Consider the following 57,671-nt stretch of genomic DNA (forward strand, 5'->3'; position numbering starts at 1 on the left):
GCTACATTAATCCATTGGTAAACTTTCACATTATCAAATTAATCTTTTCTCTTTTCTCTCTTTTCTTTACTCTTCACTTTTGCCTTATGGCTTATAGCTATCCCATCATTTCCACATTAACCCATTTCCAAACCAACCAATCATCAAATTCCCAAATCAACTCATTATCAAATCAACCCATTTCCACGTTAACCCATTGGTAAATTTTCACATTATCAAATTAATACATTGATTCATTACTCCATTGGTACATTTTCAAATCGGTACATTTCCAAATCATCAAATCAAAAAACCCCCATCAATTGCTTGACAGGGGTTTGTTTATAGTAAGGGAAGTCCTTATTTCACTTCCTCGAAGTCTACGTCCTCAACGTTATCGGCTTCTTTGGACTCTCCGTTGGAAGATGCTGTATCAGCGCCACCTGCAGGAGCACCTTGCTGTGCTTCGGCCTGGGCCTTGTACATTTCCTCGGAAGCTACTTTCCAAGCCTCGTTGATCTTTTCCAAAGCCGGAGTAATCAAAGCCAAATCTTTGGCTTCATGGGCTTTTTTAAGTTCCGCAAGGGCATCCTCGATAGGCTTCTTCTTATCCGCAGACAATTTATCACCAAATTCGGTCAATTGCTTCTCAGTCTGGAAGATCATTCCATCGGCCTCGTTCAATTTATCGGCAGTCTCCTTAGCTACCTTATCCGCTTCCGCATTGGCTTCCGCCTCGGCTTTCATTTTCTTGATCTCTTCCTCTGTTAATCCTGAAGAAGCTTCAATTCTAATATCCTGCGTTTTGTTGGTAGCCTTATCGGTAGCCGATACTTTTATAATACCATTGGCATCGATATCAAAAGTAACTTCGATCTGTGGTGTTCCCCTTTGTGCCGGTGGAATACCATCCAGATGGAAACGTCCTATAGTCTTGTTATCCTTTGCCATGGGGCGCTCTCCCTGCAATACATGGATCTCAACAGATGGCTGATTGTCAGCGGCTGTAGAGAAGATCTGCGATTTTTTGGTAGGGATGGTCGTGTTGGCCTCGATCAATTTGGTCATTACGCTACCCATAGTTTCAATACCTAAGGAAAGTGGTGTTACATCCAATAAAAGAACGTCTTTTACATCTCCTGTCAATACCCCACCTTGTATAGCGGCACCTACGGCAACTACCTCATCTGGGTTTACCCCTTTGGAAGGTTTCTTGCCAAAGAACTTCTCAACGGCATCCTGTACCGCAGGAATCCTGGTAGAACCACCTACCAAAATAATTTCGTCTATATCGCTCTTGCTTAATCCTGCCGCTTTTAAGGCAGTGGCACAAGGCTCAATAGTACGTTTTACCAAATCATCTATCAATTGCTCAAACTTGGCTTTGGTCAATGAACGTACTAAATGCTTAGGTCCTGAAGCCGTAGCGGTTACGTATGGAAGGTTAATTTCGGTCTGTGCAGAAGAAGACAACTCAATTTTTGCCTTTTCAGCAGCCTCTCTCAAACGTTGCAATGCCATGGCATCCTTACGCAGGTCTATGCCTTCCTCTTTGTTGAACTCATCGGCCAACCAGTCGATTATCTTTTGATCCACGTCATCACCACCCAAGTGGGTATCCCCATCGGTAGCCAATACTTCAAAAACACCGTCTCCCAATTCCAAGATGGAAACATCATGTGTTCCTCCACCAAAATCGAAAACCACTATTTTCTGGTCTGTATCCTTCTTGTCCATCCCGTAAGCCAAAGAAGCTGCGGTAGGCTCGTTTATAATTCTTTCTACGGTAAGTCCGGCAATTTCACCGGCCTCCTTGGTTGCTTGTCTTTGCGCATCGTTAAAGTAGGCAGGTACGGTAATTACCGCTCTACTAACGGTCTGTCCCAAATAATCCTCGGCAGTTTTCTTCATTTTCTGAAGTATCATTGCCGAAAGTTCCTGAGGAGAATACAAACGTCCGTCTATATCTACCCTTGGGGTATCGTTATCTCCCTTAACCACTTTATAAGGTACCCTTTCGGCTTCCTTACTGGATTCGGAGAATTTATTTCCCATAAAACGTTTTATGGAATAAATGGTTTTGTTTGGATTTGTAACTGCCTGTCTTTTGGCAGGATCTCCAACCTTGATCTCGCCACCCTCTACAAAAGCAATGACAGATGGAGTAGTTCTCTTACCTTCTGCGTTTGGGATTACAACAGCTTCGTTACCCTCCATTACCGAAACGCAAGAGTTTGTTGTTCCTAAATCTATTCCAATAATTTTACTCATGTTTATATATTTACTGTGTTGAAAAATCTTTTTAGCACTCGGGTCTAATAAGTCAATGATTGTGCCATGTCAAAAAATATGACAAGCTGTCAGAACCCTCCTCCAAATTAACCAAGAATTGCAGTTCCGCTTGCTTTTTTGGGCATTCCCCCTTGGCGAAAATATGCCAAGGGGTCGTGCTTTCCATTCCTAGTCCCAAAATTGTCCCTCCCAAGGTCCCCTTTTGGGAGCTATCCATTGCAATCACTAATGCATTTTTAGTTGAAAGTTTAATGTTATAAGGTTATAAAGTTCAAGGTTGCGGTTGGGTAGTGAGCAAAGGAACCTAGAATCTAGATACTAGAACCGAGACTAAATACTTTATTTGAAAGTTTTATAACTAGGTGCCCCTTCCCATGGCTAAGCCTGTCCCACGCTTGCCGTGGGAGGACAAGGTGGCTTCGATGTAGGAGAGGATGGAAGGGAGTGGGTTAGGTTATAATTAGACTATTGGAATATGGAGCAAATTACCTCTGAAATAAACCATCATTTTAGATATTATCAATAAACCTAAATACCTCTGAACGAGGGAAAAGCACAAACAACAAAATTTTAACCTTGGAATCTTAATATTTACTATATTTCTCTTTCTAATTTAGTTATTTAATGAAAATATTTATCAGATACATCGTATTTGGAATTTTGACAATTATCCTGGCAGGATGCCAATCTGATGATATAAATTTTGATCCTACCGTAGATCTTGCGATAGGAATAATAGCGGATTGCCAATACTGTGAATGCGAAAGTTATAAATCCCGATATTATAAATACTCCCTCAGCAAATTGGAAGGCGCTATTGAACAATTTAATACCGAACCTCTAAATTACACAATACATCTCGGTGATTTTATTGATAGGGATTTCGCAAGTTTCGATAAAATATTACCTGTTTGGAACAAGCTCTCCTCTAAAAAATATCACGTGCTGGGCAACCATGATTTCAATGTTGCCGATGCTTTTAAACCGAAGGTATTGGAGCGTTTAGACTTGGTTGACAGGTATTATAGTATTGTCGAAAATCAATGGCGTTTTATTGTCCTTGACGGTAACGATTTAAGTTATCATGGTGCATATAGCCAACATAAAAAGAAACAAACAGATTCCCTGTTTTCCAAAGTGTTACAATCCAAAGCACATAATAAACCAGCTTGGAATGGTGGTATAAGTCAAGAGCAATTGGTTTGGTTGGAAAATGAATTGATCTCAGCTCATAATAACGATGAGCGAGTTGGCATATACTGCCATTTTCCTATTGCTGGAAACGAGTACACCGAAATTTTATGGAACAGCGAACAAATCTTGGACCTTATCGACAAATATCCAGCCGTAAAATTTTATTTTAACGGACATAATCATGATGGGGACTATTTGATTAGAAATGGAGTGCATTACCTTACCTTTAAAGGGATGGTAGAGTCCGATAGCCAATCGCCTTTTGCCTCTGTATTTATTATAAAGAATATCATATACATCGAAGGACATGGCGGTGAACACTCTAGAAAATTAATAATTAAATAACCCACATCCAAATTAACAACACTAACAAGACTGCCGCTTCAGTTTGGAAAGAACTGTTGATTATCAAATTCATTAATTTCCAAACTACTACATTATCACATTGAAAAATTTCCAAATTAACCCATCTTCAAATTATCACATCAACACATTATCAAATTGATGCATTAGTCCATTGATCCATTTCCACATTGCCCCTTTACCCCATTGGTACATTTCCACATTAACCCATCTAACTTTTCTCTTTTCTCTCTTCTCTTCACTTTTGCCTTTTGCCTTTTGTCTTATGGCTATCCCTTCATTTCCACATTAACCCATCTAACTTTTCTCTTTTTTCTTTACTCTTCGCTTTTGGCTTTTGACTTCTGGCTTTTGGCTATTACGTCATAGCCTCATTATCAAATTAATTCATTAACCCATTTCCACATTGACTTATTAATTCATTGATACATTAATACATTAATCAATTTCCAAATTAATTCATTAACCCAATTACACCTTGGTAAATTGATCCATTTCCCAATAGATAATCCTATATTTACCCTAAAAATAAACCTTTTGGAAAATGGAATGCATTAGTGTTTTCGACATGCTCAAAATTGGCGTCGGACCCTCCAGCTCACACACCTTGGGCCCCTGGCGGGCTGCAGAGCGTTTTATTGGCGAACTACTGGAAAAAAAGCTATTCCCTTCCATTACCCATATCCAAATAGACGTATTTGGTTCCTTATCGCTAACCGGAAAGGGCCACGCCACCGATCTGGCCATTATGTTGGGCCTTACAGGAGCAGATCCGGTCACCATTCCCATAGAAAATATTGACGGAATAATTAAGGGGATTCAAGAAAGTAACAAGTTGCTTTTAAACAATTCCAAAGAAATTCCTTTCGATCCAAAAGTGGATATTATATTAAAAAAAGAATTTTTACCCTTTCATGCCAATGGAATGACCTTTAGGGCCCACTTGGCCAATGGCAAACAAATAAAGGAAACCTACTATTCTATTGGCGGAGGCTTTGTTGTTAAGGAAGAACTTAAACGATCCAAAAAGAAAATGGAAGTTTTTAAGGCCTTCCCCTACCCCATTGAAAAGGGAGCGGACCTATTGGCCGCCTGTAAAAAGGAAAACAAATCCATTTCCCAATTGGTATTGGAAAACGAACGTTCCCTGCGTTCCGATTTGGAAATAGACCAAGGCTTGCACCATATTTGGGACACCATGTTGGAGTGTATGTTCATTGGCTGCCATACCGAAGGAACCCTTCCCGGTGGACTCAAGGTACGGCGAAGGGCATACGACACCCACCAAAAATTAAAGGGCGACCTCCCCTATGCTACCCCACAGGAATGGCTGCTTACCATAAGAAAGACCGAAGTTAAATTCCGTTCCATCCTCAAATGGGTAAGCTGCTTTGCCCTAAGTGTCAATGAGGTAAACGCCTCCTTGGGTAGAGTGGTCACCGCCCCTACCAATGGCAGTGCGGGAGTAATACCGGCCGTGCTTATGTACTATATGGTCATAGAAAACCATGAGGCCAATTTTGAACACATAAAACAATTCCTCCTTGTTGCGGGTGAAATTGGCAGTATTTTTAAAAAGGGAGCTACCATTTCCGCAGCCATGGGTGGCTGTCAGGCCGAAATTGGCGTATCTTCTGCCATGGCTGCAGCCGCGCTGACAGAACTTATGGGGGGCTGCCCAGAGCAAGTACTTATGGCGGCAGAGATTGCCATGGAGCATCATTTGGGCCTTACCTGCGACCCCATAGGTGGATTGGTACAAATACCTTGTATAGAGCGTAATTGCATGGGCGCCATAAAAGCCATCAATGCCGCGGAACTGGCGTTGGACTCCGACCCCGCCAATGCAAAAGTGCCTTTGGACAAGGTGGTGAATACCATGTGGGAAACCGCCAAGGATATGAGCACAAAATACAAGGAAACTTCGGAAGGCGGATTGGCCGTTGGAGTGTACTTGAGTGATTGTTAGTACACAGTGGTCCTTAGGCAAAAGCCAATAGCCAATAGGCAATAGTTTGTGTCTCCAACATTGATTACTGTCGTCATTGCGAGTTTACCTGCCGATAGGTAGGCCTGCCTGGCCGTTTGGCAGACGTAGCGCGGCAACCTGCTTCTTACAGTGAACAATACCAATTGAATGTTTAATGATCAAAAGTTCAAAATCATCACCTCGAGCTTGCCCGGCCGTAAGACGGGCTTGCCCGCCTTTAGGCGGGTGATTTTATGCAGCTGAGCGTAATAAAATTGTATCGAGAAGCACTCGAACCGACGCTAGAGTCTATAATCTTCGCGCCAAACAAATTCCCCTCTTGAGAGAGCCTGTCCCACTTTTAACCGGGAGGTTAGCCTGCCTGCCGCAGGCAGGGGGTGTGTTTCTTTCCAAGACCTGGGCTTTCAAAACCCTCCGTCTTCGCTTATGGCGAAGCCACCTCCCTTCCTCACAAGGGAGGAGCCTTTACTATCGTCAATGCTATTTCCAAATTGATACATTACCCCATTGGTACATTTTCACATTAACCCATCACTACATTAACCCATTTTCAAATTATCAAATTAACCAATTTCCAAATTGATTTATTAATACATTACCTAATTGGTACATTTCTACATTACTCATCACCAAATTATCAAATTGATCCATTACCTCATTATTACATTACCTCATTGTCAAATCATCAAATCACCATATTACCAATTAATGCATTGCTACATTACCCTAATGCTACATTTTCAAATTAACCAATTCCCAAATTGATACATTACCCCATTGGTACATTAATCCATTGGTACATTATCAAATTAACACATTGCTTCATTTTCAAATTTTCACATCATCTAATTTTCAATTGGATTCATTGGTACATTGATACATTAAACCACATAAGCGGTCACGTACAAAATTTCAATTATTCTAACATTTTATTTAAAAATTAATTAAGAAATGAATAATTAAGTCAATATATGATGTAAATCATGTAAAATATAGGAGGTCCAATACACTCAAATAAGGTTTATTTGTACAGGGCTGTAATACCTTTATTTGGGTTATACCTATTAATGATTTCCTTACAGACCGCCTGTTCCATTACAACCAAAAATATGTATCGGCATGAGAAAAAGCTTTCGCAATTTATTATTCATCGTACTCTTAGTGGGCATATCCTGTTCAGAATCCCCGAAAAAGGAAACTACCGCAACATCATTGCCTGTTTATAAAGATGTTCCCTATCTACAGGATTACAGCATTAAATATGACAAACAGGAGAATGACCTGTTACTTTTCGAAACTTATATGGACCGTAATGGAGTAATTCAGGTCTCTTCTTCAGACGGAATTTTACGTACCCACGATGGGCAATTCCTTTATCCAGGTGTCCTTTTACAGGACAAAACCTACCGCCCATTGACCGACAAGAATATTTCCGCAATGACCGTCTATCAAGACCAGTTTGTATACTTGGATGACAAGGCGGTACTTAGCAACGCCTGGGCCGGAAGCCTTTACCTAAAACACACCCTTCCCAAAGCGAATATTTTTACTGCCGGAACCGATTTCGATTTCTTGATCAGCGATGGACCATCGCTTCAATATGTTTCCAAAAATAATAGCGGCTGGCAGGGCTCCACTTCCAAGGATAAAACCATTTCCATCAAATTCGACCAAAAAACCAATTCCTTCTGGATTTTGGGAGAAAAATCCATCAACCACTTCAATCCCAAGGATAAAACCCTTAAAACTGTCTATGAAGGAAATAATTTTACCTCCTTCGCCCTGGTAGACAATACATTGATATTGACCACCCTGGATGGATATTATGAAGTAGATGCCACTTCCGGAAACCAAATTGGGGATAAAAAGACCCAATTGCCCTGGACGGAAATCAATTATGTAAACCTAATTGACGGAAATCTCTGGTTTGGTTCTACTAAAGGTGCCTTTAAGCTTAAAGAGGATGGTAAATTTAGTTACTACTATGGAAAACGTTGGATGCCCAGCAACAACGTTAAACATATTTCCAAAGGTACCGATGGTTCCATCCTTATATTGACAGATACCGGCCTTGGGCAAATAGTCTTTGAGGAAATGACCCTATATGACAAGGCCCTATATTATGAAAAACAAGTACGGGACAGACATATAAGACTGGGGTTCAATGCAACTCTAGTGGATATGGACAATGGTAATTTTGATACGGGCCGACTATCGGATTCCGATAACGACGGACTATGGACTACCATGTACCTGGCTGGACAGGTTTTTCGGTACTCAGTGACCAAATCCGAAGACGCCCTTCAAAACTGTAGGGAAGCTATGGATGCTATGGAGAGATTGTTTAGCATTAACCCGGTACCAGGATTTCCTTCCAGATCTTTTGAACGAAGTGGGTATATAAATCAATTACATGATCCTGACAGATGGCAACATAGCAGTGATCCGGAATGGGATTGGAAATCCACTACCAGTAGCGATGAGGCCATTGGGCACATTTTTGCCTACGGCGCTATGGCAGAAATAATGGACAACGACCTTAAAGATCGTGCCATAGTCCTTATTGATACCCTAATGAGTCATATTGTAAGAAATGACATGTATATGGTAGACTATGATGGTAAACCCACTACCTGGGGCCGTTGGAACCCAGAATACGTAAATGCCCGACCCAAAATGGTGGGAGACCGAAAAATAAATGCTTCCAATATTATAGGCATGCTGCAAACGGCATATCATTTTACCGGCAAGGAAAAATACAAGGAAAAAGCCTTTGATCTCATGGATAACCACGGGTATTTGGACAATCTAATGTGGCCCATGAAAGATGTTGCCATGGCTCCGGACGATGCCGATGATTGGAGTAAAATGTTATCCGAATCCTGGAACCACTCCGATGATGAAATGTACTTTGTAGGCTATTGGGGCTTATACAGATATGCCTTTAACGACACCTTAAAAACAAAATTCAAGGAAGCTATCATTGACCATTGGGAAATTGAAAGGCCCGAAAAAGAAGGCGCCTGGAACATTATGACGGCCCTAACCGGGACCCAAGAGTTCGACTTGGAGGAAGCGGCTTGGTATCTTAGGGAGCACCCCATGGATATGGTAGCCTGGGAGGTCAATAATAGCCATAGAAAAGATATTACATTTGTAGAACCTAATTTTAGGGAACAGACAACGGCAGAGGTATTACCTCCCGACGAGCGTCGTGTACAAAGGCATAACGCCAATATGTTTACATTGGATGGAGGTAGAAATGGCTCAGAGGAATTTTCGGCAGGTGATATCTGGCTGCTCCCCTACTGGATGGGAAGGTATTTAGGGGTTATAAGTGCTCCTCAAACAATGGATTGAAAATTGAATATAATAGAAACAAGTACAATAGTATGGACGCCCAAAAAAAACTCATGAAACTAAATTTAGAAAGTAAACCAATACTCCTTCTCTTCATGACACCCATACTTTTTAGTGCTTGTGGAAAAGGCAATTATAAAATGGAAAAGCAGATTACCCAAGATTTCACTTATAACCATGACCTGGACAACAACGACAATTTTTCTCCGGACGATAAATGGCTGGTATATGACACCCGAACCGAGGCCGGTGGTATTGGGGCCAATGGAAAGATTGAAAAGGTACATGTGGAAACCGGCGAAAAAATGGTTTTGTACGAACTAAAACAAAACAGGGCCTATGGTCCCGGCGTGGGAGCTGTGAGCTATAGCCATACCAACAATGAGGTGGTTTTTATACATGGATTATTAAATTGTACGTCGGACAAACCTTATGAACAATGGAGACGGACCGGGGTAATCATTAAGGATGACCAGCCCGGAAAGCCCATTTTTATGGATGCTAGGGACATTTCCTTCCCGTTTACGGTGGGCGCTTTGCGCGGGGGTACCCATAGACATGAATTTAGTGGCGACGGAGAATGGATAGGGTATACCTATAACGATGCCATTATGAAAAAACTGGAGGATTCTACCGGCCTTACCCATAATCTTAGAACCATAGGGGTTTCCAAAAAAAATCACCCAATATCCGTTCCTGAATCCCAAGACGGGGAGAATTTTTCAGGGGAATGGTTTAGTGCCCTGGTAGTGAAAGTAGTACCAAATCCCGTTCCTGGTTCTGATGAAATAAGTAGGGCAGCTGGTGACAGTTGGGTGGGACATTCCGGCTACCTAAAATCCGATGGCGCTACACAAAGGGCAAGGGCCTTTATTGGCACAACAACAGAGCAAAATAGGGAACAGGTAGATGAAGTGTATATAGTGGATATCCCGGAAGATATTAGCATTCCGGGAGAGGCTGCCCTTGAGGGTACCGAAACCAACTTGCCAGCTCCCCCAAAAGGAACTCGGCAACGAAGATTAACCTACACGGCCAATAACAAATACCCCGGTTGCGAAGGCATTGTCCGTTCCTCCTACGGCGGAAGTATGCTTGCCTATATTGCCAAAGATGACCATAATATTAAACAGATATTCACCATCTCACCATGGGGGGGAGAGCCCATTCAACGTACTTTCCATGAATCGGATGTTCAAGGCGGCATTCGCTGGCATCCCAAAGACCATAGATTAGTGTATGTATGGCAGAATTCTTTAGTGGGCTTAAATATTGAAGAAGGTAAAAATACTGTCCTGACGAAACCAACACAAAATCCACCTAAAAATCCGGTTTGGTCCCATGACGGACATAAAATAGCCTATAACCGAATGGTTTCCAAAGACGGGAATACTCCAACAATGCAAATTTTTGTCATCGAACTTTAATCAAATCAATATGTATAGAATACTATTTGCATTAGCCTTGATCCTTCATTTTCCCTTTGAAGTCTGTGCCCAAGAAACCTCGTTTTATCAGGATGTTGCCTTTATCAACAACATTTCTATGGGGCTCCCCCAAGGCAATATTGAACAAATATCAATTATTAGTAATATCCCTATCGCAACTACCTCATCGGGGCAATATGAATGGAAGAATTCCAAATGGATTTTAAGCAATAATAATAATTCTTCCAAAGTGCTACCCCAATATAAGGGCATACCCCAGGAGGCCGGTAAGGTCCTTAGCACAACAAATTATAGGAATATCACCTATGTGGGTTGTGAAAACGGCCTGTTTTTTAAAATTGGCAACAATAAATGGAAGCAAGAGCTCCCCTCCGACTCCAATTATAGTTGGGCCTTGAAAGAGGTGGCAGCCTTGACAGTGGACACAAAAAACCGACTATGGTTTGGTGCCAAACAAGGCATGGGTTATTTGGAAAATGGTAAATGGACACTGTTTACCGGTAAGGAGGGAGTGCCATACAATCATTTCACCTGTGCAGCCCCAGGCCCAAAAGGTGAGGTATGGTTTGGTACTGAAATTGGAGCTTTCAGGGTAGAGGAAAATGTTTTTTACTACAGGGCAAACCGCAGATGGTTACCGGACAACCATGTAAACGCCATAGCCGTTGATACTGATGGTACCGCCTGGATCGCCACTAAGAACGGCATTGCCCAAATTGTTTCCAAAGAAATGACCTACCCCGAAAAAGCAGCCTATTTTACAAAACAGGTAGAGGAAAGACATAACAGGATGGGTTTTATCTGTCAAAACCAGCTTACCGAACGATTCAATATTAACACCAGCGAATTGGCCATTTCGGATAATGATGGGCAATATACCGCTATGTACGGTGCAGCACAGGCCTTCCGATACGCCATTACCAAGGACCTGGAGGCCAGGGAACTGGCCAATAGAAGCTTTTATGCCCTAAAATGGTTGGTAGACATAACCCATGAACCAGGGTTTCCGGCAAGGGTGATCATTCCTGTGGATTGGCATGAACCTGTCAATGAACAATACAGTAGGGAATATAATAGTAGACATCAGAAAAACGACCCCTTCTGGAAGGATATTTTTCCTCGTTTCCCCCTAAGTGAGGATGGAAATTATAGATGGAAATGCGACACCAGCTCGGACGAATTGGCCGGACATTATTTTTATTATGGCATTTATCACGATTTGATAGCGGAGACCAAGGAAGAAAAGGATGCCGTTAAGCAAGTGGTCGCCGATGTCACTGACCACCTCATAAAACATGGTTTCAAATTGGTAGATTATGATGGGAAACCAACACGCTGGGGAAGTTTTGATCCCGACTATTTCAATTCCATTTGGGGCTGGGACCAACGCGGACTCAATGCTATGATGATGCTTTCCTTTTTAAATGTCGCCTCCCATGTTACAGGAGATCCCAAATATGATGAGGTCGCAGAAATGTTGCGCGAAAAGGAAAATTATGACATCTACGCCATGCACGCCAAAGAATTTTTTCCACCGGAAAATGCAGTACCTTGGGACAACAATCTAGGTCTAATGAGTCTTTACGGCCTCATTAATTACGAAAAGAATCCGGAAAGACAAATCATGTACCGCATTGCCCTGGAGAATGCCTGGCTGCATATAAGCAAACAAAAAAATGCCTTTTGGGACGGACTATATGGTGCCATGGCCGGTTTTTTTACCCAAAAGGTGGATGAAGGGTTTTTTAAGCCGCAAGAGCTTTTTACAGAAAATCCATTGTTTGCCAAAGCTAGCATTGACAGGTACTACAAAAGTAGCCTGGACAATCGTTATATGACCGAAACCTTGCAACGTATCCCATTGGACCTGATAGGTTATGATATGGACAATACCCATCGCCTAGATATACAATTGGACCCCACCCCGGGCCAAGCAACGGATATGGGCTGGGGCAATGACACCTTTGCACTGCCCATAGATGAAAGGGGCCACGTAAGATTGGATAGGGATGCCTTTGTACTCCACGACAATGAAGGTAATGGGTACGCAGAGCACGAAGGAACCTTTTACCTCCTTCCCTATTATTTGGCCACCTACCATAAGCTGATTGAACCATAGACCGCCATATTGGCTCTAGCCATGCGGTTATTAAAGCATTAAACCAATGCAGAGGCCCTTTAAAATCGTTTTGTTCATTGTCCTTATGGGTCATGCTTATGGCTACCCCCAGAACGGCTTGCCCAACCCAAAAAATGGCAACACCTATGTCATAGCCCATAAAGGGGCCCATAATGGGATACAAACCGATCAGCCCAAAGCCTTGATCAAATTTATTTCCTCCATGGACCACCTATAACACTTACTAATCACAGCCTTCTTTTCTTCTAGTATCTATCAAATATATAATCTTCCAACTGCCCTGGTCATTAAATAGTTGAAACGAATTTACGCCACAATGGCTAAAGCTATCGTTCACCCAAAATTCGTAGTTGGTCCAAGCATTGGCCATGGCACCGTCAATTTGAATGTTATAGGACATTATTTTTTCTTCAAATTTTGTGGTAGCGGGTATGGCTACTATCGATTTTAAAAAATGGTTGAAATCATCTGTTTTCACTACTTCCCTCCCATCCGCATCTTTCCCAATGGTCTGTAGTACGATATCTTTGGAAACCGTTTCCCTAATTGCCATTGAATCCTGTTGGTGAAAAGCATCAAAAAAGGCTTCAATAGTTCTTTTGACCATTTTTTCCTCATTATTCTGGGCATTGCCAAGATGAAAAGCCATCAACAAAGTCAAAATGAAAAGTTTAGTATTATGCATATTTATAAGGTCTTGACCATCACATAAAAATAGTTAAAAAATAAAAATTTGGGAACTAATTATTGCTAGATTCATAATTTTTGGAACAAATCATTACTTTTATCCCACCAAAAATATAATAGATGTCCACTGTCAAAAAAGAATACAAAAGAGTTACCGTAAAATCTCTCGTTGATATGAAAAAGAACGGGGAGAAAATATCCATGTTAACGGCTTATGATTATTCTATGGCAAAAATTGTCGATGCCGCCAATGTGGATGTAATATTAGTGGGCGATTCTGCCAGTAATGTTATGGCCGGACATGAAACCACCCTTCCCATTACCTTGGACCAAATGATCTATCATGCCTCTTCGGTAATACGGGCGGTAAACCGCGCCCTAGTGGTGGTGGACATTCCCTTCGGAAGTTACCAAAGCGATCCCAAAGAGGCCTTGCGATCCGCCATCCGGATCATGAAAGAGAGTGGAGCCCATGCCGTAAAGGTAGAAGGTGGACAGGAAATTAAGGAATCGGTAAAAAGAATTCTCAATGCAGGTATACCCGTAATGGGACATTTGGGCCTGACGCCTCAGTCCATTTATAAATTTGGCACGTATACAGTAAGGGCAAAAGAGGAACAAGAAGCACATAAACTTATTGAAGATGCCAAACTTTTGGAAAAAATGGGGTGTTTTTCCATAGTTCTTGAAAAAATACCCGCAAAATTGGCCAAAGAGGTTGCAGAAAGTGTCTCCATTCCCATTATTGGCATTGGTGCAGGAAATGGGGTAGATGGACAGGTATTGGTGATTCACGATCTATTGGGAATAACCCAGGAATTCAATCCAAGATTTTTAAGGAGGTACCTCAATCTTTATGAAGAAATGGGCAATGCCATTTCAAAGTATGTAGACGATGTAAAAACGAGGGACTTCCCTAGCGACGAGGAGCAATACTAAAGAGGCAACAGATATTCCCGTATAAGGTCTGCCCTTTATTGCGCGGACGGCCTATGAACTAGATAATGAATTCTATACAAGTGTCCACAAAAACAATTTCTACTCCAGAAAATTTACAGGTCTTATACGAGGACAATCATCTTATAGCCATCAATAAAAGAGCGGGCGATATTGTGCAGGGCGATAAAACCGGGGACACCCCCCTCAGCGAGGTCGTAAAACAATATATCAAGAAAAAAGACAACAAACCCGGGAACGTTTATTTGGGCGTAGCTCACCGGCTGGATAGGCCAACCACAGGTATTGTGGTCTTTGCAAAAACCTCAAAGGCCCTGCCCAGGCTTAACAAATTGTTTGCCGAAAAAGATGCCCAAAAGACCTATTGGGCAGTAGTCAATAAAATGCCGGACAAGGAAAAGGGCACACTTACCCATTGGCTAAAACGCAATCCCAAGCAGAATAAATCCTACGGCCATATAAAAGAAGTGCCCGATAGCAAGAAAGCTATTTTGGACTATAAGGTAATTAAGCAACTGGACCGCTATTTTTTATTGGAAATTGATTTAAAAACAGGTCGACACCATCAAATTAGGGCGCAATTGGCCGCTATTGGGTGTATCATAAAAGGGGATTTAAAATATGGGGCGGACAGAAGCAATAAAGACGGAAGCATACATCTCCACGCCAGAAGCCTTGCTTTTATACATCCCGTAAAAAGAGAATTGTTGCAGATTATAGCACCACCCCCCGAAGATAGTGTTTGGAACGCCTGCACGTGAATGACCTCTGCACTGGTCCATGAGGTATCGGCAGGATTCTTTAGTATGCATTCCACATCAACCTAAATGGCTGGAACAGGCATAGAAACATTTGAATCTCGCCTAACAACTAAATTTTCATTACCTTTAACTGAGGCCCTATGCATATGGCCAGCTTAAAAATATTCCCATGGATAAGACAGCACTATTTATTTTCAATATAATGTTATTGATCTCCTGCGGAAGCTACAATTCCATAGATACCTTTTACGAAGCACACAAGAACGACGCCCAAGTAACCGCAATCCGTGTACCCCATTTTATGATATCCCTTATAAGTAATATATCTCCAGAAATTAATGCATTGGTAGGCGACACCAAAGACTTAAGGTATATGCAGTTTCCAGTTGCCACTCCTGCAAGAGCCGATTTCCTTAACAAACAAATGAACGGTATTACCGGAAATTCCTTTATCGAGATTTATCGTAAAAATGATGATTTAAAACGTTCCGTAGTTTCCATAAGGGAACGCAAAAATTCGGTCAAGGAAATTCTCATATTCAACAACAATAATAAAACGGGGTCATTCCTCTACTTCAATGGAAATTTTGACCCTATTAAAGTAAGGGGAATGGCCAAAAACAATGAGTTCGAAAAACTAACCGAAAGTCTGGTAAAGGAGTATAACCCCAATACTCCCGGCGCTATCAATTAGAAGGTAATTTATTTGTAAGACCTTACACTCTCAATGACTACGGAACTAAGAATAAGTATTCCACCCATTACTGTAGTCCAACTAGGAATTTCCGAAAGAAAAACCACTCCTATCAATATACCGTAAACCGGTTGCACGCTACTTAAGATGCTCACCGTAGTAATACTAAAGTGCTTAAAACAATTGAGAAATAGGGTATGCCCAATGGCAGTAGTGAACAGGGCCAATGTTAACAGTGCCGGCCATTGGTCTGCAATGGCATCTACATTATAAATAAAAAATACCGGTGCCAAAATAAACCCTACTATGCCAGTCTGGTAGGTCATCATTAAGGACCCGTTGTAATGGGCCGCCCTGGACTTTAGGATAATATTCCTAATGGCGTAGGCCAGTGCCGAAAAAACACCAAGACCCACGGCAATAATATTGGAATTGCCGGTTTCAAAGTCGGGAGCCAACAAATAAATTCCGGCCAACACCAAAAGCCCCAGGACAAAATGAATTCTTTGGAACGGCGTTTTTAAAATTAATGGTTCCAATAAGGCCGTTATAATAGGGTACGTAAACATAGACAACATACCTATGGCCACACTGGAAAGCTGCAGGGCATAGAAATAGGTCAACCAATGGACCCCCATAAAGATACCGCTTAGAAAAAGAATAGGATGATCTTTTTTGGCTATACGGAACGATATTTTCTTCCATTTACAATAGAGCAATAGAAACAAAAATGCCAAGCCCGCCCTACTGGCTATGGTAACGGGTACCGGAAGCTGCACGTATCTACCCAGAGCACCGGAAGTGCTAATAAAAATCATGGCCAGATTAATCTCCAGCAAATGGTTGATGTGAAGGCTTTTACTTTTCAAAAATATTTTTTAACGGGTAACGGACATGGCCTTCTCTTTAATGATTTGCGCTACGGGTTTATTTTGTAGATGACTTTCCAACCATGAAATAATATCCAAATATAAGAAAGCGCGTTTTTCATAGGGATGGTTTTCGTATTTTTTTAATTCATCGTACAACTTTTGAAACTCATTGGGCAACTCGTGCGGGTAGATATCACCCAAACCTCTTAAGAATTTAATCATTTCCTTCTGCACGGCATGAAGATCGTTCATTTTTAACAAGAACTTATAGGTGCTTTTCAGCTGCACCTCCAAATGATAGTCCATACCTGCCTCGTAATGGGCAATTAGACTAAGTACTCGGGCAAAGCACATTAAGTCCTCTCGCATTTTTAAATTCTTGTTGTTGATGATCCTCTTTAGATACTGAATACAGGTTTTGTTATCCCCATATCCAAAATAAAGGCAGGCTATCTTATAGTATAACACCATAACGTGATGCTGGTCTATCCTATCCTTATGTTTATTGATTCCGTATTCTACTATTTTGACCAAATAAAGTCCCTTTTCAAAATTGCCTTCCAAGAAATGGAGGTTCAATTTATTCAAATTGATATATAAAAAGGCCAAGGAAGCTATATTGTCATTGTCCGGAAATTCCTTGCTGCTCACAATTTTTTCCAATTTCTCCAAGGTTTCCTTGAATTGGGAGCTATATTTTACATAAAATAAGGATTCCAACAAATAGTGGTTCCCCTTTAAAAAGAACACGGGGTTTAAATAGATCATTTCCTTATTCTCATAAAAAAGATCTACCCATTTACTGGAATACTTGTAACAGGATAAAAAATCCTGGGTCAGAAAACTGTACCAAAGATGCGCCTTGTACAGCCAAAGCTTTTCCCTAAAGCCCAAGTCTTCAATCTTGTACTTTGGCATGTGCTTCTCGAAATATTTCTGAACCCTTTTGATATCCTCATCACTTCTAACATAGCCAATTTTTAACATTTGCCCATATAACTGGAGCGCAAGGTTGGATAATTTGCTGGTAATAACATTCTGTGCCGAAAGTTGCTTGGCCTGTACTGCCAATTCATCCGCCCTGTCCGGGATGCTACGGGTAATATACTGGGTCTCGATCAATTTCTCAAATTCCACAATTTCATAGGCCACGTTTTTCTCCTCATTTTCAATGGCGGTAACCTTGGCCTTATCCAATATTTTAAGACTCTGCTTGTACAGTCCCTTTTGATACAGAATTGTGGCAAAATCCAATTGCTCCCTAATCTGTACCCTTATGTTTTGATTTACAGGATTTAACCTAAGACTCACCAAAATCTGTTTGTAAAGGTGGGCCTTCAAATTGGACAACTGGGCCTTCTTAACAATACCGTTTTCCAGTATTAATTTTTCATCATATACCTTAATTTTATCCATTAAATTAAAAAGGGCAAGAAATTTGGCATCGGTATTCACTCCCAAGCGTCCAACATACAATTTAAATTGACGTTTCTCGGACTTGGAAAGCGATTTAACCAAAACGAATAATGCATCTTTATGCGCATTTGTCATCGTAATAATAAAGGTTTATATAATTGATAATCAATATTTTAAATACTTCAAAAAGTTATTTAACGTTGTAAATGCCATTTCGCGATTAGGACTAGCAAACCTACTAGTACTATATTCGTATAGCGCACATAAAATTACGTAAATATAATGAGCAAAGAAAAGGTACATATTTTTGACACCACACTTAGAGATGGAGAGCAAGTCCCCGGATGTAAATTGGACACGGACCAAAAACTTATAATTGCCGAAAGATTGGATCTTTTAGGGGTAGACATTATAGAAGCCGGTTTTCCAATTTCCAGTCCAGGAGATTTTAATTCTGTGCAGGAGATTTCAAAAATTGTAAAGAATGCAACGGTATGCGGACTTACACGTGCTGTTAAAAAAGATATTGAGGTTGCTGCAGAGGCATTAAAATATGCCAAAAAACCAAGGATACATACAGGTATCGGAACTTCGGAATCCCATATTAAATTTAAATTCAACTCCAATAAGGATGCAATTATAGAAAGGGCTATAGAGGCAGTAAGTTATGCCAAATCCTTTGTTGAAGATGTAGAATTTTATGCAGAGGATGCAGGAAGAACGGATAACGAATTTTTGGCAAGGGTCTGTGAAGCGGTTGTCAAGGCCGGTGCCACGGTATTGAATATCCCTGACACCACAGGTTATTGTTTGCCCGAGGAATATGGGGCCAAAATAAAATATCTAAAGGAAAACGTAACCGGCATTCATAAAGCCATATTATCCTGCCATTGTCATAATGACCTAGGTTTGGCCACTGCAAACTCCATTTCGGGAGTAATTAACGGTGCAAGACAAATTGAATGTACTATCAATGGGATTGGCGAAAGAGCGGGAAACACTGCCCTAGAGGAAGTGGTAATGATCCTAAGACAGCACCCAACACTTAATCTGGACACCAATATCAACAGTAAATTGTTATATGACACCAGTCAGATGGTGTCCCAAAAAATGGGCGTATACGTGCAACCCAACAAGGCCATAGTGGGTGCCAATGCGTTTGCCCATAGCTCTGGGATTCATCAGGACGGAGTTATAAAAAATAGGGAAACCTATGAAATAATAGATCCAGCGGATGTTGGGGTAAACGAGTCTTCCATTGTGCTCACTGCAAGAAGCGGTAGGGCAGCATTGGCCTATAGGGCAAAAAATGTAGGATATGAACTTACCAAGACCCAACTGGATGTAGTTTATCAGGAATTTTTGAAATTTGCAGATAAGCAAAAGGAGATTTTTGACGAGGATATCCATGATATCATTATTGCCAGTGGTATCAAAATAAAAAGCTTAGCTTAAGATGAATCTAAAGATTGCTCTGTTAGGGGGAGATGGGATTGGTCCGGAGGTCTTGGCTCAGTCTGTAAAATGTTTACAGGCCGTTGAAGAGACCTTCAACCATCATTTCACATATACCGAAGGGTTAATAGGAGCTGTTGCCATGGACAAATATGGCTCCCCGTTACCAAAGCAAACTATAGATCTATGCAAGGCATCGGACGCCATTCTTTTTGGGACTATTGGCACCCTAAAATACGATGACAATCCCAGTGCAAGAGTACGCCCCGAACAGGGATTGCTTCAACTGCGTAGGGAATTACAGCTTTTTACCAATATTAGGCCAGTAAAGATTTTCCCGACCTTAATAAATAAATCACCTTTAAAGAAACACGTCATTTTTGGAACCGATTTTGTGATCTATCGCGAGCTTACAGGTGGAATCTACTTCGGTGAAAAAAAACTTAGTGAAGACGGTACCCAGGCTTCGGATTTATGTGAATACTCGGAAAAGGAAATCAGTAGAATTACCCATTTAGCCTTTAAAGCTGCCAAGAACAGACGCAAAAAATTAACATTGGTAGATAAAGCCAATGTCTTGGAGACCTCCAGGCTTTGGCGCAAAGTCGTAACCAGAATATCAGAAAGCTACCCGGAAGTTCAATTGGATTTCTTGTTTGTAGATAATGCGGCCATGAAAATGATGTTGGATCCGAACGACTTTGACGTTATCCTGACCGATAATATGTTCGGCGATATATTGTCCGACCAAGGCAGTGCTATATGTGGATCCAAAGGACTTCTGCCTTCGGCCTCGATTGGCAATGAACACGCCATGTTTGAACCTTTTCACGGTTCCTACCCACAGGCTGCTGGAAAAAATATAGCCAATCCTGTTGCCTCCATCCTATCTACCGCCATGATGCTGAGCCATTTTGGATTACATGAAGAGTCGCTCGCCGTAGTAATAGCGGTAGACAAATCCATGAAAAAGCATGTGGTTACCAGAGACCTGAACGCTTCAAGTAAATATGGCACCACCCAGGTTGGGGATTTTATTGCAGGAAACATTATAGATTCTGATGAAAACCTCAATTATAATTACGAAAATATAGGATTGGGGAGATCCACTATCATTTAATCGCCTGTAAGTACTCAAACTTTTCAGTGAATTTGGCTTCTTTGTTTTGAATAGAATGGTAATTTCAAACAGTCTATCCCTGCATTTAAAGTTTAACTACCCTATACCTCAAGGAGTTGTAGTATAAAACTGTGGAAATCTTTCTTAAAACTGTCGTAAGGGCTACCCGTTGCAGGGCCATTGAAACCCGTGTATATTTTTTGTACTTCACCATTTTTACCAATAACTATGGTCGTTGGAAAGGAAAGTACATGATTCAACATGGGCAACTTTTTTTGCGCCATTTCCTTGTCAATTCCTCCGTATTGGGCCAACAATATAGGATATTGAACCCCTATCCTTTCTTTAAGCCTGTCAATAGATTTAAAAGCCGCCTCCTTTGTTTTGGCATACTCAAAAGCAAGGGCGATAACGGTGATTTCTTCATTTGAATTTTTTTCCAAATAATCTACCAAAAATTTGGTCTCATCCAAACAATTTGGACACCAGGTACCCATAATTTGAACGATGACCACCCTGTCCTTATACACAGGATCACTCAAGGACACTATATTGCCATTGGAATCGGGGAATGAAAAGCTCAGTTTCTCATACCCTTGTTTCATATAGGTCAGCGTCTCTGAATTGGGCAACTCATAGTTTTCATTCCTTTTCGCCTTAAAAAATTCCTTGGAATGGTTTCCTGAGTAAAACACTCCCGTCATGGTACTATCTGTAGTTTTGGCTTTGAACAAATAGGCACGGGAACCATCAAAAGTAGAGAACTTTACGGAATCCACAGTATTAATGCCATCCAAATAGCGATAATCCCCAGTGACTGTTCTAAAGGTCCCGGAAACTTTGTCATCTACCTGCTTAAAGATACCCTTTGCCATATAGCTTTCACCATTGTCCAACGTAAACTCCACCTCCCAATCACCGGAAATATTGGTATTGGGAATACCTTCACTTTTAAATCGCTCAGTAATTCCATGGACAGCCCTAAAGGGCAAAATCCTTTCTTCGTTTTCTTTTATAAATTTTCCTTTAATTTCCTTATCCCTGAACCTTCCAGCCATATACCCTTCAAAAACAGGCATTCCAATGATTATGGAATCTGCTTTCACTTTTATTTCGTCAATAAAAATAGTTTCATCGGAGTTGTACAATTCTATTGTGTATTTTCCATTTTCTGATTCTTTAAGTTTAAAATTGAATGGCAAACTTTGGTTGTCACCAACTTCCAATTCTGCCCGCCACATACCTTCTGCTAAATTAACCGCATTAGAATCTTTGCAGCTATTGAAAAGCAAACAAAGAAAAAATATGTAAAATGTATGCTTCATCTTAGGTCATTATACAATTAATAAAAGGGGAAGCTTTTTTGGGAGGAAATATTTGAGCCCAAAACACAAGTTGGTCTTGTGAAATGAAAAGGGTGTTGGAAAAAATACTAGTATAAGTAACAAAAAATTTTGGAAAATAAAAAATAAAACATTCACTGAAATACGTATTGAATGTCTTCTAGCATTGTTTTATATTTGAGGTCTTTAAAAAAACTCGATGAAAATATCTTACAACTGGTTGAAGCAGTTCTTGAAAATTGACTGGGATTCCAATAGGACAGCTGAATTATTAACTGACTTGGGCCTGGAGGTTGAGGGTATTTCTCCATTTGAATCTGTCAAAGGGGGATTGAAAGGAATTGTGGTTGGTGAAGTTTTGACCTGTATTAATCATCCAAACGCGGACAAATTAAAATTGACCACCGTAAACATTGGTCAAGAGGCCCCATTGCAAATTGTCTGTGGGGCGCCCAACGTGGAAGCCGGACAAAAGGTAGCCGTGGCTACCATAGGAACAACACTTTATACTGCGGAAGGTGAAGCATGGATAATAAAGAAAGGGAAGATCCGTGGAGAGGAAAGCCACGGCATGATCTGTGCCGAAGATGAGCTAGGATTAGGCGAAAGTCACGCCGGAATTATGGTACTCCCCGATGGTCTAAAAGTGGGGACACCCTGCTCCGAAGTTTTTGAAATTGAAGTTGATGAAGTGTTCGAGATAGGGCTTACCCCAAACCGGGCAGATGCCATGAGTCATTTTGGAGTAGCCAGGGATCTAAAAGCCGGATTAAAACAAAGGGATATCCTTAAGGAATTGATTACCCCACCAGTGACCAATTTCAACATTGTAAACCGATCATTAAAAATTGACGTTGAGGTCATAAAAAGTGAATTGGCTCCTAGATATTGCGGAATAACCATAAGTAACTTAATTGTACAACCATCACCGGATTGGCTAAAGAACAGATTAAGATCTATTGGAATTACCCCAAAGAACAATGTGGTGGACGCTACCAATTATGTACTGCACGAATTGGGGCAACCTTTGCACGCTTTTGATGCTGCAAAGATCAAGGGAAACAAAATCATCGTTAAAACACTGCCCAAAGGAACCCAGTTTACCACTTTGGATGGCATTCAGCGTACACTAAGCGAAGAGGATCTTATGATTTGCGACATGGAAAAACCGCTGTGTATAGCCGGGGTCCTTGGGGGACAAAATTCTGGGGTTACGGAAAGTACCAGCAGTATTTTCTTGGAAAGTGCCTTCTTCAATCCGGTATCTGTGCGTAAAACTGCCAAAAGGCACAGCATAAATACGGACGCATCCTTCCGTTTTGAAAGGGGAATAGACATAGATAATGCAGAATACTGCCTGAAACGTGCCGCTCTGCTTATCCACGAAATTGCCGGTGGTGATATTACCTCGGACATTGTGGACATATATCCCAAAAAGAAGGATGACTACCATGTATTCTTGACTTTCGACAAAATTAACAAGCTAATTGGCCAGGAAATTCCTAAAGATACTATTAAATCCATTTTGGCATCTTTGGACATAAAGGTTAAAAATGTTACTGAATCCGGTCTTGGATTATCAATTCCTTTCTACCGTGTGGATGTGCAAAGAGAAGTGGATGTAATTGAGGAAATTCTTCGTGTTTTTGGTTATAATAATGTTGAGTTTAAAGAAAAGCTGAACGCTTCCATTGCCCCTACCTCCAAATTTGAGGATTATAAGATCCAAAACATAATAGGTAATTTTTTGGCCTCAAAAGGATTCAATGAAATATTGGCCAATAGTTTAACTTCCCCTGCATATAACAAATTATCCGAAGATATTAGGGATGAGCACACTGTTGGCATGCTGAACCCCCTCAGTACAGATCTATCGGTATTGAGGCAATCCATGCTCTTTTCGGGCTTGGAGGCCATTGCCCACAATAGCAATAGGCAAATGCACAACCTTAAAATATTCGAATTTGGAAAAACCTATCATCAATTTGAAACCCAAAGAGAGGAGAAAAAGCATCTAAGTATTCTTGTCACCGGGAACAGATTGGAAGATAGCTGGAACACTCCCCCAAAAAAGGCAGATTTCTTCTACCTTAAGGCAATTGTAGAAAACCTCCTAAATAGATTGGGGCTTATCCAACTTATATCCCAACCTAATAACAGCGATACCTTATCGGAAGGTATCTCCTTATTATTGAACAATAAGGTAGTAGTGTACATTGGAGTTGTAAAAAAATCCATTTTGAAGGAGTTTGATATTAAGGAAGAGGTGCTTTATGCGGATTTTGATTGGGATTACATATTGGAAGCCATTGTGAACAATAAAATAATCTATAAAGAAATTCCAAAATACCCTGAAGTAAAAAGGGACTATGCCCTTTTAGTGGACGAGCAAGTAAGCTTTAAACAGATATATGATATTGCCCATCAGACAGAGCGAAAGTATTTGACCAACGTGAACCTTTTTGATGTTTACAATGGTAAAAATTTACCCGAAGGCAAAAAGTCATATGCCGTAAGTTACACCCTACAGGATGAAAACGGTACCTTGACCGACAAGCAGATTGATAAGATAATGAATAAGCTATTACATCGCTATGAAAGCGAATTGGGAGCCGAATTAAGGTAAATTTGCTACCGAAAGTGAAGTGGGCAGGATGACACTGTCTATCTCATGAATAATACCATTGCATTGATTGGCATCGGCACTGGTTATTTTGGCCTTATTCCCTGCCTTGTCCGTTAGCACAATATCCAATCCATCCATGGATGCAAAAATTTTATCGCCCTGCACAGTGGTAAAACTGGCTTTGCCATTCCCATTGCACAAAGCCTTCAAAATTTTGGAGGCCGTAATGTTACCCGCAACAATGTGATAGGTTAAAAGGGAAAAGAGTTCCTTTTTATTTTCTGGTAATAATAATTCCTTCAAGTTTACTTTGGATAGCTTTCTAAATGCCATATCCGAAGGAGCAAAAACAGTGAACGGACCATCTTCGTTCAATATCTTTTCCAAATTGGCAGCCTTTACAGCTTCCAACAAGGTATAATGGTGTCCAGAATCTGCAGCACTTTCAATTATGGAATTTTCAGTCCTCAAAAAACTATTTTCCGTGAAAGACGTTTGGCCATAACCGATGGAGATTATCAAAAATAATAGGGCGCAAACGGACACATAGCTCTTCATGGTTTCTGGGTTTGGGAATTAAAAAAATCGATGAACGGTTAAATTCGTCGACAATATACAATATTCAATGTATTGTTTTAGAAAAAGTTATTAACTAATATTAAAATTTAACAATATGGATTTTCAGCTTATCAAAACACCATTTTTCCTAATAATTTATTGGGTTATTCCAATATTTAACGCCATAAACAAAAATTGAAAACCTTAATTCCTTAACTTTATAACAATTGCTCTAAAAGGAATATAAAAATGTTATTGAGAAGAACCAATATTCGGGAAAAACTTATTCTAGCAAAGCAAAAGGACAAATCTGCCGATAAAGTTTTGATGGATGTCTATCGCCTATTGTCTAAGGAGGATGATACCCACAAAAGAATTGAGGTCAACCTTAAAAGTAGGGATGTAGTAATTTCCAATGACTTTAATTTTGAGCTTTTGGAAACTAATGAAATATACCACGTTCGCCATATTAAAAAAATAGCGGTCGATTATAGGTTACGATTTTTGGATTCCCACTATTTTAAAGGTGAAATTCCACAGGATGCCATTTCCAAAATAAAAAAACTGGAAAATGAGCATGAAATCGAATTAAAGGGGTTCAAAATACTTGCTCCCTCAAAACTTTTTAAGTTAAAAGACAGGGATGATCCCATTTTATTTGCCCCAATAGGTAATGAATATTACTATTTAATCCACAAATGGGGCCGTGACCTTCATCCGCTAAGGAAAATAATGATGTGGCCCTTCAAAAGCTTGGTAAATCTCGTGGCCCTGGTGGTAGGTATTAGTTATTTGATAACGCTATTGGTCCCCAACGGATTGTTCTCAAAGGAAAGTTCCAGTTTTCAATTTTGGGTAATTTTCTTTTTTATGTTTAAGTGCCTTGCTTCTATTGTAATATTTTATGGCTTTGCCTTGGGTAAAAATTTCAATCCCGCCATATGGAACTGCAAATACTTAAAAACCTAGGGCAAATTCTTAACGTACTATTAGGTTCTAATTGGGAAACAATTCCATTGGAATACCATCCAAATTAATATTATCCACAAATTTGGGGTCTGGTATTGGCTTAATCCTCATTAGTCCACCTTTTCCACTACTCCCTTTTTTGCTATAGCCTATCAAAATCAAATTATTCTTGGCATCGTAGGATACCATTGTTGTATCTTCTATTTCGTATTTTAGATTTCTTTCCTCAAGGCTAAGAAAATTTTCAAAAATATACAGGATAGACAAATTTTCCTTAAAATCATACACCGCCGCAATATGGGGATAGGAGCTATTTGAACCTGCTTCCATCGGGTAATACATGGTCTGTTCCCCGAAAAATTCCGATTTGGCATACCCAAATTTAGGTTCTTTCCCCAACATATAATTGGTTGTAACACCCAAAATCATGGTATCTGCATCAACATAGTTGTGCAAATGGGGATAACTTACCAGAATATTGCCCATTCCATCCTTTGATATCTTTAAAACATCGGTACCCAGTACAACTTCATGTATAAGGATCCCGCTATCAATATTTAGGGACATTAGGGAATATTTGTTGGTAATATCGGCATCCAAACACAGTACAAAGGCCTTGTTACTTGAAACCAAAAGCTGAATGGGCTTTTTGGACAATGAGACATCCTTAAAAGAATTTGAATCTTCTGATAGATCCAAAATCCGTACATAATAATCATCTTTTTTGGCGACTTTAGGATCAGTATAGGCCAACAAGGCTTTATTTCCGTAAAAAGCAATGCTTTTTACATCACGGTCGCAATTCAAATCTTCCGTAAACGCAGTCGCTAGGACTGTTGTGCCCTTGCCAAAGTCGTGGACTGTAATGCTACCACTACAGTTCTCCTTGGTGCTGTAAAATCCTATCTGGGAATCATTCTTGTAGAACAGTGGCGACACGGGTACTATCGGGAAATCGCCAATATCCGGATCAACAGAAATCCCATCCGAATCTGCATTTAAAAGAACCGTTTTCATAAGCCCGTCCTTTTGAAGCAAAATGGTATAATCGGCCAATAAGCTTGGAGATTCGTCAATCTTATCCCCAACCCCTTCCTCAGAACAGCCTATGACAAGACATGCAATAAACATGCATGCAAATAGGTAGGTTTTCATAAAGTAAGAATTTGGGTCCAACAAAACTACGCTGGAACGGCGTACATTTTGTTGCGCTGCTCCTTTATAGTCTTATCGGACATATAATCATCAAACGTCAAATATCTGTCAATATTACCTTTTGGAGTCAATTCAATTACCCTATTCGCCACAGTCTCAGCAAATTCGTGGTCATGGGTAGTAAAGAGAACGGTACCTTTAAAGTTCTTTAAAGAATTATTAAAGGTGGTTATACTTTCCAGATCCAAATGGTTGGTAGGCTCGTCCAACATAACTACATTGGCCCTCATTAACATCATTCTACTCAACATACAGCGTACCTTTTCACCTCCGGACAATACCGTACATTTTTTCAAAGCTTCCTCCCCGCTAAACAACATTTTCCCTAAAAAACCCCTAATATTTACTTCTTCCCTTTCTTCTTCCGTTTTGGCCCATTGCCTTAACCAATCCACCAAATTGATGTCTTCGGTAAAAAAGGAGGCATTATCTGCAGGCAAATAGGATTGGTTGGTGGTTACCCCCCACTGAAAGGATCCGCTATCCGCCTTTCTATTGCCATTTATAATCTCATAAAATGCGGTTGTGGCCCTAGAATCCCTTGAAATTATGGCAACCTTGTCTCCCTTGGCTAGATTAATATTGACATCCTGAAACAAAATCTCGCCATCCTCTGTTGAAGCGGACAACTTTTCAACGTTCAGTATCTGGTCTCCGGCCTCCCTTTCCCTATCAAAAATAATGGCAGGATAACGTCTGCTGGAAGGCTTAATATCCTCAATTTTTAATTTGGACAACATTTTCTTTCGGGATGTAGCCTGCTTGCTCTTGGCTACGTTGGCACTGAAACGCTGGATAAACTCCTGTAATTCCTTGGCTTTTTCCTCGGATTTTTTGTTTTGTTGCGCCCTTTGTCTCGCAGCCAACTGGCTACTTTCGTACCAGAAGGTATAGTTACCTGAATATAGGTTAATTTTTCCGAAATCTATATCCCCGATATGGGTACAAACAGAATCCAAAAAGTGCCTGTCGTGCGAAACTACAATAACCGTATTTTCATAGTCGGCAAGAAAGTTCTCCAACCAATTAATGGTTTCATAATCCAGGTCGTTGGTAGGCTCATCCATTATCAATACATCCGGATTACCAAACAATGCCTGTGCCAATAGCACCCTAACTTTAAGTTTGGAATCCAAGTCGCCCATTAAGGTATAATGAAATTCTTCAGTAATACCCAAGTTGGACAATAAGGCCGCAGCATCACTATCGGCATTCCAACCGTTCATTTCTTCAAATTGTACCTGCAACTCCCCTATTCTATCTGCATTTTCATCACTGTAATCCGCATATAAAGCGTCTATCTCCTTTTTTATTTTGAACAAAGGCTTGTTACCCATTACCACACTCTCCAATACCGTAAATTCGTCATAGGCATTATGATTTTGTTCCAAGATGGACATCCTTTTCCCTGGTTCCAAATGAACATGACCGGATGTAGGGTCAATTTGTCCCGATAGAATTCGTAAAAATGTGGACTTCCCCGCTCCATTGGCACCAATAATACCATAACAATTACCTTGTGTAAAGGAAACGTTTACTTCATCAAAAAGAACCCTTTTCCCGAATTGCACCGATAAATTTGATACTGACAGCATATATAATGTTTTAAATTTTGTGCAAAAATAACAAAAATAAACCCGTTCAAGCAACTATATTACAACGCCTTTAGGTGTCATTTTAACTAAGAGCCCATAGATTTAACTCACAATTAACAGCCTGTATCTGTTGAGTTTATTAGATTTGTTCACTATAAAGTAGCTATTCTCATATGAATAAACCTTTACTCTATTCTTTTCTGATTGCACTAATTGGTTGCAGTTCGATAGAAAAAAATTCCCCTGGTGCATTCTTTGCTGGTGAAATCGTAAATCCCACTAGCGAGTATGTTGTACTGTTTAAGGACGATATCGTCATAGATTCTGCCAAACTTGATGGTGATAATAGATTTAGCATACAGCTGGATACCGTGGTGGAAGGTTTGTATCATTTTGACCATAGTCCGGAATTACAGTACGTATATATAGAAAAGGGAGATAGCTTAATGATCCGTCTCAATACGGAGGATTTTGACGAATCATTGATATTCTCGGGAAGGGGTGAAGAAATAAACAATTTTTTAGTGGAATTCTTTTTAACCACGGAATCAGAGCCTGCAATAGTATATTCCTTTTCCCAGCTTGATCCGGAGGATTTTTCCTATAAATTGGATTCTTTAAAGGCAATTAAGGTAAACGCCCTTAAAGATCTTGTAAAGGAAGTGAACCTTTCCACCAATGCGGCGGAAATGGCCAAAGCCAGTATAGATTACAATTATTACATCTACAAAGAAAAATATCCGTTTTGGAACAGAAGAAAGACGGGAATGAACACCATCCCTGAACTTCCAGATAACTTTTACGATTATAGAAAAACATTGGACTATAACAACGAAAATTTATCATACCATAGGTACTACTACAATTTTATGAAGACACATTTTAATAATTTGTCCTATATGGGCTGTTATACAAAATGTAAGGACGCGCACTATGACATCGTCAAGAATAAATTACATTTTAATCAACACAAATTAAAGCTCATAGATAGTCTGGTATCAGAAAAAGACTTGAGGGATAATTTATTTAGAAATGTTGCCATGGACTACCTAATAAATGTCCATGATACCGATGAAAACAATAGAATTTTTATTGACGATTTTCATAGGCTTTCCGGGAACAACAGACATAGTGCGGAAATAGAAGCAATTTACCAGGGAGTAAACAATCTACAACCTGCCAATAAGCTGCCTAATATTTCGGTTATCAGTACGGATGGGGCTTTGGTTACCCTACAGGAAATTGCTGAAAAAGAAAAAAATACCGTTTTCTATTTTTGGTCCGGAACACAGAGGTCCAACTTCGAGAACGTTCTTACCCGAGTGGCACAACTGTCCCAGAACAAGCCCGAATTTACTTTTATTGGAATAAACTGCAATACGGATGCCCTAAGATGGCAATCGTTATTAAGTGCCAATAAATTGGACATGGAAAAACAATTCCGCACCGACGATTTTGAAAATTTAAAAAATGCTTTGGTGATAGGTGGTCTCAATAAAGGCATTATCACCAAAGACGGACTTATTGTAGATGCCTTTGCCGATCTTTATAGTAGTTTTTAATGGCTAAGCAGTTAGCGGAAATTTCAGTTATTGAACGCTAAGAAGATATCCGGCTAAATTTAAAAAACAACAAAGCCTCTTATGCTCAATGAGCTCAAGAGGCTTGATTCTATATGGAATTTTGATAAAACTAGTTACCTTTCTTGTAGTCTTCCAAAAACTTGGCAAGGCCACTATCCGTCAAAGGGTGTTTTAAAAGACCTTCAATAGCCGACAATGGTCCGGTCATTACATCAGCACCAATTTTGGCACAGTCAATCACATGCATGGTATGTCTTACTGAAGCGGCCAATATCTGTGTTTCAAACTCATAATTATCATATATGTGCCTAATTTCAGAGATCAAGTTTAGACCATCTGTAGAAATATCATCCAATCTACCAATAAATGGTGAAACATAGGCTGCACCAGCTTTAGCGGCCAACAAAGCCTGTCCACAGGAGAACACCAATGTACAATTGGTTCTTATTCCTTTATCGGCAAAATATTTTATGGCCTTAACACCGTCCTTTATCATAGGCACCTTAACCACGATTTGCTCATGCAATTCAGCCAGCTCTTCACCTTCTTTGATCATCCCTTTAAAATCGGTGGAAATTACTTCGGCCGAAACATCGCCATCCACTATATTACAGATATCCACATAGTGCTTTAAAATATTGTTTCTTCCGGTAATACCCTCTTTGGCCATTAGTGAAGGATTTGTGGTTACCCCATCCAAAACTCCTAATTCCTGGGCCTCTTTTATCTGTGCTAAATTAGCGGTGTCAATAAAGAACTTCATGTTAATTGCTTTTTAAATTATTAATTTGAAAGATATAGCCTTTTTGCATGCCTACCTTTTGGTCTGGCAAAATTACAATTTATAATGGTTCATCAAGAGTTTCTCATATACTTTGTCCGGTAATATTTTTTTTAGAAATAATGAGAACTTTTGCATAAACTCCCCAACCTTATAATGGACTTTCGGGTTTTTCGTATTTATTATTTTAAATACCATCTGGGCCACCAACATGGGATCTTTACCACTATCCACATGTTCGTTCATCATTTTCAAGGTATTTCCATAAGGTTCTTTATAGGGCGAGTCACTCAAAATTGGCGCATGGTAACGCCCAGAAGCTATATTGGTTGCAAAATCTCCAGGAGCCAGATTGGTTATGTTTACCCCAAAGCCCTTGACCTCCATTCTCAGAGCCTCCGTCACCAACTCCAAGGCACCTTTAGAGGCAGAATAAAATCCTCTATATGGCAAACCCATATACCCCGCAATGGATGTAATATTAATGATCAATCCCTTTTCCTGCCGCCTCATATGGGGCAAAACCGCCTTGGACATATGTATGGGACCATTAAAATTGGTGTCGAATGCTTTTAAGATTTCGGAGTGTGGGGTTTCCTCTATAGGCCCTGTAATTCCTATTCCGGCATTGTTTATCAAAACATCCAATCTGCCTTCCCTTTCCATTAGCCTGGCAATGGCAAACCCGATACTTTCCGGATTTCTTACATCCAATTCCAAAAGTTCAAAATCGGTAAAATTGGGATGACTGTCCAACCGCCTTGTTGTTCCGTAAACTTTAAAACCTTTTGATTTTAAATAAATCCCTATAGATTTTCCAATGCCCGAAGAACCCCCGGTAACAAGTACAACCCTGTGCTCCATTTATAAAAATTAAGGTTGCAAATTAACAAATAAAACAGGAAAGGAAGGGAAGTTGGTTATGATATCTCCACCAAATGCCACAAAAAAAATAAAAAAAACCTTCACTTTAGGGCACAAAAAATGGCAAGCTACCTACATCGCACCGCTACAACCATATACCCTTGCTGCGTTCCCACCCTGGGGGATTCTACAGGAGCTGGTCGTGTAGGACTTGCCGATGCAAATATACAATCTTTTAATTTTTTTGCAATCGTTTTCAGGTCTTAATTTTATTAAATATCTTGCCCCAAAAAGTAGCCAAACATATTTCCGGATAGCGGGTTGATTTTAAACCAACTATACAAAAATTAAAGAGTTTACTTGTTTGTGAAAAATGCTTTTTCGCACTAAAATTTTATTATAATTTATATCCTAATAAAACATGAACGCCTTTAAATTAAACCTGTTCTTCATAATCCCCCTGTTCTTTTTAGCCTGTGATGGCACCACAAACCCTTCCAAACTCTTCGAAATTGAATTGGAAGGTAACCAAACGGAGTTTCAAAAAAATCAGGAGGTAGGCATCTCTGTCAAAAATTTAAAGAACAAGGAGATAGATAAGATTACCTATACCCTGGACAATAAGAAAATTGCGCTAAACAACGATAAGATTAAGCTAGACCAATTAGAACTTGGGGCCAAAACCTTGACTGCCAACATAAGTTTCGAAGGCGAAACCGTTGAAGTCTCCAAAGGGATAAAATTATTGGCAGAGCATGCGCCCGAAATCTATACCTACGAAATACTCAACGAATACCCCCATGATATGGAAGCCTATACCCAAGGATTGGAATTTCATCAGGACACACTTTACGAAAGTACCGGTAAAAAAGGCAAATCTTCCCTGAGACAGGTAGATTATAAAACCGGAAAAATTTTAAAGAAAATAGACTTGGACAACACCTATTTTGGAGAAGGCATCACTATTTTAAACAATAAAATTTATCAACTCACCTGGCAAAGTGGCATTGGATTTATTTACGACCTAAGGAATTTTAAAAAAATAGACAGCTTTAAGTACAACCAAAGTAAGGAGGGGTGGGGTTTGTGCAACGATGGCAAGAAAATATTCAAGAGTGATGGCACCGAGAAAATATGGTATTTAAATCCTGAAACTATGGCTGAAGAGGGGCATTTTGAAACGGTAACCAATACCTCCATATTCAACAAAGCCAATGAATTGGAATATGTGGATGGAAAAATATATGCCAATGTCTACCAAAAGGAAAGCATGATGATCATAGACGCCAAAAGCGGTGCCATAGAAGGAGTTATAAATTTTGGCGGTCTAAAGGAAAAAGTTACACAACATCAAAATCTGGACGTACTTAATGGAGTAGCCTACCACCCACAAAGGAAGACCTTCTTCGTTACCGGAAAAAACTGGGACAAAATGTTTGAGGTTAACATCCTTAAAAAATAACTATGGGAACTTTTGAAAAAACCATAAAGGTGGTAGAGGATGATCTAGATGACCTTAACCATGTTAACAATGTGCGATATGTTCAATGGATGCAGGATATCGCCAAGGAACACTGGCGAGCCAAAGCTCCCAAAGAATTAATAAACAATACGGTCTGGGTAGTATTGACCCATCATATAACGTACAAAAGTGCAGCAAAATTGGACGATGTAATTTTAATGAAAACTTATATAGACAAGACCAAAGGCCCCGTGAGCGTTAGGGTTGTGGAAATGTACAATAAAGAAAACAATCAATTACTTGTCAAATCCAAAACAGAATGGTGTTTATTGAACTCGGAAACCTTCAAGCCCATGAGGATTTCTCCGGAAATAGAAAGTATCTTTCTTAGCCAAACCTGAACATTCAAAATAACATTAGTGCATAAAATTTTTTGTGTTTTTTCTGCCTTAGTTCTACTGCTATTATTTTCCTCATGCAGGACAGACTTCGATTATACAAAAAGTAACGGCTCTTTGGAATTCTCCAGGGATACTGTTTTTCTGGATACCATTTTCAGCGGCATTGGCAGCAGTACCTATACCTTAAAAGTATACAACCGTAGCTCCACGGATATAAGTATCCCCACAATTCAGCTCAAAAACGGAGAGGACAGCAAATATCGTTTAAATGTAGACGGGCAAGCCGGTCAACTTTTTAGGGACATCCCCTTGTTTGCCCAGGACAGCCTCTACATTTTTGTAGAAACTACTGCCAACATTACAGATGCCGATGCCAAGGAATTTCTACATACGGATGCCATTCAATTCGACAAGGAAAACCATTTGCAAGAAGTACAATTGGTCACACTGATCAAGGATGCCATATTTTTATACCCAGCAAGATCCCTAAACGGTCAACGGGAAACAATTGTTCTAGATATTAATGAATCTGGGGAAGAAATTAGGGCGGAAGGTTTTGAACTCGGCCAAGACCAGCTCAATTTCACCAAAGACAAACCTTATGTTATATATGGCTACGCCGCCGTACCTGAAGGTAAGACCCTAACCATAGAAGCAGGTACCCGAGTACATTTTCACAAAGATTCAGGGATATTGATAAAGGAAAATGCCTCCCTACATATTAACGGGCGCTTAAGCGAAGACAGGGCTCTACTGGAAAACGAGGTGGTTTTTGAAGGAAATCGACTGGAGCCCAACTACGCGGACGTCCCCGGACAATGGGGGTCCATATGGATATCCAAAGGCAGTATAAATAACAAAATAGACTACCTCACTATCAAAAATGCCACTGTAGGCATTCTCGTCCATGGGGACAACCACCTTGAGGAAACCACTTTAACTTTAAATAACTCCCAAATCTACAATAGCGCCAACGTAAACTTGTGGGCAAAATCCGCCAAAATAAGAAGCGAAAATTTAGTTTTAGGTGCTGCTGGGAACATCTCACTATACTGCAACCTCGGAGGCGATTACAGCTTCATCCATGCAACGATAGCCAATTATTGGAAATATGGGTTCCGTGCTGGTGCAGCACTACAATTGGACAATACAACCTTAGGTGGAAACAGTGCATCTGCCCTTGAAAGGGCAGATTTTAAAAATTGCATTATATATGGAAGCAATCCAAATGAATTGAACCTAATTAAAGGTGAAAACTCTACTTTTAATTTCTACTTCGAAAACTGCCTCCTTAAACACAGGAACAATTCTGAAAATGATCTGTACAATTTTGGCAACAGCGTTAACTACCATCAAATGTTACTAAATTTAGATCCGGAATTTGTATCTCCATCGCAAAATATTTTTTTAATCCAAGAAAATTCAAGTGCTGTGGGAGCCGGAAATCCGGTCACGGCGCAGTCAGTTCCCTTAGATATTTTAGGGATAGTCAGAACAATAAACCCGACTCTGGGTGCCTTTGAAGTATTTTTTACAAATTAGAATAGTATTATACTTTAATTATTGAAAGAAAAATCTTTCAAATAATGTATTTTTAGCCAATAAAACGAAAACCCTAGTTTTTCTAAGGTTGAAATACCCATCTGTGCTACCAAGTATCACTAATTTGCATTAAAATCATCTGAAATTATGGAATACACTTATACCATTTTGGACTCTGATGCCCAATCCAATTTACAGCTCCAGCACTATATGGAAGAATACAGTGAATTTTATTGTTCTGGTGTAGCCACCAACAGTGTGGATGGTCTAAATGGTATACTTAAAAAATCTCCTGATGTGGTATTCATCCATTTAAATGATAAGGCCCATGAGTATTTTCATATGATAATGGAAATGCATCAATACTTAAAAGAAATTCCTATTTTTATAGGAATTTCCAAAAGCAAGCAATTTGCCTTTGAAGCCTTAAAATGTCATTTTTTCGACTACTGGTTATTGCCGTATAACGAATTCGACATTAGAAAGACCCTCTTAAGGTTGAAATTAAAAACACCAAAAGAGCAAGAGCCTAAAACACTTTTACTTCAATCCTATAAAGATTATCGCTACATAGATACACAGGAAATCATGTATTTACAAGCCGACAACAATGCCACCGACTTTTTTATGAAAGATGGGAGTACTATAAGTGCTTTTAAAACGTTAAAGACTTTTGAAAACAATTTACCACCCAATTTCGTACGGGTTCACCAAAGTTATATTATTAATATCGACTTCGTTTCTAGGATTAATTATGGTAAAGGTCTATGCACTTTAAAGCATGACAAACTACAACTACCCTTTTCCAAATCCTACAAAAATAATATTGATAACCTAAAAAAGGTTTTGGCCAAAAATACCATTTCTGCTCTTAATTAGACAAATTCTCACAAAAACAGGACGTTCACTAATAGAACTCCCACACATACTAAAGACAATTCCTACAATATTTTTTAGTGCTACTTCTTTGTTAATTTGGTCCCAGAATTAAACCTCATTAACCCTCGAAAATCACTAAAAATGAAAAGATTACTATCTATTTTTGCCGTAGTACTACTAAGTATCGGCTTATTTGCAATGGGATCCCAAGGTGAGTTCCCAACTCAAGACAACGCCGTAGCCACAGACAAGGACAGCGTTCCAAAGGATAGAAGGGATCCGCCCCCAGCAATGGACAATTTCCAATACAATGACAACGCCGTTGCCACAGACAAGGACAGCGTTCCCAAGGATAGAAGGGACCCGCCCCCAGCAATGGACAATTTCCAATACAATGACAACGCCGTTGCCACAGACAAGGACAGCGTTCCCAAGGATAGAAGGGACCCGCCTCCAACAATGGACAATTTCCAATACAATGACAACGCAGTTGCTACAGACAAGGATAGCGTTCCAAAGGATAGAAGGGATCCACCTCCGGCAATGGACAACTTCCAGTTCAATGACAATGCAGTTGCTACCGACAAGGATAGCGTTCCAAAGGATAGAAGGGATCCACCACCGGTTATGTCCGAATTAACACTTTTCAACAGTGCAATAGCCTAAATTGGCTGGCAAATTACCGCAATCAGATTGCAGTAGACCATACTGCATTAAAATATAAAGCCCTAAACAAATTTGTTTAGGGCTTTTTTTTTATCTTTCCTGCTCCATGGAAAAGAACTTGTCATATAAATTCTTGTTTTATCTACTAATTTTCCTACAACTGCTGATCATCGGCTGTAAGGAGGTTATGGAAAGTGCACCGAACCCAAGGTCGGCGCCAACAAATGACAGTATCGCCTACTGGTTGGATGAAAAAAATAGTAGTTCCGAAGAGAATTACAAATACAACCTTGGGAAAGCTTTTGATTTTGCTTTGGCAACTCAAAATGATTCCCTAAAATCCAAATATTTCTCAAAAATCTCCTATTACTACTCTGTTCTAGGCGACTCCCTTCAATTTAGACGCTCCAACAAAATTGCGCTCAAGCTTTCGGAAAAAATGAAAGATTCAAGTGCCTTGGCCAACAACCATTGGGATTTGGCTTATTTCTTAGAAGATATTGCAGTTGAAGACAGTGCCTATTATCATTTTTCCCAAGCGGAAAAAATATTTAAAGCACTGAAAAATGATTATCCCAGAGCCCGTGTTCTTTACAACATGGCTCTGGTACAAGCAAGTGTAAAAGACTATACGAGTAGTGAAATAACGACCATTGAGGCCATTGAATTATTCAAGCCGTTGAATAAAGATTACAATCTTTATATGTGCTACAACAATCTAGGATCGGTCACCAACGCTCTAAAGGAATATGATAAAGCACTTGAATATTATGGTAAGTCGTTATTATACCTGGACAAATCGGATAACGATAATCTAAACCGGTTCAACGTTATAAATAACATAGGTAAGGTTTATCATGACAAAGGACAATATAATAAAGCATTGGAATCATTTAAGCAAGTTATCGGCGCCGATAGCCTATATCACAAAGATGCCAGATTATACGCCATTGCACTTTCCAATTATGCCAATGCCAAGAATAAACTGGGAGATACAACTGGTGTCCTCTCTTTATTAGAGAAAGCCATCAAAATTAAAGACAGCTTAAACGACACCAAGAGTTTAGCAATTACCTATTACGAAATAGCTGAATATTATTTGAGCAAAAAAGACACGGGCATGGCCATGCAATACGCCCAAAACTCCAAAATTATCTCGGAACAAACGAGCAATAATTTTCGCCTGCTCGAGTCCCTGGAACTTTTGGCCAAATTGGACCCCATTAATTCATCCCGATATACACAGGAATATATAAAACTGAATGATAGTTTACTTAGGGAGGAACGTGCCGTTAGAAATAAGTTTACCCGGATTAGGTTCGAGACCGATGAATTTATTGAACAAAATGAACTGTTGACACGGCAGCGCCAATTATGGATCGGGATTGCCATTACCCTATTTGTACTAGCTGCATTTATATTGATTACCATAGATCAACGTCGCAAAAATCAGAAATTGAGATTCGAACAAGCACAACAGAAAGCGAATCAGGAAATCTTTAATTTACTCTTGGCGCAAAACAAGAAGGTGGAAGAAGGTAAACAATTGGAAAAGAAACGGATATCCGAGGAACTTCATGACGGCATATTAGGACAAATGTTGGGAATACGTTTAATTCTTTCCGGACTTAACAATAAAACCGATTCCGATTCCGTTCTTAAACGTAGTGACCTACTTAAAAAACTTCAAGGTTTGGAGGAGGAAATCCGTACAATTTCCCATGAATTGAGCAGGGCATCGCAAGAAAAAATTCATAACTTTATTGTTTCCATTGAAGAATTGGTCAAAACAATTCAAGATTCCTCAAAAATGAAATGTCATTTTGAGTACGATCAAAAAATAGATTGGGACCAGTTAAAGGGAGATATTAAAATTAATATTTATAGGATTGTGCAAGAAAGTTTGCAAAACTGTATAAAGCATGCTAAAGCCACTAAAGTGGACCTATTGTTTCAATCCGAAAACGAGCATGTAAGGATTATAATATCGGATAACGGCGTTGGCTTTGACCAGAAGAAAGGAAAAAGAGGAATAGGACTCAAAAACATTAATTCCAGATTGGATAAATTGAAAGGTACTTATAACATCCAAAGTGAAATTGGCCAGGGAACAAAGGTAACCATTACCATTCCCTGTGTTATGGAAGAACAGGCTGAACCCATACATGCCTAATATATTATTTAATTGATAATAGAATGAGAACTTTAAGAGTCTTAACGATAGATGATCATGAAATGATCACTACTGGATATAAATATCTTTTGGAGGCTGCCGAATTTGAAGAATTTCAGATAAAAGTAGAAACAGCCAATACTTATGATAGTGGAAAACAAAAAATTGAGGATTCGGCCAGATCATTTAAATATGACCTATTGTTATTGGATGTACAATTAACGGAAACCCATTTGGAAGAACCATATTCCGGAGAAGACTTGGGAATTTTAGCCAGAAAGATTATTCCTGATACCAAAATTGTGTTCATGTCCTCATTCAGTGACAATTACAGAATAAACAGTATACTTAAAAATGTGAATCCCGACGGCTATATGGTAAAATCAGAGGTGGATGAAAAATCACTGATTGCCATGGTTAAAGGTGTAATCCACTCACCTCCGTATTATAGTCAAAAAGCATTGGTTGCCATTAGAAAAAAAGTCTCCAATGATCTGTTATTGGATGATAATGATAAAAAAATACTTTATCATGTTTCCATTGGCACCAGAACAAAGGATATGGTAGATTTTATAAATCTTTCGCTGGCCGGGATCGAAAATAGGAAAAGACAGCTTAAGGTAATTTTTGGTGTGGAAAAACAGAACGATTTGGCCTTGGTCCATGAAGCAAGAAATAGAGGATTTCTGTAATCAAATCCTGACCCTCTCCCCCACTTTAACAACCCTTTCCGACTCGAATTTCCAGAATTCGTAAAAAATATTGTCAATCACCTTTATTGCCTCCAATTTAAGTCGCATCACACACCTCTTTACCGTTTAACGTCTACTTTTTCGACGAATACACCCTATTTGAAATAAAACCTTATTTTTTCTAAGGTTTTTATCGAATTAAGGACAAAGCATTAGCCTAATTTTGACATAAGTTTTTTAATTAATTACTATATAGGATGTCTAAATCGGGAAACGAATTTTTCAATAATCCAAAAATTGGAACACAGAGCACCGACCATATTGTTGGTTTAGAAGCTTTTAGAAAAGGTTTGGAAAAGCATTTTTTTGCAGAGGTGAGCATTGGTAATTATGGCTTAAAAGAGGAATCTGCCAATTTGATCATAGATATTAAGAGCAACTTAAGTCTGGACGAAGCACTATTTTACATCAACAAGTCATCAACTTGTACTGGTCGCGCTAAAAAATCCGGGGAGGAAAAGACTATATTATTCCTATTGGCATATTCGAAACTAAAAAAACTGAACACCACAACAATAGATATCAGCGAACTAACTATATCATTGACGGACACCACCATCCTAATCAGTAAAATTTACGATCAAAGTATTGCGGACCAACTTGAAAACATCTTTACGGAACTTATTAACCACAATGTATATTATACCAAAGGTTTAAATGAGACACCTTTTGAAGTTTTTATCCCTGTATTTGAGGAGGACACCTTGGAAAGTGATGCTAAATTAAAGAATATCGTTTCCGACAATAACAATACGAACGACTATTTCGGATTTTGGGGCATGTATTATGATCAAAGCGAGGAAGCGGCCATTTATGACCTAAACACCAAAACTATCATATTTGGCGACATTCAAATCCTTAGTGAATAGCAGTGTTTGAAATAAACTAACTGTCCACAAGTCCTATAGATCTAACAGACAAGGCTTGATCTTACCCACTTATGGACAGCGGTTTACAGGTATATTAAGCGTTGAACAACGCTCTGGAATGCATTAGGGCATTAACTTTTTCCCTAACGGCGTCAATTATTTTTTCATCTTCAGGATTCATTATTACCTGATCAATAAAATCTACAATAACCTTCATTTGATCTTCTTTCAAACCCCTTGTGGTAATCGCGGCGGTTCCGAAACGTATACCACTGGTTACAAAAGGAGATTTATCATCAAAGGGAACCATATTCTTGTTGGCAGTAATATCCGCTTTTACCAAGGCATTTTCAGCATCTTTCCCTGTGATATTCTTATTTCTAAGATCAATCAACATCATATGGTTGTCTGTACCGCCCGAAATTATTTTATATCCTTTATCCACAAATGCGCTTGCCATTGCCGCTGCATTTTTCTTAACTTGAAGCATATAATGCAGAAATTCATCGGACAATGCCTCACCAAAAGCAATTGCCTTTGCCGCGATAATGTGCTCCAAAGGACCACCTTGATTGCCTGGAAAAACTGCCAAATCCAATAATGCGGACATTTTTCTCAAAGTTCCGTTCTTTAACTTAACCCCAAAAGGATTGTCAAAATCTTCTCCCATTAGAATAAGCCCTCCTCTTGGCCCACGCAAAGTCTTATGGGTAGTTGTGGTTACAATATGACAATGTGGTATTGGATCGTTAAGAATTCCTTTGGCAATAAGTCCCGCAGGATGTGATATATCGGCCAGAAGTATAGCCCCTACGCTATCTGCAATTTCCCTAAATCTTTTAAAATCCATATCCCTGGAATAAGCAGAAGCCCCAGCTATTATTAACTTAGGCTGCTCTTTGGTGGCAATGGCCTGTATTTTGTCGTAGTCTAACACACCGGTCTCCTCATCAACCCCATAAAACACCGGATTGTACAATCGCCCTGAAAAATTTACAGGGGACCCATGGGTCAAATGACCGCCATGGGACAGATCAAATCCAAGAATGGTATCACCTGGCTTTAGACATGCATGGTATACAGAGGCATTGGCTTGAGATCCGGAATGCGGCTGAACATTGGCATACGCGGCACCAAATAATTGCTTTGCCCTATCTATGGCCAATTGCTCAATTTCATCCACTACTTCACAACCTCCATAATAGCGTTTACCTGGATATCCTTCTGCATATTTATTGGTCAGCACGGATCCTGCCGCCTCCATAACCTGGGGACTAGTGAAATTCTCAGAAGCAATTAGTTCAATTCCATTAATTTGGCGTTCCTTTTCCGCCTCAATTAGTTCAAAAATTTGATTGTCGCGTTGCATAAAGTATTAATCTATTAAATAATGTGCAAAAATACGAATTGCAGACTGTTAATTGCTAGAAAATAATATATTTGATAAGATATTTATTAAACATAAGTTAACAACTCGAAAATGCCGTTAAAAACTAATAATCCAGAAAAAAAAACATGGTTACCTGTACCCATCAATTCTGATTTCCCCATTCAGAATATTCCTTTTGGAGTTTTCCTGACCAGGGATGATATCATCACCATAGGATCAAGAATTGGTGATTACGCCATAGATTTAGGGGCATTGCATCAATTGGGTTATTTTAAGGATATTCCATTGACCGATGATATTTTTTTACAGGACACCCTCAACGATTTTATATCCGATGGCAAAAAGACATGGCGTTTAGTACGGAATAGGATTAGCGAAATATTCGATATCAATAACACCGAATTGAAGAACAACGAAGAACATAAAAACATTGTTCTTTTTACTATAGATGAAATAGAAATGCAACTTCCTGTTCAAATTGGGGATTATACGGATTTTTATTCCAGTAAGGAACATGCCACAAATGTGGGCAAAATGTTCAGGGATCCAGCCAACGCCCTTCTTCCCAATTGGTTACACATACCGGTAGGCTATCACGGCAGAAGTTCCTCCATAGTGCCTAGTGGCACCGCAGTTAGAAGACCTATGGGTCAAACCCTTCCTGCCGGAGCGGAACAACCAGTATTTGGCCCTTCCAAATTGGTGGATTTTGAATTGGAAATGGCATTCATCACCACAGATGCCAATGTATTGGGCGAACCAATTCCGGTCGAGGAAGCAGAGAATTACATTTTTGGAATGGTACTATTTAACGATTGGAGCGCTAGGGATATCCAAAAATGGGAATACGTACCCTTAGGCCCATTTCTGGCCAAAAATTTCGCATCATCCATTTCGCCTTGGATAGTGACCTTGGATGCCTTGGAACCATTTAGAGTGGCCAGTCCTGAGCAGACCCCTACACCCCTGCCCTACCTACAACAAACAGGAAAAAAAGGTTTCGATATAAATTTAGAAGTTTCCATAAGGCCCGAAGGCGGAAAAGCAACCACCGTAACCCGGTCCAACTTTAAGTATATGTATTGGACAATGGCGCAGCAACTGGCACACCATACCATCAACGGCTGTAAAGTAAATAGTGGTGATATGATGGGCAGCGGGACTATTTCTGGCCCTACCCCCGATACTTACGGCTCTATGTTGGAACTTACATGGCGAGGAGAAAAACCGTTGACCCTGGAGGACGGATCCACAAGAAAATTCATTGAAGATTACGATACAGTGACCATAACCGGTTATTGTAAAAAGGATAATGTGCGAATTGGTTTTGGGGAAGTATCCACTAAATTATTGCCCGTTTTTCAGCAAAAGAAGAAATAAGACCCAAAAAAAACACCCGTATTTGTACGATACAGAATAGTTTCACGTTCGTGTATAGAACTATTTTGGCATAGCTATTGAACTATGTCCATAATATTTTTAAACCAAACGTTATGAAACAATCATTACTTGCATCACTTATGATGTTTATTTTTATCTCTTGCGGAGGGGTTAAAAAAACACAGGAAGCCCTTAATACGGGCAACTATGGCAATGCCATAAATAATGCATTAAAAAACATTGCCGAAAATAAGACAAAGAAGTCCAACCAGCCCTATATTCAATTGCTGGAGGAGGCCTACAAGAAAAATACCGAACGTGAGCTTCAAGAGATTGCATTCTTGAAGAAGGATAACAATCCGGCCAACCATGAAATAATTTTTAAGAGCTATCAGAACCTAAAATCAATTCAGGAACGTATAAAACCTCTATTGCCATTACAACTGTTTGATGAAAATAGGAATGCCCGATTTGCTTTTAAGGATTATGATGAGGAAATTATAAAGTCCAAGCGCGAATTGTCCGATTATTTATACAACAATGCCACGGCCCTTTTAAATTCAGGACAATACAAGGAAGATTACCGGAAAGCATTTGATCAATTTTCCTATTTAAATGACATAAACCCAAATTATAAGGATACCAACCTTAAACTGGAGGAGGCCCACAACAAAGGTCTGGACTATGTCCAAGTAGTGATGATCAATGATTCCGAACAAATTGTACCCCATCGTTTGGAGCAGGAACTGTTAAACTTTAATACGTACGGATTAAACGACCTTTGGACCGTTTACCACACCAACGCATTGCAAAATATTAAATATGACTATGAAATGCAGGTGGCATTCAGGAACATCAATATAAGCCCGGAACAGGTTACCGAAAAACAGATCTCCAAGGAAAAGCAGATCAAGGACGGCTACAAATACGCCACAAATTCCAATGGTGAAGTTTTAAAGGACAGCTTGGGCAACAAAATTAAGATTGATAAGTTTAAAACCGTTAAATGTAATTTTTATCAATTTACCCAACAGAAGTCGGTAGAAGTTGTTGGCAATGTAAGCTTTTTGGATTTACACAGTCAGCAGCAGATCAATTCCTACCCCTTGGCCAGCCAGTTTGTCTTTAACCACGTTTATGCCAAACACAACGGCGACACAAGTGCCCTTGAGGAAGATATGGTCCCGTTATTGCAACTTTCAGCCGTTCCCTTTCCTAGCAATGAACAAATGGTTTATGACGCAGGGGAAGATTTAAAAGCCAAATTGAAAGGTATAGTCACCAGACATCGTTTCAATTAAACCTTAAATAGGTCTTACTTATTTTTTAGCCCCAATAAGAATACATTTAGCCTTTTAGGAGTTTCCTTTAGCTAAATGTATTTTTTTAAATCCAGTTGCGTAATTGCACCATGGGACTCATGCGCCACTACCGTTCCGTTTTTTATTACCAACAACTGCGGCGACTCATGGACAACTCCAAACACATTGCTAGTTTCATTGGAAACAGAGCGATATTGGTGTAGATCCAGGTAATGCAGGTCCATACTGTCTTGGGGCATGTCATACCCCTCATTAAACCGATTCATGACCATTCTACTTATACCACAGGTAGTGGAATGCTTAAATATTATCTGAGGCTTTACCTTGGATCTTTCCTTTATTACCTCTAGCTGCTCTACGGACGCCAATGGTGCCCAAGGAGCAACCTTTGCCTCTTTTTTTTCCTTTTCGCTATTATTTCCCTTTCCAAAAAGCCCTTTTAGAATCCCCATTTCGTAATTTTAGTATTAAGTCCAATAAATGTTGCCAACCTTACAAGCTGTCGATTTGTCGCTTAAATTTGAAAAATAAACGACATTTTGTCCTGTTCAAAACAGTGGTAAGGTTGTTGCTTTTAAGACTTCAAAAGTAAGCAATAACATAAAAAAAACAACTATATGAATTTCAATAACTTCACCATAAAATCGCAGGAAGCCATACAGCATGCGCAACAAATGGCGCAAGGTCTGGGACATCAACAAATTGAGAACGAACATATTTTTAAGGCCATTTCCGAAGTTGAGGAAAATGTACTTCCGTTTATCCTCAAGAAATTGAACGTAAACACCACCTTATTGAACCAAATTTTGGAAAAGGAACTGGAGAGTTTCCCCAAAGTATCGGGTGGGGAAATTATGCTTTCCAGGGAAGCCAATAAGACTGTCACAGAAGCTAGTATTATTGCTAAAAAAATGGAGGACGAATACGTTTCCATAGAACATTTGTTATTGGCAATTTTTAAATCCAAGAGCAAAATAGCCCAAATACTAAAGGACCAAGGAGTTACGGAAAAGGACCTAAACGCGGCCATAAATGAATTGAGAAAGGGTGGTAAGGTTACCTCCCAAAGTGCCGAGGACACCTATAACTCATTGAACAAGTATGCCAGAAATCTTAATGAGCTGGCGGATAGCGGAAAATTGGACCCAGTTATAGGCAGGGACGAGGAAATTAGGAGGGTTTTACAGATCTTATCACGTAGAACAAAAAACAACCCCATGCTGGTTGGGGAACCTGGTGTAGGTAAAACTGCTATTGCAGAAGGGTTAGCCCATAGAATTGTTCAGGGCGACATTCCTGAAAACCTCAGGGATAAAATTATATATTCCTTGGATATGGGCGCACTTATCGCAGGTGCCAAATACAAAGGGGAGTTTGAAGAGCGTTTAAAAGCCGTGATCAAGGAAGTAACCTCCTCGGACGGGAACATTGTACTCTTTATTGACGAAATCCACACCCTTGTCGGGGCCGGCGGCGGACAAGGCGCCATGGATGCCGCCAATATACTTAAGCCTGCCCTGGCCCGTGGGGAACTGCGAGCCATAGGCGCAACCACCTTGGACGAATATCAAAAATATTTTGAAAAGGACAAAGCCCTGGAACGAAGGTTTCAGAAAGTAATAGTGGATGAACCGGATACAGAAAGTGCCATATCCATTCTTAGGGGTATAAAAGAAAAGTACGAGGCTCACCATAAGGTTAGGATCAAGGACGAAGCTGTGATTGCGGCAGTTGAATTATCACAACGCTACATTACCAATAGATTTTTGCCGGACAAGGCCATCGATCTAATGGACGAAGCCGCTTCCAAGTTGAGGATGGAAATAAATTCCAAACCTGAAGAATTGGATGTTTTGGATCGTAAAATTATGCAATTGGAGATAGAAATTGAAGCTATTAAGCGAGAGAACGACACCTCAAAACTCAAGGCTTTGAATGTGGACCTTGCCAATTTGAAGGAAGAGCGAAATGAAATCTTTGCCAAATGGGATAGCGAAAAAACGGTTGTGGACGATATCCAAAAAACAAAGAACGATATTGAAAACTTTAAATTGGAAGCCGAAAGGGCCGAGCGCAATGGCGATTATGGAAGAGTTGCCGAAATAAGGTATGGAAAAATAAAGGAAGCCCAAGAACGATTGGATAAACTGGAAAGCGAACTGGAAGAACAACAACTTGGGGAAACCCTAATCAAGGAAGAGGTCACCAATGAGGATATAGCCGAGGTGGTAGCCAAATGGACAGGTATCCCAGTTACCAAAATGCTTCAGAGCGAAAGGGAAAAGCTGTTGAAATTGGAGGATGTGCTCCACAAAAGAGTGGTAGGACAGGAAGAAGCCATACAGGCTGTTTCCGACGCCATAAGAAGAAGTAGGGCTGGTTTGCAGGACAGCAAAAGACCAATTGGCTCCTTCCTTTTCCTAGGAACTACGGGTGTGGGTAAGACAGAATTGGCAAAAACCTTGGCCGCCTATCTCTTTGATGATGAAAACGCTATGACCAGGATTGATATGAGCGAGTACCAAGAGCGTCATTCGGTTAGCAGATTGGTAGGTGCCCCTCCAGGATATGTAGGTTACGACGAAGGTGGCCAACTAACGGAGGCAGTGCGAAGAAGACCCTATTCCGTGGTGTTACTGGATGAGATTGAAAAAGCACATCCAGATACTTTTAATATCCTTTTACAAGTATTGGATGAAGGCAGGCTAACGGACAACAAAGGTCGTGTGGCAGATTTTAAAAATACCATTATCATCATGACCAGTAATATGGGAAGCCATATTATTCAGGAAAAGTTTGAGGATAACAAAGACATCTATAGCGCCACAGAAGCTGCCAGAGTGGAAGTATTGGGACTGTTACGAAAAACTATAAGGCCAGAGTTCCTAAACCGTATAGACGACATTATCATGTTTACCCCTCTAAGCAAAAAGGACATTAAAAAGATAGTGGTTCTACAATTGGATCAGTTGAAAAAATTGGTTGCCAAACAGCAAATTATCATAGATGCAACCGAAGAGGCCATAGATTACCTGGCCAACAAAGGATACGACCCGCAATATGGTGCAAGACCTATAAAACGGGTAATACAAAAAGAAGTATTGAATAATATTTCCAAAGAATTGTTAAGTGGTAAAATTCACCCTGGTGGAATTCTCCTAATAGACTCCTTTGACGATCAGCTAGTATTCAGAAATGAGAGTGAACTGGCCAAATAAGATGGCCAAATAAAATAGAAGGGCATCCAACTACAAATTGGATGCCCTTTTTTATTAACAATATATACCATGCAGTATAAGATTTTTTATATTAGCGTAAAACTGTAAGGACATGTCTACAAAAGCCGAGAGAACAACCGCCTATATTATTGAAACAGTTGCTCCCATTTTCAACAAGCTTGGATATGTTGGCACAAGTATGAGCGATCTAACAGAGGCCACCGGCCTGACCAAAGGAGCTATTTACGGGAATTTTGAAAACAAGGATTCCTTGGCGCTGGCGGCGTTTGAATATAACAGCAAAAAATTATTATCGGAAATAGACGATAAGCTAAGTTCGAGCGGAACTTCCCTTCAAAAGCTTTTTGTACTTACCAATTTCTATCGTCACTACGATACTTTTATAGAGGAATTGGGCGGTTGCCCCATTTTGAATATCGGTATAGATGCCAATCACAATAATTCACAACTGCTGGCCGCAACCAGGGAAACCATAAAAACCATAGAGGGGAAAATTGCCCTTGTACTGGAAAATGGACTTAACAACAATGAATTGCGACTGCCAGTAACACCGCTCCAGTTTTCAAAGCAACTATTTACCATGATCCAAGGGGCCGTAGCTATGGCCACTATAATGGGTGATAGAAAATACTTGTTGAACACCGTGACCTATTTGGACCAATTAATTGTCCGTGAAATAAAAAAGTAATTGAACATTACTCCCCTATTATCCTAAATATCCAGGTTCTTTCGGCATATTTGCCATTAAATTTATTATCCCTTGCCGCTTCCGCTTCACTAAGGGTATCAAACCTTTCCAAATATACATAGTCCCACTTGGTCTTTTCCAAATAGAAAAACTTAGCGTCAATCCCTTTCTTCTTAAGACTCTCCACAAATATATCACGGTACCTAGACGTACCATAAACATTGCCTATAAGATAAAATCCTGCTTTTTGGCCTTCCAGTTTATCAACTTCCTCGTAATGGCCTTGAGTTATCTTCTTGCCCGCCTTTTTCCGAGCCGCAATCATGTCCATGTCATCCTGGATTTTCTTAGCCAATGCCAGTTCCATAGCCTTAATGGAGTCCAATCTTTTTTGTTCCTTCAACTGTAGAGCCTTCGCCAAGGCTGCGGCCTCCTGTTCTTCCTTCAACCTTTTTGCCTCGGCCAATTCCTGAGCCACTCTTAATTCTTCCGCAAGCGCTTTCTTTTTCTTACCTCTAACACGCTTCTGTTTTTTTTCCTTTTTTAGGGCTTTTTTTTCGGCCAAAGCCTCCGCCTTGCTTAGCTCCTGCTGCATTTTCCTTTCCTCTACTATAGGATCCTCAGCTTCCGATTGAGTAACTTCTTCTGGTTGAGTAACCTCCTCTGGTTTTTCCAATTCTACTGGAGTCTCATCCACATCAAATCCAACTACCTTTTTACGTGGATCAGGACTACTTAGTGTATATGCCGCAATTATTTCAAAAGAGGGATCCATATCCTTAACCTCAGCGTCCAAGCCATATTCTATAAGGGCACCCAATGATAAATGCTTAAAAAATCTACCCCCAAGACCACCAGATATGCCATAGAAACTATTGTAACCACCTTGCAACCAAAACTTATTGGACGATAATAGGGCATTAAGTCCTACCTGCGTATCTCCATAAGGCACCGATTTTACATACAGCATAGGCAGCAGATAGGCATTGTCCACACCATTAAATAAGGTAACTGGCAATTGATAGTCGATCATACCCATATATATCTTTTCATCGGATGCCGAAGCACTACTATTAGTAGCGAAATTATAATCGAACAGGTTTTCTGCGGTAAAACCAACGCTGAAACCATCCATAGAAAATCTGACTCCCGGGGCAAATTGCATTATAAATGCATTTTTGGCCAATTGCAATTGGGGCAATAAAATTTCTGGATTTGGACTATACCTATCGTCTGCAATTTCACTATTAAAACCAAATACGTTCAAACCAACGGACAATTGCATATTATTGCCAAAATCGAAGGCGTATGCATAGTTGAGTACTCCACCGGTATTTAAAAACACCCCCGTATTATTTTGCACAAAACCAACGCCTATAGAAGACTGGGTGTTTATTTTTCTGGAATAATTTAAGAAAATGGAAGTAGGGTCACCATCTATGGTCTGCCATTGATACCTGGACCACCAGGCAATAGACTCTGGATTGTTCCTATCCAGTGAAAAAACCGGATTAAACAAACTGGCATTGAATTCGGTTAAATTATGCTGCCTTAAGTCCGTTGGAAGCGCAACTTCTTGTGCCTGCGAAAACAAAACCGCAAACAAAATAGCATAAATAGCGTACTTTTTATCCATATACAAAAGAACAAAAAACTATGGGCACTACATACTTTTTTACTGTAATTTTAGTTACTTTACTAGAAGAACCAAATACCAAAAATAGAATTGATCATGAAACGTATACACCTGCTATTGATTCTTTCCTTCACCATCGGCGCTATGTCCTGTAAGGAAGATCCGAAGTTACCCCTTGAAAACGCAGAAGATTCTATTTCCACTTTTTATTTTATAAGACATGCCGAAAAAGATCGTAGCGATCCTGAAAATATAGATCCCGAGTTAAATCAGGATGGATTGGGGCGGGCTATACGCTGGGCCGAAGTTTTTGATCCCGTTGCCCTGGATGCCATTTACATCACCGATTTTGAAAGAACGGCGATGACCGCAGCGCCAACGTCCGTGAAAAAAGAAATTACCCCCCAATATTACGACCCAAAGGCACTCATTATCGAAGAATTTAAAAATCTAAATCTTGGCAAAAACGTTCTTATTGTTGGCCATAGCAATACCACTCCGGAATTCGTAAATCTCATGTTGGGAGAGGAAAAATATGAACACATGGACGATTATGACAATAGCAGCCTATTTATTGTACGGATCATAAATGGAAAAGCCACCGATATTAGATTAAAAATGGACTAATTGGAAGCTGTTACTGAAATATCTTTCAACTCTATTTTTGAGAGTAATTTCAATTTGTCTTTTTCATAAAGAACATCCACGTCGTAGAATGCACTGTCCCCTAAAGAGGCGGCATAATTTTCATAATCAACAAAACGGATACCTCCATGATAGCGCTCATTATATGCTGCCCTAAAACGGATTCCACCTCCATCCACATAAAACTTGTACGCTAGGTAATCGGGCTTAAAGGTTTCCTTATTAAACCAATACAGGTAAATATCTTCATAATCCTTTCCTCCACCTTTCTGATCAAAAGTTACTTTTACCTTATAATACTCCTTGTCCCTTACTGTAACTTCCCCCAATAACTCCTTATTGACAGCAGGATCGTTCAGACCGTATGGCAAGTAGGCAAAGTAATGCACGGAATTCACGGAATTTGCATATAAATTGGCAATGGAGTCCTTTAGTGGCACCAAACTATCGTTAATAAATCGACTAAAACCTCGGCTAACTTTTACATCCACTACCTTTGTGGAGTCGGTTAATTTAATACGTTTTAAAATTCTTTTTCCGTCTTGCCATTCAGCAGCATATTCATAATCCCTGAATTTATAGTATAAATCATTGGTTTTATACTGCTCCCCTCCACTTACCAAAATGGACTTATCCACTATTTCTTGGGCGGAAAGGGTGGTTCGCGCTTGTTCCTTGCACGAAAAAATAAAAATAACAAGCGTTAATAGGGTTACTACTCTCATTCAATAACTTTTCATATTAATCGCACAGTTGGCACATTCATTACAAAAAAAACATAGTTATATTCAAAAAAATTGGCAGGATCTATACTTATGCCCTAATTGCCAATCGGATAATTGTTTCTATTTTTGTCAAACATATGCAGAAAAAAATAAATATAAAGAACAAAAGGGCCCGATTCGATTACGAGTTGCTGGATACCTATACGGCAGGTATTGTATTGTCTGGTACCGAAATTAAATCTATCCGGGAAAGCAAGGCTTCCATCTCGGAAAGCTTTTGTGAATTTAATGATCTGGGAGAGTTGTTTGTTATTAATATGCAGGTAGACGAATATTCCCATGGAACGCATTATAACCATAAACCGAAAGCAGAGCGAAAACTTTTGCTCAACCGAGGTGAACTGAAAAAACTGGAAAAAGAAGTAAAAAACTCAGGTTTAACCATCATTCCCTTAAATCTTTTTTTGAACGAAAGGGGCTTGGCCAAGATGAACATCGCTTTGGCAAGAGGTAAAAAACTATATGACAAGCGAGAAACTATCAAGGATCGTGACAACAAGAAAAACCTGGATAGAATCAAGAAAAGCTTCAACAATTAGGATTTCCCTTAATTTTTGTCCTCCAATAAAGGCACAAATCTAAAGGATCCCAATTCCTTTTTCTCAAATTCTTTGGCAGACTTTCTAACAAACAATGTCATAATTTGCTCGTCTGTCCCTACCGGTATAACCAACCTACCCCCTACCTTAAGTTGGGCCAGTAAAGGATTTGGCACAAAAGGCGCCCCAGCGGTTACTATAATACTATCAAATGGCGCCTCTTCCGGCAATCCTTTATACCCATCTCCAAATATTACTTTTTTGGGTCTATAGCCCATTTTTTTAAAAAAAAGATTGGTCTTTTTAAAGAGCTCCAACTGTCGCTCAATGGTATATACCCTTGCCTTTAATTTTAGCAATACTGCGGTTTGATAACCACTTCCAGTTCCTATTTCCAAAATCTTATGATTGGGCTGCACTTGTAAAAGTTCGGATTGAAAAGCTACCGTATAGGGTTGGGAAATAGTTTGGTCCGCACCAATAGGAAAAGCCTTATCCTGGTACGCATGGTCTTCAAAACTACTATCTAGAAATAGGTGTCTCGGAACTGCCCGGATGGCCTCTAGAACGGAATTGTCCATAATTCCCTTCCCGGAAAGGATGTCCGCCAATTTGTTGCGCATCCCCCTATGTTTTAGTGTATCTTTCAATTGTTTGGTTTTGGTGGGTAAAGTTAAAAAACGAAAATCTTAAAATAAAGAAATCATAAAATTTACCCACTGCAATCTAATCTATTCTTTCCTGCGAAGGTAAATTTAACCTAGATTTCTTTAGTTCCAAAAACCCTTATTGAATTATCTTCAACAATTATTTGCATCCCATTTTCCAACATTGCATTGTTGACAAAAAAGATGGTCCTTAAAACTTAAGTTTTGTTTTTTAAGACCCTAAACTTGCAAACTATCCTTATTTTTGAGGAAAATAAATACATATGCTTAATGTTGGCGTCCTAGGAGCAGGACATTTAGGAAAAATTCATCTAAGATTACTGAATGAGTCCCAAAAATATAATTTGGTTGGTTTTTACGATCCCGATGTCATTAACGGCAAAAAAGTGGAAGCCGAATTCGGCTACACTTTTTTCGACAACATAAATAAACTAATAGATGCCGTAGATGTAGTGGACATAGTTACCCCTACCCTTTCCCATTTCGATTGCGCCAAAAAGGCCATGGAAAAAGGAAAACATGTTTTTATTGAAAAGCCTATTACCAATACCCTGCAAGAAGCCGAAGAACTGTTGCATTTGGAAAAAAAACAACAAGTAAAGGGACAGGTAGGCCATGTGGAAAGATTCAATCCCGCTTTTATGGCCGTCAAGGAAAATATTAATAATCCCATGTTTATTGAGACCCATAGGTTGGCAGAATTTAATCCAAGGGGGACGGATGTACCTGTTGTTTTGGATTTGATGATCCATGATATTGATGCCATCCTTAGCGTGGTAAAATCCAAGGTTAAACAAATTAATGCCAGTGGGGTTTCGGTTATTAGCAACTCACCAGATATTGCCAATGCCAGAATAGAATTTGAAAACGGCTGCGTGGCCAACCTAACGGCAAGTAGAATTTCCCTGAAAAACATGAGAAAGTCTCGTTTTTTCCAAAAAGACGCCTATATCGCTGTGGATTTTTTGGAGAAAAAAGTTGAAGTGGTCAAAATGAAAGACGCCCCTGAAAAACCAGGCGATTTTGACATGATATTACAAAATGCTGAAGGAATAAAGAAACAGATCTATTTTGAAAATCCAGATATAGCTGTCAACAATGCTATACTGGACGAGTTGGAGACCTTTGCAGATGCTATAAACAACAACACCGTCCCCGTGGTAACCCTGGAACAAGGTACACAGGCCTTAAAGGTTGCCTTGGAAGTCATTGCGTCCTTCCAAAGGAAATAAGCGATAGTTTTTATATTTTTCCTTGTAGACAAAGGCATGAACTATTAGAATAAAATTCCAAGTAAACGCATTCATATGAAAAATATAGCAGTCATAGGGGCAGGAACAATGGGTAATGGTATTGCCCATGTAATTGCTCAAAATGGATTCAAGACCAACCTTATCGATATTTCACAGGAAGCCCTGGACAAGGGCCTTATCACCATCGAAAAAAATCTCGACAGAATGGTGGCCAAGGAACTTATCTCGGAAATGGACAAGAAATCCGCCTTGGGAAACATTACTCCCTACACCAACCTGGCAGACGGAATCAAGAAGGTCGACTTGGTAATTGAGGCCGCAACGGAAAATACGGCCCTTAAATTAAAAATCTTCGGGGAATTGGATGAATTGTGCCAACCTACCACCATTTTGGCAACCAACACCTCCTCTATTTCCATTACCCAGATTGCAGCGGCCACCAAAAGGGCGGATAAGGTTATTGGAATGCACTTTATGAATCCCGTACCCATAATGCAATTGGTAGAGATAATTAGAGGCTATAACACTTCTGATGAAGTTACGGATACCATTATGAATCTTTCCACAAGACTCGGAAAAACACCAACGGAAGTCAATGACTACCCTGGTTTTGTTGCCAATCGAATATTGATGCCCATGATCAATGAAGCAATAGAAACGCTGTACAATAGAGTTGCCGGGGTTAACGAGATCGACACGGTAATGAAATTAGGGATGGCCCACCCCATGGGCCCATTACAACTGGCGGATTTTATTGGACTGGATGTTTGTTTGTCCATTTTAAATGTTATGTACGACGGATTTAAGAACCCAAAATATGCACCATGCCCATTACTGGTAAATATGGTAACCGCCGGAAAATTGGGGGTTAAATCAGGGGAAGGCTTTTACGATTATTCCGAATCCCGAAAGGCCGAAATGGTTTCCAAACAATTTAAATAGCAATCCATTGCACGCGTCAACTTCAATTACAACTTTGATGTTGCACAAGAACCTTGTTTTGATTAAAAAAGATAAAATTAAATGTCCATTAAAGATAATTTAAAAGCAATCAAGGAATCCATTCCTTCCCACGTCACACTTGTCGCCGTTTCCAAAACCAAACCTATTGCCGATATCGAGGAAGCCTACGCGGCCGGGCAACGGGTTTTTGGTGAAAATAAAATCCAGGAAATGACGGCGAAGCAAGAAGTTCTTCCCAAGGATATTGAGTGGCATATGATAGGACATATACAGCGCAACAAAGTGAAGTATATGGCAGAATACGTGGCCCTGATCCATGGAGTTGACAGCCTAAAACTATTGAAGGAAATAAACAAACAAGCCAAAAAACATAATAGGGTTATCCCCTGCCTATTGCAAATCCATATTGCAGAGGAAGACACCAAGTTTGGTTTTGACGAGAACGAACTGAGCGAATTGATAGCCTCAAGTGATATTAAGCAACTTACCAACATAAAGATAGTTGGACTAATGGGCATGGCCACGTTTACAGATAATAACCAGCAAATTAGGAAGGAATTTAAACAACTAAAAAGCTTGTTTGAAAAAACCAAATCAAGCTTCCCCGACCTTTCGCAATTATCCATGGGAATGAGCGGCGATTATAAGATTGCAATAGAGGAAGGCAGCACTATGATACGAGTGGGAAGTAGCATTTTTGGTTCCAGAAATTAGCACGCTACCTTGCTGTTTCTTTGACTGGAGAATACGTATCTTTGTTTAGTAATCTGAATTAGAAATTTTACATGTACGTCATATTAGATATTGAAACCACAGGAGGAAAATACAATGAAGAGGGGGTTACGGAAATTGCTATCCACAAATTTGACGGGCATAAAGTAGTAGACCAGTTCATAAGCTTGGTAAACCCTGAAAAGGAAATCCAACCCTTTGTGGTTAATCTTACCGGCATCAACAACAACATGCTTCGCACTGCTCCAAAATTCTACGAAGTAGCCAAACGCATCGTAGAAATAACGGAAGATGCCGTAATTGTGGCCCATAACGCCCAATTCGACTATAGGATTTTGAGAACCGAATTTAGGAGGTTGGGGTTTAATTTTGAACGCAAAACCCTCTGTACCGTTGAATTGGCCAAACAATTATTGCCGGATGCCGAATCTTATAGTCTAGGCAAACTGGTGCGGTCCTTGGGAATTCCTGTAAGTGATCGCCATAGAGCCAACGGCGATGCACTTGCCACCCTACAACTATTTAAACTTTTACTTTCAAAAGACCTGGATAAAAGCATTTTCAAGAGCGTTTTAAGAACAGAGACCCAAGGGGAACTATCACCAAGACAACTGGATATGGTAGATGAATTGCCTTCGGAAACAGGGGTCTACTACATGCACAATAAGGATGGCGATATTATTTTGTTGGGAAAAAGTAGCAACATTAAAAAAAGGGTCAATCAGCATTTTACCAATAATAGTCCAAAGGCCAGAAGAATTCAGAAAGAAACCAAAAGGGTCTCTTATGAAAAAACGGGCAATGAATTGGCTGCCTTATTAAAAGAGAATGCGGAATTATTGAGGAACAGACCTAAGTACAACACCCACTATAAGAAAAGACTGTTTAACCATGCAGTTTACCAATCCAAGAACCAGAACGGCTATATCACCTTGACTGCAGAGGCAATAAATCCTAAAAAAAGAGCCGTAACGACCTTTAACAGCTTACAGGGCGCCGAGAATTTTTTGCACAGCATAAGGGAAGAATTTCAATTGTGCAATAAAATAAATGGACTATCACAGGCAAAACTGCATTGTTCCCATTATGAGGACAATAGTTGCCTTGGTGGGTGTATAAATCAAGAGCCTGTGGAAGACTATAATGGAAGGGTAATCCAAGCCATTGACAAGTACAGTTTGTCCAACAAGAGTATTCTTATCATGGATAAAGGAAGGGAAATTGGGGAGCGTTGTGGAATTGAGATCAAAGATGGTGTTTTTAAAGGCTTTGGCTATTTTAATTTAAACCATCAAATCAATAATATTCATATCTTGGAATCCATTATAACACCTATGGAAGGAAATGAAAACACGACCCACATCATTTCATCCTATCTCAGAAAAAAAAAGGTGTTGAAAATCATAGAACTAAAATAGTAGACTT

General features: G+C 39.7%; 48 protein-coding genes and 1 other RNA gene (1 of these 49 only partly in view). 33 read left to right on the forward strand and 16 right to left on the reverse strand.

The features are described from left to right. Nucleotides 1–339: 339 nt before the first annotated feature. Nucleotides 340–2,250, reverse strand: a complete 1,911-nt coding sequence (dnaK, locus tag B9Y87_RS09120) for a molecular chaperone DnaK (protein ID WP_072864973.1) — start codon at nucleotides 2,248–2,250, stop codon at nucleotides 340–342. 645 nt (nucleotides 2,251–2,895) lie between these two features. On the opposite strand from dnaK, the gene B9Y87_RS09130 reads away from it, so the two are divergent. From B9Y87_RS09130 to B9Y87_RS09155, 6 genes are all read left to right on the forward strand, one after another. Next, complete coding sequence (locus tag B9Y87_RS09130) at nucleotides 2,896–3,810, forward strand: metallophosphoesterase (protein ID WP_085498283.1); 915 nt, start codon at nucleotides 2,896–2,898, stop codon at nucleotides 3,808–3,810. Between the two features lie 562 nt (nucleotides 3,811–4,372). After that, a complete protein-coding gene (locus B9Y87_RS09135) occupies nucleotides 4,373–5,797 on the forward strand; it encodes an L-serine ammonia-lyase (RefSeq protein ID WP_085498285.1) in 1,425 nt (474 codons plus the stop codon). Nucleotides 5,798–6,937: 1,140 nt separating this feature from the next. Continuing rightward, complete coding sequence (locus B9Y87_RS09140) at nucleotides 6,938–9,178, forward strand: ligand-binding sensor domain-containing protein (protein WP_085498287.1); 2,241 nt, start codon at nucleotides 6,938–6,940, stop codon at nucleotides 9,176–9,178. A 53-nt stretch (nucleotides 9,179–9,231) separates the two neighbouring features. Beyond that, on the forward strand, nucleotides 9,232–10,605 hold the full coding sequence (locus tag B9Y87_RS09145; RefSeq protein WP_217807505.1) for a DUF3748 domain-containing protein: 1,374 nt from the start codon (nucleotides 9,232–9,234) through the stop codon (nucleotides 10,603–10,605). Nucleotides 10,606–10,615: 10 nt separating this feature from the next. Then, nucleotides 10,616–12,745 carry a two-component regulator propeller domain-containing protein gene (locus B9Y87_RS09150; RefSeq protein ID WP_085498289.1) on the forward strand — a complete coding sequence of 710 codons (2,130 nt, stop codon included), beginning with the start codon at nucleotides 10,616–10,618 and terminating at the stop codon, nucleotides 12,743–12,745. 46 nt (nucleotides 12,746–12,791) lie between these two features. Next, nucleotides 12,792–12,983 carry a hypothetical protein gene (locus tag B9Y87_RS09155; protein WP_085498291.1) on the forward strand — a complete coding sequence of 64 codons (192 nt, stop codon included), beginning with the start codon at nucleotides 12,792–12,794 and terminating at the stop codon, nucleotides 12,981–12,983. A gap of 6 nt (nucleotides 12,984–12,989) precedes the next feature. Here the strand turns inward: B9Y87_RS09155 and B9Y87_RS09160 are convergent, their stop codons facing one another. Then, nucleotides 12,990–13,451 carry a 3-methyl-2-oxobutanoate hydroxymethyltransferase gene (locus B9Y87_RS09160; RefSeq protein ID WP_085498293.1) on the reverse strand — a complete coding sequence of 154 codons (462 nt, stop codon included), beginning with the start codon at nucleotides 13,449–13,451 and terminating at the stop codon, nucleotides 12,990–12,992. 122 nt (nucleotides 13,452–13,573) lie between these two features. Between B9Y87_RS09160 and panB the strand changes: the two genes are divergently transcribed. The 3 genes from panB (at nucleotide 13,574) to B9Y87_RS09175 (ending at nucleotide 15,865) form a co-directional block, all read left to right on the forward strand. Continuing rightward, nucleotides 13,574–14,392: a 3-methyl-2-oxobutanoate hydroxymethyltransferase gene (gene panB, locus B9Y87_RS09165; RefSeq protein WP_085498295.1), complete on the forward strand. Its 819-nt coding sequence runs from the start codon at nucleotides 13,574–13,576 to the stop codon at nucleotides 14,390–14,392. 65 nt (nucleotides 14,393–14,457) lie between these two features. Next, a complete protein-coding gene (locus B9Y87_RS09170) occupies nucleotides 14,458–15,171 on the forward strand; it encodes an RluA family pseudouridine synthase (RefSeq protein WP_085498296.1) in 714 nt (237 codons plus the stop codon). Nucleotides 15,172–15,340: 169 nt separating this feature from the next. Further along, nucleotides 15,341–15,865, forward strand: a complete 525-nt coding sequence (locus B9Y87_RS09175) for a DUF4252 domain-containing protein (protein WP_085498298.1) — start codon at nucleotides 15,341–15,343, stop codon at nucleotides 15,863–15,865. Between the two features lie 8 nt (nucleotides 15,866–15,873). Here the strand turns inward: B9Y87_RS09175 and B9Y87_RS09180 are convergent, their stop codons facing one another. Continuing rightward, entirely contained in the window at nucleotides 15,874–16,734 is an 861-nt protein-coding gene (locus B9Y87_RS09180) for a DMT family transporter (RefSeq protein ID WP_085498299.1), read from the reverse strand. A gap of 9 nt (nucleotides 16,735–16,743) precedes the next feature. After that, nucleotides 16,744–18,288: a hypothetical protein gene (locus B9Y87_RS09185; protein WP_085498301.1), complete on the reverse strand. Its 1,545-nt coding sequence runs from the start codon at nucleotides 18,286–18,288 to the stop codon at nucleotides 16,744–16,746. A gap of 147 nt (nucleotides 18,289–18,435) precedes the next feature. Between B9Y87_RS09185 and B9Y87_RS09190 the strand changes: the two genes are divergently transcribed. Together B9Y87_RS09190 and leuB are read left to right on the forward strand one after the other, a co-directional pair. Further along, nucleotides 18,436–19,608, forward strand: a complete 1,173-nt coding sequence (locus B9Y87_RS09190) for a 2-isopropylmalate synthase (protein ID WP_085498303.1) — start codon at nucleotides 18,436–18,438, stop codon at nucleotides 19,606–19,608. 1 nt (nucleotide 19,609) lies between these two features. Further along, nucleotides 19,610–20,728 carry a 3-isopropylmalate dehydrogenase gene (gene leuB / locus B9Y87_RS09195; protein WP_085498304.1) on the forward strand — a complete coding sequence of 373 codons (1,119 nt, stop codon included), beginning with the start codon at nucleotides 19,610–19,612 and terminating at the stop codon, nucleotides 20,726–20,728. Nucleotides 20,729–20,829: 101 nt separating this feature from the next. On the opposite strand, the gene B9Y87_RS09200 is transcribed toward leuB, so the two are convergent. Continuing rightward, entirely contained in the window at nucleotides 20,830–22,053 is a 1,224-nt protein-coding gene (locus B9Y87_RS09200) for a peroxiredoxin family protein (protein WP_085498306.1), read from the reverse strand. Nucleotides 22,054–22,270: 217 nt separating this feature from the next. Here B9Y87_RS09200 and pheT point away from each other — a divergent pair, with 217 nt between their 5' ends. Beyond that, nucleotides 22,271–24,697 carry a phenylalanine--tRNA ligase subunit beta gene (pheT, locus tag B9Y87_RS09205; protein WP_085498308.1) on the forward strand — a complete coding sequence of 809 codons (2,427 nt, stop codon included), beginning with the start codon at nucleotides 22,271–22,273 and terminating at the stop codon, nucleotides 24,695–24,697. Here the strand turns inward: pheT and B9Y87_RS09210 are convergent. Continuing rightward, nucleotides 24,689–25,255: a fasciclin domain-containing protein gene (locus B9Y87_RS09210; RefSeq protein WP_085498310.1), complete on the reverse strand. Its 567-nt coding sequence runs from the start codon at nucleotides 25,253–25,255 to the stop codon at nucleotides 24,689–24,691. The genes pheT and B9Y87_RS09210 overlap by 9 nt on opposite strands. Nucleotides 25,256–25,504: 249 nt before the next feature. Here B9Y87_RS09210 and B9Y87_RS09215 point away from each other — a divergent pair, with 249 nt between their 5' ends. Beyond that, on the forward strand, nucleotides 25,505–26,224 hold the full coding sequence (locus B9Y87_RS09215; protein WP_085498312.1) for a hypothetical protein: 720 nt from the start codon (nucleotides 25,505–25,507) through the stop codon (nucleotides 26,222–26,224). Between the two features lie 27 nt (nucleotides 26,225–26,251). On the opposite strand, the gene B9Y87_RS09220 is transcribed toward B9Y87_RS09215, so the two are convergent. Both B9Y87_RS09220 and B9Y87_RS09225 read right to left on the reverse strand, forming a co-directional pair. Beyond that, nucleotides 26,252–27,379 carry a hypothetical protein gene (locus B9Y87_RS09220; RefSeq protein WP_085498314.1) on the reverse strand — a complete coding sequence of 376 codons (1,128 nt, stop codon included), beginning with the start codon at nucleotides 27,377–27,379 and terminating at the stop codon, nucleotides 26,252–26,254. Between the two features lie 26 nt (nucleotides 27,380–27,405). After that, nucleotides 27,406–29,034 (reverse strand): ABC-F family ATP-binding cassette domain-containing protein, encoded by a 1,629-nt coding sequence (locus tag B9Y87_RS09225; protein WP_085498316.1) that lies wholly within the window; start codon nucleotides 29,032–29,034, stop codon nucleotides 27,406–27,408. 173 nt (nucleotides 29,035–29,207) lie between these two features. Between B9Y87_RS09225 and B9Y87_RS09230 the strand changes: the two genes are divergently transcribed. Beyond that, nucleotides 29,208–30,596 (forward strand): transaldolase, encoded by a 1,389-nt coding sequence (locus B9Y87_RS09230; RefSeq protein ID WP_085498318.1) that lies wholly within the window; start codon nucleotides 29,208–29,210, stop codon nucleotides 30,594–30,596. A 130-nt stretch (nucleotides 30,597–30,726) separates the two neighbouring features. On the opposite strand, the gene fsa is transcribed toward B9Y87_RS09230, so the two are convergent. The 3 genes from fsa to ffs form a co-directional block, all read right to left on the reverse strand. Further along, the gene (gene fsa / locus B9Y87_RS09235) at nucleotides 30,727–31,380 is read right to left on the reverse strand and encodes a fructose-6-phosphate aldolase (RefSeq protein ID WP_072864927.1); all 654 of its coding nucleotides are present in this window, start codon (nucleotides 31,378–31,380) and stop codon (nucleotides 30,727–30,729) included. Between the two features lie 72 nt (nucleotides 31,381–31,452). After that, a complete protein-coding gene (locus tag B9Y87_RS09240) occupies nucleotides 31,453–32,262 on the reverse strand; it encodes an SDR family oxidoreductase (protein ID WP_085498320.1) in 810 nt (269 codons plus the stop codon). A 118-nt stretch (nucleotides 32,263–32,380) separates the two neighbouring features. Further along, nucleotides 32,381–32,479, reverse strand: an RNA gene (ffs, locus tag B9Y87_RS09245) — signal recognition particle sRNA small type. A gap of 204 nt (nucleotides 32,480–32,683) precedes the next feature. Here ffs and B9Y87_RS09250 point away from each other — a divergent pair. The 8 genes from B9Y87_RS09250 (at nucleotide 32,684) to B9Y87_RS09285 (ending at nucleotide 41,006) form a co-directional block, all read left to right on the forward strand. Next, nucleotides 32,684–33,724 carry a glutaminyl-peptide cyclotransferase gene (locus B9Y87_RS09250; RefSeq protein ID WP_085498321.1) on the forward strand — a complete coding sequence of 347 codons (1,041 nt, stop codon included), beginning with the start codon at nucleotides 32,684–32,686 and terminating at the stop codon, nucleotides 33,722–33,724. Nucleotides 33,725–33,726: 2 nt separating this feature from the next. Next, nucleotides 33,727–34,125 carry an acyl-CoA thioesterase gene (locus B9Y87_RS09255; protein WP_085498324.1) on the forward strand — a complete coding sequence of 133 codons (399 nt, stop codon included), beginning with the start codon at nucleotides 33,727–33,729 and terminating at the stop codon, nucleotides 34,123–34,125. An 18-nt stretch (nucleotides 34,126–34,143) separates the two neighbouring features. Further along, nucleotides 34,144–35,667, forward strand: coding sequence for a hypothetical protein (locus B9Y87_RS09260; protein WP_085498325.1), 1,524 nt, complete (start codon nucleotides 34,144–34,146; stop codon nucleotides 35,665–35,667). A 147-nt stretch (nucleotides 35,668–35,814) separates the two neighbouring features. After that, nucleotides 35,815–36,546, forward strand: coding sequence for a LytR/AlgR family response regulator transcription factor (locus B9Y87_RS09265; RefSeq protein WP_085498327.1), 732 nt, complete (start codon nucleotides 35,815–35,817; stop codon nucleotides 36,544–36,546). A 141-nt stretch (nucleotides 36,547–36,687) separates the two neighbouring features. Continuing rightward, nucleotides 36,688–37,212: a hypothetical protein gene (locus tag B9Y87_RS09270; RefSeq protein ID WP_139827197.1), complete on the forward strand. Its 525-nt coding sequence runs from the start codon at nucleotides 36,688–36,690 to the stop codon at nucleotides 37,210–37,212. Between the two features lie 106 nt (nucleotides 37,213–37,318). After that, nucleotides 37,319–39,385 (forward strand): tetratricopeptide repeat-containing sensor histidine kinase, encoded by a 2,067-nt coding sequence (locus B9Y87_RS09275; RefSeq protein ID WP_085498331.1) that lies wholly within the window; start codon nucleotides 37,319–37,321, stop codon nucleotides 39,383–39,385. A 23-nt stretch (nucleotides 39,386–39,408) separates the two neighbouring features. Further along, on the forward strand, nucleotides 39,409–40,077 hold the full coding sequence (locus B9Y87_RS09280; RefSeq protein ID WP_085498333.1) for a response regulator: 669 nt from the start codon (nucleotides 39,409–39,411) through the stop codon (nucleotides 40,075–40,077). Between the two features lie 257 nt (nucleotides 40,078–40,334). Next, entirely contained in the window at nucleotides 40,335–41,006 is a 672-nt protein-coding gene (locus B9Y87_RS09285; RefSeq protein ID WP_085498335.1) for a hypothetical protein, read from the forward strand. A gap of 94 nt (nucleotides 41,007–41,100) precedes the next feature. Here the strand turns inward: B9Y87_RS09285 and glyA are convergent, their stop codons facing one another. Continuing rightward, nucleotides 41,101–42,375, reverse strand: a complete 1,275-nt coding sequence (gene glyA / locus B9Y87_RS09290) for a serine hydroxymethyltransferase (protein ID WP_085498337.1) — start codon at nucleotides 42,373–42,375, stop codon at nucleotides 41,101–41,103. 111 nt (nucleotides 42,376–42,486) lie between these two features. Here glyA and fahA point away from each other — a divergent pair, with 111 nt between their 5' ends. Both fahA and B9Y87_RS09300 read left to right on the forward strand, forming a co-directional pair. Continuing rightward, nucleotides 42,487–43,776 (forward strand): fumarylacetoacetase, encoded by a 1,290-nt coding sequence (gene fahA / locus B9Y87_RS09295; protein ID WP_085498339.1) that lies wholly within the window; start codon nucleotides 42,487–42,489, stop codon nucleotides 43,774–43,776. 113 nt (nucleotides 43,777–43,889) lie between these two features. Then, nucleotides 43,890–45,077, forward strand: coding sequence for a hypothetical protein (locus B9Y87_RS09300; RefSeq protein WP_085498340.1), 1,188 nt, complete (start codon nucleotides 43,890–43,892; stop codon nucleotides 45,075–45,077). Between the two features lie 71 nt (nucleotides 45,078–45,148). Here B9Y87_RS09300 and ytxJ read toward each other — a convergent pair whose 3' ends face one another. Beyond that, nucleotides 45,149–45,550 (reverse strand): bacillithiol system redox-active protein YtxJ, encoded by a 402-nt coding sequence (gene ytxJ / locus B9Y87_RS09305; protein ID WP_085498342.1) that lies wholly within the window; start codon nucleotides 45,548–45,550, stop codon nucleotides 45,149–45,151. Nucleotides 45,551–45,715: 165 nt separating this feature from the next. Between ytxJ and clpB the strand changes: the two genes are divergently transcribed. Together clpB and B9Y87_RS09315 are read left to right on the forward strand one after the other, a co-directional pair. Beyond that, nucleotides 45,716–48,316: an ATP-dependent chaperone ClpB gene (gene clpB, locus B9Y87_RS09310; protein ID WP_085498344.1), complete on the forward strand. Its 2,601-nt coding sequence runs from the start codon at nucleotides 45,716–45,718 to the stop codon at nucleotides 48,314–48,316. A gap of 112 nt (nucleotides 48,317–48,428) precedes the next feature. Continuing rightward, the gene (locus B9Y87_RS09315) at nucleotides 48,429–49,025 is read left to right on the forward strand and encodes a TetR/AcrR family transcriptional regulator (protein WP_085498346.1); all 597 of its coding nucleotides are present in this window, start codon (nucleotides 48,429–48,431) and stop codon (nucleotides 49,023–49,025) included. A gap of 7 nt (nucleotides 49,026–49,032) precedes the next feature. On the opposite strand, the gene B9Y87_RS09320 is transcribed toward B9Y87_RS09315, so the two are convergent. After that, on the reverse strand, nucleotides 49,033–50,661 hold the full coding sequence (locus B9Y87_RS09320; protein WP_085498348.1) for a PorP/SprF family type IX secretion system membrane protein: 1,629 nt from the start codon (nucleotides 50,659–50,661) through the stop codon (nucleotides 49,033–49,035). 96 nt (nucleotides 50,662–50,757) lie between these two features. Between B9Y87_RS09320 and B9Y87_RS09325 the strand changes: the two genes are divergently transcribed. Further along, nucleotides 50,758–51,288: a SixA phosphatase family protein gene (locus B9Y87_RS09325; protein ID WP_085498349.1), complete on the forward strand. Its 531-nt coding sequence runs from the start codon at nucleotides 50,758–50,760 to the stop codon at nucleotides 51,286–51,288. Here B9Y87_RS09325 and B9Y87_RS09330 read toward each other — a convergent pair. After that, nucleotides 51,285–52,031, reverse strand: coding sequence for a DUF6503 family protein (locus tag B9Y87_RS09330; RefSeq protein ID WP_085498351.1), 747 nt, complete (start codon nucleotides 52,029–52,031; stop codon nucleotides 51,285–51,287). The two genes, B9Y87_RS09325 and B9Y87_RS09330, sit on opposite strands and share 4 nt — an antisense overlap. A 137-nt stretch (nucleotides 52,032–52,168) precedes the next feature. Here B9Y87_RS09330 and smpB point away from each other — a divergent pair, with 137 nt between their 5' ends. Next, nucleotides 52,169–52,630, forward strand: a complete 462-nt coding sequence (gene smpB / locus B9Y87_RS09335; protein WP_085498353.1) for an SsrA-binding protein SmpB — start codon at nucleotides 52,169–52,171, stop codon at nucleotides 52,628–52,630. An 8-nt stretch (nucleotides 52,631–52,638) separates the two neighbouring features. On the opposite strand, the gene B9Y87_RS09340 is transcribed toward smpB, so the two are convergent. Continuing rightward, nucleotides 52,639–53,280 (reverse strand): protein-L-isoaspartate(D-aspartate) O-methyltransferase, encoded by a 642-nt coding sequence (locus B9Y87_RS09340; protein WP_085498355.1) that lies wholly within the window; start codon nucleotides 53,278–53,280, stop codon nucleotides 52,639–52,641. A 281-nt stretch (nucleotides 53,281–53,561) separates the two neighbouring features. On the opposite strand from B9Y87_RS09340, the gene B9Y87_RS09345 reads away from it, so the two are divergent. The 5 genes from B9Y87_RS09345 to B9Y87_RS09365 all read left to right on the forward strand — a co-directional run. After that, nucleotides 53,562–54,530 carry a Gfo/Idh/MocA family protein gene (locus B9Y87_RS09345; protein ID WP_085498357.1) on the forward strand — a complete coding sequence of 323 codons (969 nt, stop codon included), beginning with the start codon at nucleotides 53,562–53,564 and terminating at the stop codon, nucleotides 54,528–54,530. A gap of 75 nt (nucleotides 54,531–54,605) precedes the next feature. Beyond that, on the forward strand, nucleotides 54,606–55,493 hold the full coding sequence (locus tag B9Y87_RS09350; RefSeq protein WP_085498359.1) for a 3-hydroxyacyl-CoA dehydrogenase family protein: 888 nt from the start codon (nucleotides 54,606–54,608) through the stop codon (nucleotides 55,491–55,493). 81 nt (nucleotides 55,494–55,574) lie between these two features. After that, nucleotides 55,575–56,228, forward strand: coding sequence for a YggS family pyridoxal phosphate-dependent enzyme (locus tag B9Y87_RS09355; protein WP_085498361.1), 654 nt, complete (start codon nucleotides 55,575–55,577; stop codon nucleotides 56,226–56,228). Between the two features lie 71 nt (nucleotides 56,229–56,299). Beyond that, nucleotides 56,300–57,664, forward strand: a complete 1,365-nt coding sequence (locus tag B9Y87_RS09360) for an exonuclease domain-containing protein (RefSeq protein WP_085498363.1) — start codon at nucleotides 56,300–56,302, stop codon at nucleotides 57,662–57,664. Between the two features lie 6 nt (nucleotides 57,665–57,670). Continuing rightward, on the forward strand, nucleotide 57,671 holds a 1-nt sliver of the coding sequence (locus B9Y87_RS09365; RefSeq protein WP_085498365.1) for an ion transporter. Its footprint extends 827 nt past the window's final position; only 1 of the gene's 828 nt is visible here; only part of the start codon is in view: it crosses the right edge, with 1 base visible at nucleotide 57,671; its stop codon lies beyond the right edge, outside the window.

This window comes from Arenibacter troitsensis (assembly GCF_900177645.1).
Lineage (GTDB): Bacteria > Bacteroidota > Bacteroidia > Flavobacteriales > Flavobacteriaceae > Arenibacter > Arenibacter troitsensis.

Coding starts and splice junctions, on each gene's coding strand:
- B9Y87_RS09275 (WP_085498331.1), top strand. CDS start 37,319: ATGGAAAAGAACTTGTCATATAAATTCTTGTTTTATCTACTAATTTTC.
- B9Y87_RS09320 (WP_085498348.1), bottom strand. CDS start 50,661: ATGGATAAAAAGTACGCTATTTATGCTATTTTGTTTGCGGTTTTGTTT.
- B9Y87_RS09145 (WP_217807505.1), top strand. CDS start 9,232: ATGAAACTAAATTTAGAAAGTAAACCAATACTCCTTCTCTTCATGACA.
- B9Y87_RS09135 (WP_085498285.1), top strand. CDS start 4,373: ATGGAATGCATTAGTGTTTTCGACATGCTCAAAATTGGCGTCGGACCC.
- leuB (WP_085498304.1), top strand. CDS start 19,610: ATGAATCTAAAGATTGCTCTGTTAGGGGGAGATGGGATTGGTCCGGAG.
- B9Y87_RS09230 (WP_085498318.1), top strand. CDS start 29,208: ATGAATAAACCTTTACTCTATTCTTTTCTGATTGCACTAATTGGTTGC.
- B9Y87_RS09280 (WP_085498333.1), top strand. CDS start 39,409: ATGAGAACTTTAAGAGTCTTAACGATAGATGATCATGAAATGATCACT.
- B9Y87_RS09345 (WP_085498357.1), top strand. CDS start 53,562: ATGCTTAATGTTGGCGTCCTAGGAGCAGGACATTTAGGAAAAATTCAT.
- B9Y87_RS09250 (WP_085498321.1), top strand. CDS start 32,684: ATGAACGCCTTTAAATTAAACCTGTTCTTCATAATCCCCCTGTTCTTT.
- fahA (WP_085498339.1), top strand. CDS start 42,487: ATGCCGTTAAAAACTAATAATCCAGAAAAAAAAACATGGTTACCTGTA.
- B9Y87_RS09300 (WP_085498340.1), top strand. CDS start 43,890: ATGAAACAATCATTACTTGCATCACTTATGATGTTTATTTTTATCTCT.
- smpB (WP_085498353.1), top strand. CDS start 52,169: ATGCAGAAAAAAATAAATATAAAGAACAAAAGGGCCCGATTCGATTAC.
- panB (WP_085498295.1), top strand. CDS start 13,574: ATGTCCACTGTCAAAAAAGAATACAAAAGAGTTACCGTAAAATCTCTC.
- ytxJ (WP_085498342.1), bottom strand. CDS start 45,550: ATGGGGATTCTAAAAGGGCTTTTTGGAAAGGGAAATAATAGCGAAAAG.
- B9Y87_RS09240 (WP_085498320.1), bottom strand. CDS start 32,262: ATGGAGCACAGGGTTGTACTTGTTACCGGGGGTTCTTCGGGCATTGGA.
- clpB (WP_085498344.1), top strand. CDS start 45,716: ATGAATTTCAATAACTTCACCATAAAATCGCAGGAAGCCATACAGCAT.
- B9Y87_RS09215 (WP_085498312.1), top strand. CDS start 25,505: ATGTTATTGAGAAGAACCAATATTCGGGAAAAACTTATTCTAGCAAAG.
- B9Y87_RS09190 (WP_085498303.1), top strand. CDS start 18,436: ATGAGCAAAGAAAAGGTACATATTTTTGACACCACACTTAGAGATGGA.
- B9Y87_RS09155 (WP_085498291.1), top strand. CDS start 12,792: ATGCAGAGGCCCTTTAAAATCGTTTTGTTCATTGTCCTTATGGGTCAT.
- pheT (WP_085498308.1), top strand. CDS start 22,271: ATGAAAATATCTTACAACTGGTTGAAGCAGTTCTTGAAAATTGACTGG.
- B9Y87_RS09315 (WP_085498346.1), top strand. CDS start 48,429: ATGTCTACAAAAGCCGAGAGAACAACCGCCTATATTATTGAAACAGTT.
- B9Y87_RS09325 (WP_085498349.1), top strand. CDS start 50,758: ATGAAACGTATACACCTGCTATTGATTCTTTCCTTCACCATCGGCGCT.
- B9Y87_RS09170 (WP_085498296.1), top strand. CDS start 14,458: ATGAATTCTATACAAGTGTCCACAAAAACAATTTCTACTCCAGAAAAT.
- B9Y87_RS09330 (WP_085498351.1), bottom strand. CDS start 52,031: ATGAGAGTAGTAACCCTATTAACGCTTGTTATTTTTATTTTTTCGTGC.
- B9Y87_RS09200 (WP_085498306.1), bottom strand. CDS start 22,053: ATGAAGCATACATTTTACATATTTTTTCTTTGTTTGCTTTTCAATAGC.
- B9Y87_RS09350 (WP_085498359.1), top strand. CDS start 54,606: ATGAAAAATATAGCAGTCATAGGGGCAGGAACAATGGGTAATGGTATT.
- dnaK (WP_072864973.1), bottom strand. CDS start 2,250: ATGAGTAAAATTATTGGAATAGATTTAGGAACAACAAACTCTTGCGTT.
- B9Y87_RS09210 (WP_085498310.1), bottom strand. CDS start 25,255: ATGAAGAGCTATGTGTCCGTTTGCGCCCTATTATTTTTGATAATCTCC.
- B9Y87_RS09255 (WP_085498324.1), top strand. CDS start 33,727: ATGGGAACTTTTGAAAAAACCATAAAGGTGGTAGAGGATGATCTAGAT.
- B9Y87_RS09285 (WP_085498335.1), top strand. CDS start 40,335: ATGTCTAAATCGGGAAACGAATTTTTCAATAATCCAAAAATTGGAACA.
- B9Y87_RS09220 (WP_085498314.1), bottom strand. CDS start 27,379: ATGAAAACCTACCTATTTGCATGCATGTTTATTGCATGTCTTGTCATA.
- B9Y87_RS09355 (WP_085498361.1), top strand. CDS start 55,575: ATGTCCATTAAAGATAATTTAAAAGCAATCAAGGAATCCATTCCTTCC.
- B9Y87_RS09150 (WP_085498289.1), top strand. CDS start 10,616: ATGTATAGAATACTATTTGCATTAGCCTTGATCCTTCATTTTCCCTTT.
- B9Y87_RS09175 (WP_085498298.1), top strand. CDS start 15,341: ATGGATAAGACAGCACTATTTATTTTCAATATAATGTTATTGATCTCC.
- B9Y87_RS09270 (WP_139827197.1), top strand. CDS start 36,688: ATGAAAAGATTACTATCTATTTTTGCCGTAGTACTACTAAGTATCGGC.
- glyA (WP_085498337.1), bottom strand. CDS start 42,375: ATGCAACGCGACAATCAAATTTTTGAACTAATTGAGGCGGAAAAGGAA.
- B9Y87_RS09140 (WP_085498287.1), top strand. CDS start 6,938: ATGAGAAAAAGCTTTCGCAATTTATTATTCATCGTACTCTTAGTGGGC.
- B9Y87_RS09130 (WP_085498283.1), top strand. CDS start 2,896: ATGAAAATATTTATCAGATACATCGTATTTGGAATTTTGACAATTATC.
- B9Y87_RS09265 (WP_085498327.1), top strand. CDS start 35,815: ATGGAATACACTTATACCATTTTGGACTCTGATGCCCAATCCAATTTA.
- fsa (WP_072864927.1), bottom strand. CDS start 31,380: ATGAAGTTCTTTATTGACACCGCTAATTTAGCACAGATAAAAGAGGCC.
- B9Y87_RS09360 (WP_085498363.1), top strand. CDS start 56,300: ATGTACGTCATATTAGATATTGAAACCACAGGAGGAAAATACAATGAA.
- B9Y87_RS09160 (WP_085498293.1), bottom strand. CDS start 13,451: ATGCATAATACTAAACTTTTCATTTTGACTTTGTTGATGGCTTTTCAT.
- B9Y87_RS09185 (WP_085498301.1), bottom strand. CDS start 18,288: ATGACAAATGCGCATAAAGATGCATTATTCGTTTTGGTTAAATCGCTT.
- B9Y87_RS09225 (WP_085498316.1), bottom strand. CDS start 29,034: ATGCTGTCAGTATCAAATTTATCGGTGCAATTCGGGAAAAGGGTTCTT.